The sequence below is a fragment of the Micromonospora aurantiaca ATCC 27029 genome, assembly GCF_000145235.1.
Taxonomy (GTDB): domain Bacteria; phylum Actinomycetota; class Actinomycetes; order Mycobacteriales; family Micromonosporaceae; genus Micromonospora; species Micromonospora aurantiaca.
Genome location: NC_014391.1, coordinates 723835 through 780391 on the forward strand (window position 1 = coordinate 723835; position 56557 = coordinate 780391).

At 72.1% G+C, this 56557-nt stretch carries 53 protein-coding genes, 1 tRNA gene and 1 pseudogene (2 of these 55 running past the window's edge); 44 read left to right on the forward strand and 11 right to left on the reverse strand.

Annotation, left to right across the window (positions count from 1 at the left end; genetic code table 11):
- Positions 1–625: the 3' portion of a 16S rRNA (cytidine(1402)-2'-O)-methyltransferase gene (gene rsmI, locus MICAU_RS03675; protein ID WP_041798789.1), read on the forward strand. The gene continues 215 nt to the left of window position 1, outside the view; 625 of the gene's 840 nt are visible here — the last part of the coding sequence; its start codon lies beyond the left edge, outside the window; the stop codon is at positions 623–625.
- Between the two features lie 60 nt (positions 626–685).
- On the opposite strand, the gene MICAU_RS03680 is transcribed toward rsmI, so the two are convergent.
- A complete protein-coding gene (locus tag MICAU_RS03680) occupies positions 686–1516 on the reverse strand; it encodes a hypothetical protein (protein ID WP_232236769.1) in 831 nt (276 codons plus the stop codon).
- A gap of 127 nt (positions 1517–1643) precedes the next feature.
- On the opposite strand from MICAU_RS03680, the gene metG reads away from it, so the two are divergent.
- Positions 1644–3446, forward strand: a complete 1803-nt coding sequence (gene metG / locus MICAU_RS03685) for a methionine--tRNA ligase (RefSeq protein ID WP_013283943.1) — start codon at positions 1644–1646, stop codon at positions 3444–3446.
- Between the two features lie 58 nt (positions 3447–3504).
- On the opposite strand, the gene MICAU_RS03690 is transcribed toward metG, so the two are convergent.
- Both MICAU_RS03690 and MICAU_RS03695 read right to left on the reverse strand, forming a co-directional pair.
- Positions 3505–4356: an alpha/beta fold hydrolase gene (locus MICAU_RS03690; RefSeq protein ID WP_013283944.1), complete on the reverse strand. Its 852-nt coding sequence runs from the start codon at positions 4354–4356 to the stop codon at positions 3505–3507.
- A 61-nt stretch (positions 4357–4417) separates the two neighbouring features.
- The gene (locus tag MICAU_RS03695) at positions 4418–5662 is read right to left on the reverse strand and encodes a hypothetical protein (RefSeq protein WP_013283945.1); all 1245 of its coding nucleotides are present in this window, start codon (positions 5660–5662) and stop codon (positions 4418–4420) included.
- An 81-nt stretch (positions 5663–5743) separates the two neighbouring features.
- Here MICAU_RS03695 and MICAU_RS03700 point away from each other — a divergent pair, with 81 nt between their 5' ends.
- The 6 genes from MICAU_RS03700 (at position 5744) to MICAU_RS03725 (ending at position 11662) form a co-directional block, all read left to right on the forward strand.
- Positions 5744–6649 (forward strand): TatD family hydrolase, encoded by a 906-nt coding sequence (locus MICAU_RS03700; RefSeq protein ID WP_013283946.1) that lies wholly within the window; start codon positions 5744–5746, stop codon positions 6647–6649.
- A 102-nt stretch (positions 6650–6751) separates the two neighbouring features.
- Positions 6752–7621 (forward strand): 16S rRNA (adenine(1518)-N(6)/adenine(1519)-N(6))-dimethyltransferase RsmA, encoded by an 870-nt coding sequence (gene rsmA / locus MICAU_RS03705; RefSeq protein WP_013283947.1) that lies wholly within the window; start codon positions 6752–6754, stop codon positions 7619–7621.
- Between the two features lie 86 nt (positions 7622–7707).
- Positions 7708–8661, forward strand: coding sequence for a 4-(cytidine 5'-diphospho)-2-C-methyl-D-erythritol kinase (locus MICAU_RS03710; protein WP_013283948.1), 954 nt, complete (start codon positions 7708–7710; stop codon positions 8659–8661).
- 65 nt (positions 8662–8726) lie between these two features.
- The gene (locus MICAU_RS03715) at positions 8727–10526 is read left to right on the forward strand and encodes an ABC-F family ATP-binding cassette domain-containing protein (protein WP_013283949.1); all 1800 of its coding nucleotides are present in this window, start codon (positions 8727–8729) and stop codon (positions 10524–10526) included.
- Positions 10527–10623: 97 nt separating this feature from the next.
- The gene (locus tag MICAU_RS03720) at positions 10624–11079 is read left to right on the forward strand and encodes a DUF4383 domain-containing protein (protein ID WP_013283950.1); all 456 of its coding nucleotides are present in this window, start codon (positions 10624–10626) and stop codon (positions 11077–11079) included.
- A gap of 115 nt (positions 11080–11194) precedes the next feature.
- On the forward strand, positions 11195–11662 hold the full coding sequence (locus MICAU_RS03725) for a DUF4383 domain-containing protein (RefSeq protein WP_013283951.1): 468 nt from the start codon (positions 11195–11197) through the stop codon (positions 11660–11662).
- Positions 11663–11703: 41 nt separating this feature from the next.
- Here MICAU_RS03725 and MICAU_RS03730 read toward each other — a convergent pair whose 3' ends face one another.
- A complete protein-coding gene (locus MICAU_RS03730; RefSeq protein ID WP_013283952.1) occupies positions 11704–12372 on the reverse strand; it encodes a TetR family transcriptional regulator in 669 nt (222 codons plus the stop codon).
- A gap of 72 nt (positions 12373–12444) precedes the next feature.
- Here MICAU_RS03730 and MICAU_RS03735 point away from each other — a divergent pair, with 72 nt between their 5' ends.
- The 10 genes and pseudogenes from MICAU_RS03735 to MICAU_RS03780 all read left to right on the forward strand — a co-directional run bounded on the left by MICAU_RS03735 (position 12445) and on the right by MICAU_RS03780 (position 21650).
- Positions 12445–13293 (forward strand): helix-turn-helix domain-containing protein, encoded by an 849-nt coding sequence (locus MICAU_RS03735; protein ID WP_013283953.1) that lies wholly within the window; start codon positions 12445–12447, stop codon positions 13291–13293.
- Positions 13286–14038, forward strand: a complete 753-nt coding sequence (locus tag MICAU_RS03740; protein ID WP_013283954.1) for a helix-turn-helix domain-containing protein — start codon at positions 13286–13288, stop codon at positions 14036–14038. Before MICAU_RS03735 ends, MICAU_RS03740 begins: the two co-directional genes overlap by 8 nt.
- A 15-nt stretch (positions 14039–14053) precedes the next feature.
- A tRNA-Gln gene (locus MICAU_RS03745) sits at positions 14054–14125 on the forward strand.
- A gap of 102 nt (positions 14126–14227) precedes the next feature.
- Positions 14228–15751 (forward strand): annotated as a pseudogene (gene glmU / locus MICAU_RS03750) (bifunctional UDP-N-acetylglucosamine diphosphorylase/glucosamine-1-phosphate N-acetyltransferase GlmU); the annotation flags it as partial.
- 56 nt (positions 15752–15807) lie between these two features.
- On the forward strand, positions 15808–16788 hold the full coding sequence (locus tag MICAU_RS03755) for a ribose-phosphate diphosphokinase (protein ID WP_013283956.1): 981 nt from the start codon (positions 15808–15810) through the stop codon (positions 16786–16788).
- 284 nt (positions 16789–17072) lie between these two features.
- Positions 17073–17768 (forward strand): 50S ribosomal protein L25/general stress protein Ctc, encoded by a 696-nt coding sequence (locus tag MICAU_RS03760; RefSeq protein WP_013283957.1) that lies wholly within the window; start codon positions 17073–17075, stop codon positions 17766–17768.
- A gap of 100 nt (positions 17769–17868) precedes the next feature.
- Positions 17869–18459 (forward strand): aminoacyl-tRNA hydrolase, encoded by a 591-nt coding sequence (pth, locus tag MICAU_RS03765; protein ID WP_041798792.1) that lies wholly within the window; start codon positions 17869–17871, stop codon positions 18457–18459.
- A gap of 65 nt (positions 18460–18524) precedes the next feature.
- Positions 18525–19358, forward strand: a complete 834-nt coding sequence (locus tag MICAU_RS03770; RefSeq protein WP_013283959.1) for an inositol monophosphatase family protein — start codon at positions 18525–18527, stop codon at positions 19356–19358.
- A gap of 79 nt (positions 19359–19437) precedes the next feature.
- Positions 19438–20349 (forward strand): sulfate adenylyltransferase subunit CysD, encoded by a 912-nt coding sequence (gene cysD, locus MICAU_RS03775; RefSeq protein WP_013283960.1) that lies wholly within the window; start codon positions 19438–19440, stop codon positions 20347–20349.
- Complete coding sequence (locus MICAU_RS03780; protein ID WP_013283961.1) at positions 20349–21650, forward strand: sulfate adenylyltransferase subunit 1; 1302 nt, start codon at positions 20349–20351, stop codon at positions 21648–21650. The genes cysD and MICAU_RS03780 overlap by 1 nt, the downstream gene beginning before the upstream one ends.
- A 90-nt stretch (positions 21651–21740) precedes the next feature.
- Here the strand turns inward: MICAU_RS03780 and galK are convergent, their stop codons facing one another.
- Positions 21741–22892, reverse strand: coding sequence for a galactokinase (gene galK / locus MICAU_RS03785; RefSeq protein WP_013283962.1), 1152 nt, complete (start codon positions 22890–22892; stop codon positions 21741–21743).
- A complete protein-coding gene (galE, locus tag MICAU_RS03790) occupies positions 22889–23875 on the reverse strand; it encodes a UDP-glucose 4-epimerase GalE (protein ID WP_013283963.1) in 987 nt (328 codons plus the stop codon). The genes galK and galE overlap by 4 nt, the downstream gene beginning before the upstream one ends.
- Before the next feature lie 177 nt (positions 23876–24052).
- On the opposite strand from galE, the gene MICAU_RS03795 reads away from it, so the two are divergent.
- The 6 genes from MICAU_RS03795 (at position 24053) to MICAU_RS03820 (ending at position 28624) form a co-directional block, all read left to right on the forward strand.
- Positions 24053–25069 (forward strand): hemolysin family protein, encoded by a 1017-nt coding sequence (locus tag MICAU_RS03795; protein ID WP_174361694.1) that lies wholly within the window; start codon positions 24053–24055, stop codon positions 25067–25069.
- Between the two features lie 33 nt (positions 25070–25102).
- A complete protein-coding gene (trpS, locus tag MICAU_RS03800; protein ID WP_013283965.1) occupies positions 25103–26128 on the forward strand; it encodes a tryptophan--tRNA ligase in 1026 nt (341 codons plus the stop codon).
- 22 nt (positions 26129–26150) lie between these two features.
- Positions 26151–26738 carry a 2'-5' RNA ligase family protein gene (locus MICAU_RS03805; protein WP_013283966.1) on the forward strand — a complete coding sequence of 196 codons (588 nt, stop codon included), beginning with the start codon at positions 26151–26153 and terminating at the stop codon, positions 26736–26738.
- Positions 26739–26794: 56 nt separating this feature from the next.
- Positions 26795–27736, forward strand: coding sequence for a YhjD/YihY/BrkB family envelope integrity protein (locus MICAU_RS03810; protein ID WP_013283967.1), 942 nt, complete (start codon positions 26795–26797; stop codon positions 27734–27736).
- Complete coding sequence (locus MICAU_RS03815) at positions 27733–28107, forward strand: GntR family transcriptional regulator (protein WP_013283968.1); 375 nt, start codon at positions 27733–27735, stop codon at positions 28105–28107. The genes MICAU_RS03810 and MICAU_RS03815 overlap by 4 nt, the downstream gene beginning before the upstream one ends.
- 73 nt (positions 28108–28180) lie before the next feature.
- Complete coding sequence (locus MICAU_RS03820) at positions 28181–28624, forward strand: hypothetical protein (RefSeq protein WP_030274101.1); 444 nt, start codon at positions 28181–28183, stop codon at positions 28622–28624.
- A gap of 153 nt (positions 28625–28777) precedes the next feature.
- On the opposite strand, the gene MICAU_RS03825 is transcribed toward MICAU_RS03820, so the two are convergent.
- The gene (locus tag MICAU_RS03825; protein ID WP_013283970.1) at positions 28778–30412 is read right to left on the reverse strand and encodes a glycoside hydrolase family 13 protein; all 1635 of its coding nucleotides are present in this window, start codon (positions 30410–30412) and stop codon (positions 28778–28780) included.
- A gap of 266 nt (positions 30413–30678) precedes the next feature.
- Positions 30679–31749, reverse strand: coding sequence for a LacI family DNA-binding transcriptional regulator (locus MICAU_RS03830; RefSeq protein ID WP_013283971.1), 1071 nt, complete (start codon positions 31747–31749; stop codon positions 30679–30681).
- A gap of 199 nt (positions 31750–31948) precedes the next feature.
- Here MICAU_RS03830 and MICAU_RS03835 point away from each other — a divergent pair, with 199 nt between their 5' ends.
- The 12 genes from MICAU_RS03835 to MICAU_RS03890 all read left to right on the forward strand — a co-directional run bounded on the left by MICAU_RS03835 (position 31949) and on the right by MICAU_RS03890 (position 46979).
- The gene (locus MICAU_RS03835; RefSeq protein ID WP_013283972.1) at positions 31949–33202 is read left to right on the forward strand and encodes a sugar ABC transporter substrate-binding protein; all 1254 of its coding nucleotides are present in this window, start codon (positions 31949–31951) and stop codon (positions 33200–33202) included.
- Positions 33202–34845, forward strand: a complete 1644-nt coding sequence (locus tag MICAU_RS03840; RefSeq protein ID WP_013283973.1) for an ABC transporter permease subunit — start codon at positions 33202–33204, stop codon at positions 34843–34845. Before MICAU_RS03835 ends, MICAU_RS03840 begins: the two co-directional genes overlap by 1 nt.
- On the forward strand, positions 34842–35741 hold the full coding sequence (locus tag MICAU_RS03845; RefSeq protein ID WP_013283974.1) for a sugar ABC transporter permease: 900 nt from the start codon (positions 34842–34844) through the stop codon (positions 35739–35741). The genes MICAU_RS03840 and MICAU_RS03845 overlap by 4 nt, the downstream gene beginning before the upstream one ends.
- Positions 35742–35883: 142 nt before the next feature.
- Positions 35884–37695 carry a glycoside hydrolase family 13 protein gene (locus MICAU_RS03850; protein WP_013283975.1) on the forward strand — a complete coding sequence of 604 codons (1812 nt, stop codon included), beginning with the start codon at positions 35884–35886 and terminating at the stop codon, positions 37693–37695.
- Positions 37696–37911: 216 nt separating this feature from the next.
- A complete protein-coding gene (locus tag MICAU_RS03855) occupies positions 37912–38253 on the forward strand; it encodes a hypothetical protein (protein WP_013283976.1) in 342 nt (113 codons plus the stop codon).
- Between the two features lie 276 nt (positions 38254–38529).
- Positions 38530–39600: a BMP family lipoprotein gene (locus MICAU_RS03860; protein ID WP_030270517.1), complete on the forward strand. Its 1071-nt coding sequence runs from the start codon at positions 38530–38532 to the stop codon at positions 39598–39600.
- Between the two features lie 121 nt (positions 39601–39721).
- On the forward strand, positions 39722–41377 hold the full coding sequence (locus tag MICAU_RS03865; protein ID WP_013283978.1) for an ABC transporter ATP-binding protein: 1656 nt from the start codon (positions 39722–39724) through the stop codon (positions 41375–41377).
- Between the two features lie 173 nt (positions 41378–41550).
- A complete protein-coding gene (locus MICAU_RS03870; RefSeq protein WP_396786743.1) occupies positions 41551–42738 on the forward strand; it encodes an ABC transporter permease in 1188 nt (395 codons plus the stop codon).
- A gap of 2 nt (positions 42739–42740) precedes the next feature.
- The gene (locus MICAU_RS03875; RefSeq protein ID WP_013283980.1) at positions 42741–44021 is read left to right on the forward strand and encodes an ABC transporter permease; all 1281 of its coding nucleotides are present in this window, start codon (positions 42741–42743) and stop codon (positions 44019–44021) included.
- Between the two features lie 104 nt (positions 44022–44125).
- On the forward strand, positions 44126–44827 hold the full coding sequence (locus MICAU_RS03880; RefSeq protein WP_013283981.1) for a cytidine deaminase: 702 nt from the start codon (positions 44126–44128) through the stop codon (positions 44825–44827).
- Between the two features lie 89 nt (positions 44828–44916).
- On the forward strand, positions 44917–46197 hold the full coding sequence (locus MICAU_RS03885; protein ID WP_013283982.1) for a thymidine phosphorylase: 1281 nt from the start codon (positions 44917–44919) through the stop codon (positions 46195–46197).
- A gap of 101 nt (positions 46198–46298) precedes the next feature.
- Entirely contained in the window at positions 46299–46979 is a 681-nt protein-coding gene (locus MICAU_RS03890) for a DUF4272 domain-containing protein (protein WP_013283983.1), read from the forward strand.
- A gap of 6 nt (positions 46980–46985) precedes the next feature.
- Here the strand turns inward: MICAU_RS03890 and MICAU_RS03895 are convergent, their stop codons facing one another.
- Both MICAU_RS03895 and MICAU_RS03900 read right to left on the reverse strand, forming a co-directional pair.
- A complete protein-coding gene (locus tag MICAU_RS03895) occupies positions 46986–47837 on the reverse strand; it encodes a putative RNA methyltransferase (RefSeq protein WP_013283984.1) in 852 nt (283 codons plus the stop codon).
- Between the two features lie 3 nt (positions 47838–47840).
- Positions 47841–48326, reverse strand: coding sequence for a MarR family winged helix-turn-helix transcriptional regulator (locus MICAU_RS03900; protein WP_013283985.1), 486 nt, complete (start codon positions 48324–48326; stop codon positions 47841–47843).
- Between the two features lie 57 nt (positions 48327–48383).
- Here MICAU_RS03900 and yczE point away from each other — a divergent pair, with 57 nt between their 5' ends.
- The 4 genes from yczE to MICAU_RS03920 are packed head-to-tail and all read left to right on the forward strand — an operon-like array spanning position 48384 to position 51107.
- Positions 48384–49004: a membrane protein YczE gene (yczE, locus tag MICAU_RS03905; protein WP_013283986.1), complete on the forward strand. Its 621-nt coding sequence runs from the start codon at positions 48384–48386 to the stop codon at positions 49002–49004.
- A complete protein-coding gene (locus tag MICAU_RS03910; RefSeq protein ID WP_013283987.1) occupies positions 48992–49561 on the forward strand; it encodes an NADPH-dependent FMN reductase in 570 nt (189 codons plus the stop codon). Before yczE ends, MICAU_RS03910 begins: the two co-directional genes overlap by 13 nt.
- On the forward strand, positions 49558–49980 hold the full coding sequence (locus tag MICAU_RS03915) for a PPOX class F420-dependent oxidoreductase (protein WP_013283988.1): 423 nt from the start codon (positions 49558–49560) through the stop codon (positions 49978–49980). Before MICAU_RS03910 ends, MICAU_RS03915 begins: the two co-directional genes overlap by 4 nt.
- A gap of 50 nt (positions 49981–50030) precedes the next feature.
- Positions 50031–51107: an adenosine deaminase gene (locus MICAU_RS03920; RefSeq protein WP_013283989.1), complete on the forward strand. Its 1077-nt coding sequence runs from the start codon at positions 50031–50033 to the stop codon at positions 51105–51107.
- Here the strand turns inward: MICAU_RS03920 and MICAU_RS33005 are convergent, their stop codons facing one another.
- Positions 51108–51374: a hypothetical protein gene (locus tag MICAU_RS33005; RefSeq protein ID WP_228531240.1), complete on the reverse strand. Its 267-nt coding sequence runs from the start codon at positions 51372–51374 to the stop codon at positions 51108–51110.
- Between the two features lie 532 nt (positions 51375–51906).
- On the opposite strand from MICAU_RS33005, the gene MICAU_RS03930 reads away from it, so the two are divergent.
- The 4 genes from MICAU_RS03930 to MICAU_RS03945 all read left to right on the forward strand — a co-directional run.
- Positions 51907–55551 (forward strand): sensor histidine kinase, encoded by a 3645-nt coding sequence (locus tag MICAU_RS03930; RefSeq protein ID WP_013283991.1) that lies wholly within the window; start codon positions 51907–51909, stop codon positions 55549–55551.
- Positions 55548–55952: a roadblock/LC7 domain-containing protein gene (locus MICAU_RS03935; RefSeq protein WP_013283992.1), complete on the forward strand. Its 405-nt coding sequence runs from the start codon at positions 55548–55550 to the stop codon at positions 55950–55952. The genes MICAU_RS03930 and MICAU_RS03935 overlap by 4 nt, the downstream gene beginning before the upstream one ends.
- 100 nt (positions 55953–56052) lie before the next feature.
- Positions 56053–56433 carry a DUF742 domain-containing protein gene (locus tag MICAU_RS03940; protein ID WP_013283993.1) on the forward strand — a complete coding sequence of 127 codons (381 nt, stop codon included), beginning with the start codon at positions 56053–56055 and terminating at the stop codon, positions 56431–56433.
- 1 nt (position 56434) lies between these two features.
- On the forward strand, positions 56435–56557 hold the 5' portion of the coding sequence (locus MICAU_RS03945) for a GTP-binding protein (RefSeq protein ID WP_013283994.1). It continues 471 nt past the right edge of the window; 123 of the gene's 594 nt are visible here — the first part of the coding sequence; the start codon lies at positions 56435–56437; the stop codon falls past the right edge of the window.

The window sequence follows — 56557 nt, forward strand, 5'->3', positions numbered from 1 at the left end:
GGCCGAGGTGCTCGCCGCCGGCTACACGGTCGCGCTGGTCACCGACGGCGGCATGCCGAGCGTCTCCGACCCCGGCTACCGGCTGGTCCGGGCCGCGCTGGACGCCGGTGTGCCGGTCACCGCCGCGCCCGGGCCGAGCGCGGTCACCACCGCGCTGGCACTGTCCGGGCTGCCCTGCGACAGGTTCTGCTTTGAGGGCTTCCTGCCGCGTACCCCCGGCGCCCGCCGCTCCCGGCTGCGCGCGCTCGCCGCCGAGGACCGCACGCTGGTGTTCTTCGAGGCGCCGCACCGTATCACCGGTGCGCTCGCCGACCTGGCCGAGGCGTTCGGCAGGGACCGGCCCGCCGCGCTCTGCCGCGAGTTGACCAAGACCTACGAGGAGGTCGTCCGCCGGCCGCTCGGCGAACTGGCCGAGTGGGCCGCCGAGGGCGATCCGCGGGGCGAGATCACGCTCGTCGTTGCGGGCGCACCGGCCACGCCCGCGGTCCGGCCGGACGACGAGACGCTGCGCGCGGCGGTGGCCGAGCGCGAGGCGGCCGGGCTGTCCCGCCGGGACGCGATCACCGAGGTCGCCACCGCGTACGGGCTGCGGCGGCGCGAGGTGTACGCCGTCGTGCACAGCTGAAAGGAAGGGCCCCTTCTTAACGCCTGCGGTAGAGGAAGGGCCCCCTCTTAACGCCTCACCTCACCAGGCGGCGGCCAGGAAGCCGACGGTGATCAACGCCGGCCCGGCCAGCGCCAGGCCGACCGCCCAGTGCCGCTGCCGTTCGTCCGCGAGCCGGGTCGCCCCGGTCCACCTGGCGATCCCGGCGGCGCAGCCGGCCACCAGGGCCAGCCCCAGCAGCCAGCGCAGGTGCCGTCCCACCCCGGTGTCCGCGTAGGCGGTGGACCCGTCCGGCCCGGTCATCCGCGCCCGCAGCGAGCTGCCGGTGTCGGTGCGCCCGGCCGGTACGCCGCTGACCCGTACCCCGTGGGCCTGGAACCGGTCGCCGTCGGCGGAGAAGATGCCCCGGCAGCGCTGGGTGAGCCCGCCGCCCGCGCACTCGGTGATCATCACGGTGCCGCCGGTCGAGTGCCCCACCGCCAGCCAGAACGGCCCGGCGCTCACCCAGGCGAAGAACGCGGCGAGCAGGCTCAGCGTCAGCAGCACGGCCAGCCCGGCGGGCGGGCTCGGCGGCGCGGCCGGGCGGGCGCGTTCCCGTCGCGCCGAGGGGCGGCCCGGACGTGGGCGCGGCTCGTCGCGCAGCGGCGTGCCGTCCCAGTGCACCTCCTCGATCGGTGCCCAGCCGCCGGACGGGGCGGCCTCGCGCTGCCAGCGCGGCTGGCGTACCGGCACCCGGCTCGGCACCGCGTCCACCGGCGCTCCGGTGGTCGGCTCCACCTCCACCGGCGGGTCCGCCGGGTCGAGCCGTGGCTGGGGAGCGACAGGCCCGCCGGGCGGCGTGGGCCGCGCCGCCCGCCGCGTGGCGGCCGCCGACGGCTCGGGCGCCGCTGGTCTGCTGGTCACGATGTTCATTTCACACCGGTACGTCTGGCTTGTCGGGCAGCTCACGCCGCGTGTCGGCGACAAATCGGACGTACGGTCGGAGCGCGCACCCCATTGGTTCGCGGCACGCCCACGGCAATCACTAGGCTTGCTGCTCATGAGTCACGTTCTCGCCGCGGTCGCCTGGCCCTACGCCAACGGCCCGCGCCACATCGGCCACGTATCCGGATTCGGCGTTCCCTCCGACGTCTTCTCCCGGTACATGCGGATGGCCGGTCACGACGTGCTCATGGTCTCCGGCACCGACGAACACGGCACCCCGATCCAGGTGCAGGCCGACGCCGAGGGGGTCACCCCGCGCGAGCTGGCCGACCGCTACAACCGGGTGATCGCCGAGGACCTGCGGGCGCTGGGCCTGTCGTACGACCTGTTCACCCGCACCACCACGCGCAACCACTACGCGGTGGTGCAGGAGCTGTTCACCGGGCTGCACCGCAACGGCTACATCGTCCCGAAGGTCACCACCGGGGCGATCTCCCCGTCCACCGGCCGGACGCTGCCCGACCGCTACATCGAGGGCACCTGCCCGATCTGCGGCTACGACAGCGCGCGCGGCGACCAGTGCGACAACTGCGGCAACCAGCTCGACCCGATCGACCTGATCGACCCCAAGTCGAAGATCAACGGGGAGACCCCGGAGTTCGTCGAGACCGAGCACTTCTTCCTCGACCTGCCCGCCCTGGCCGACGCGCTGCGGCAGTGGCTGGACACCCGCGACGGCTGGCGCCCGAACGTACTGCGGTTCTCCCGCAACCTGCTCGACGACCTCCAGCCCCGGGCCATCACCCGCGACCTGGAGTGGGGCGTGCCGATCCCGCTCGACGACTGGCGCGACCGCCCGGACAAGCGGATCTACGTCTGGTTCGACGCGGTCATCGGCTACCTGTCCGCGTCCATCGAGTGGGCCCGGCGCACCGGCGACCCGGAGGCCTGGCGCAAGTGGTGGTCGGCGGACGGAGAGGGGAAGGACGCCCGCTCCTACTACTTCATGGGCAAGGACAACATCGTCTTCCACTCGGTGATCTGGCCGGCGCTGCTCGGCGGCTACTCCGGTGAGGGCGCCCGCGACGGCGAACCGGGCGAGCTGGGCCGGCTCAACCTACCCACCGAGGTCGTCTCCAGCGAGTACCTGACCATGGAGGGACGGAAGTTCTCCTCCTCCCGCAAGGTGGTCATCTACGTCCGGGACTTCCTGGAGCGCTACGACGCCGACGCGCTGCGGTACTTCATCGCGGTGGCCGGCCCGGAGAGCAACGACACCGACTTCACCTGGGCCGAGTTCCTGCGCCGCAACAACGACGAGCTGGTCGCCGGCTGGGGCAACCTGGTCAACCGGTCCGTGTCCATGGCGGCGAAGAACTTCGGCGCGATCCCGCCGGTCGACCCGGCCGGGCTCACCGAGGCCGACCAGGCGCTGCTGGCCACCGCGAAGGCCGGCTTCGGCGTGGTCGGCGACCTGATCGCCCGGCACCGGCAGAAGCAGGCCATCGGCGAGGCCATGAAGGTCGTCGCCGAGGCCAACAAGTACCTCTCCGAGCAGGCGCCCTGGAAGCTCAAGGGCGAGGACGAGAAGCCCCGCATGGGCACCGTCCTGCACGTCGCGCTCCAGGTGGTCAGCGACGCCAACACGCTGCTCACCCCGTTCCTGCCGCACTCCGCCCAGAAGATCCACGAGCTGCTCGGCGGCACCGGCGTGCACGCGCCGATGCCCGTCATCGAGGAGGTCGACGACCTCGACGGCGGGCCGTCGTACCCGGTGCTGACCGGTGACTACACGGTCGGGGCGCGCTGGGAGTCCGTACCCCTGGAAGTGGGCCGGCCGCTCGCGGCGCCGAAGCCGGTGTTCCGCAAGCTCGACCCGTCCATCGTCGAGGAGGAGCTGGCCCGCCTGGCCGGCTGAACACGCGCGCGAACCGCGGCCCGGGGATCTCTCCCCGGGCCGCGGTCGTGTGCGCCGGTCAGGCGTGGGCCATGCTCGGCTTGCCGATGAACTCCATCACCGCCTTGTTGACCTCGCCCGCGTGGGTCCACGGGAGGCCGTGCGGAGCGTCCGGCAGCGTGACCAGCCGGGCGTCGGGCAGCATGCTCACCAGCCGCTGACCCGTGGCCGGGTACGGCAGCACCGCGTCCTTGTCGCCCTGGATGATCAGCACCGGCACGTCGATGTTCGGCAGGTCGGGCCGGAAGTCGCTCAGCCAGGCGTCCACCGAGTCGTGGGTGCCCTTCGCCGACGCCTGCGTGCCGATCTGCCAGTGGGCGTGGTACGCCTCGTTGCTGACCGCCCGGTCCCGCTTCCCGCCGGAGTCGAAGAACGCGTCGCAGAACGCGGTCAGGTAGGCGAACCGGTCCGCCAGGATCGCCTGCTGGAAGCCCTCGAACACGCTCTTCTCCACGCCCTGCGGGTCGTCGGCCGTCTTCAGCAGGTACGGCGCCAACGGCGAGATCAGCACCGCCCGGTCCACCCGGTCCGACCCGTACGCGCCCAGATAGCGGGTCACCTCACCGGTGCCCATGGAGTGCCCGACCAGGATCGCGTTCCGCAGGTCCAGTTCGGTCATCAGCACGTCGAGGTCGGCGGAGAACGTGTCGTAGTCGTAGCCCATGGCCGGCTGCGCGGAGTTGCCGAATCCACGCCTGTCGTACGTGATCACCCGGTATCCGGCGTCCAGCAGCGGACCGCTCACCTTCTCCCAGGTCGCCCCGTTGAACGGGAAACCGTGGATCAGCACGATCGGCTGACCGGAACCGTGATCCTCGTAGTACAGGTCGATGGGTGCGGAGTTCTCCGTACCGACGGTGACGAAAGGCATGTCGGGATTCCCCCTCGCGCGGGTTTCTCGGACACCCCACGCCTTCCCGACCTGCCCTCGTCTATTCGTGCCGGGCCGGATAGGGCAGGTCCACCACCCGGTCGTCGGCCAGCTCGGCGCCGGGCGCCCAGACCTCGTACACGCCGCGTTCCAGACACTGCGCGCCGGTCGCGGCCACCGCGTCCGGATCCGGGCGGCGCAGCCGCAACCGCAGCCAGCCGCCCTCCTCCCGCAGCACCAGGCACGGCACCCCGCGCCAGGCCGCCGTGCGCACCCGCCGGGCCGGCGCGTCCACCGGGTACCGGGCCGCCCGGGTCATCGCCAGCACCCGGAACCCGCCCGGCTGGTCGGCCACCGCCTCGTACTCCGAACCCGCGTACGCGCCGACGAGCCGGGTGGAGCGCGGCGCCTCGCCGGTCGGCACGTACTCCTGGTCGGCGGAGAGACCCGGCACCGCGGCGAGCAGGTGCCGCCACTGCGGGCCGGCCAGGCGCAGCCAGCCCCGCTGCTCCGCCTGGTAGGTGTAGAGGACCACCTCCACCCCGTCGGCCGGGTAGGCGAGCAGGGTGGCGTTCGCCGGCATCGGCAGGTCGGCGAACTCCCGGGTGACGAACTCCGGTACGAGCTGCGCGCTGCTCGGCACGAACCCGGTACCCAGCACCGGCGGTCCGAGCCGGTCCCGGGGCGGCAACGCCATGAGCCCCCGGTGCGCCGGGCCCACGGGCACGTCGTAGTCGGCCGGGTCGGCGGCCCGCCAGCGCACCGCGTACGCCACGTCGCCGCCCTCGGAGTCGCCCCGCAGCACCGCCATCCCGGCCGGTGTCCGCAGGTGCGCAACGTCGTGCTCCCGGTAGCAGAAGCCGTGCGGCAGCACGCCCCGCACGTACCCGGCGAGCTGCCGGGCGGAGAGCACCTTCACCATCCGGGTACCCGGCCGGATCACCGCCGACGCCCGCACCGCGGCGAGCGTCGGATCACCCGCCGCGCCCGGCTGCTGGCTGAGCCGGTGTACGTACTCCCAGCCCCGGTCGCGGTGCACCGGCATCAGCAGCGGCGCGTCCGTCTCGTCGGCCGGACCGTCGGCGCCGTGCACCGCGTCCACCTCGGTCGCGTGCACGAACCGGCGCCACGGATAGCCGCCCCCGGGCCGGGGACACCACTCGAACCCGGGCGCCTCGTCGGCGCTGAACAACTCGTACGCCGCGCCCCGGGCGATCTCCTCCGCCGGATGCACCCGGCCGCCGTACGTCACGCGCAACCCGGCCCGGTCGGAGGCGGGCCCGCCGGCCTGGTCGGTGACGGTCACTCCAGGACGCTAAGCCCGCCAGATGTGAGGCACGTGAACAGCCGGTGGCGGTCCGGGAACGCCGCCCCGGGCGGGTGTGTGATGCTGGCCGCGATGACCGAGCAGACCGAGACCCGCAAGCAGCGCGCCGCCCGCCGGGCCGGGGAGTTCCCGCCCGCCCCCGAGCCGCTGCCCGTACCCGTGCCGGACAGCCACACCCACCTCGACATCACCGTCGGCGAGTTCGGCACGCCTCCCGGCAGCACCACCGGCGACGACCCGGTGGCCGCCGCGATCGACGTCGCCGCCCGGGCCGGCGTGGACCGGCTCGTCCAGGTCGGGGTGGACGTCGACTCGTCCCGGTGGAGCGCCGACGTCGCCGACCGGTACGCCCCGGTGCTCGCCACCGTCGCGCTGCACCCGAACGAGGCGCCCCGGCTGGCCGACCTGGACGAGGCGCTGCGCGAGATCGAGACGCTCGCCGGCCGGGACCGGGTCCGGGGCGTCGGCGAGACCGGGATGGACTTCTTCCGTACCGGCGAGGAGGGGCGGGCCGCGCAGGAGGAGAGCTTCCGGGCGCACATCGCCATCGCCAAGCGGCACGGCAAGGCGCTCGTCATCCACGACCGGGACGCGCACGCCGACGTGCTGCGCATCGTCGACGACGAGGGCGCCCCGGAAACCGTGGTCATGCACTGCTTCTCCGGCGACGCCGACTTCGCCCGCGAGTGCGTCCGGCGCGGCTTCCTGCTCAGCTTCGCCGGCACCGTCACGTTCGGCAGCGCCGCCGCGCTGCGCGAGGCCGCAGCCGTCACCCCGCCGGAGCAGATGCTCGTGGAGACCGACGCGCCCTACCTGACCCCGATGCCGTACCGGGGACGGCCCAACGCGTCGTACCTGATCCCGCTCACGGTCCGTTTCCTCGCCGAGACCACCGGCACCGACGTGGACGCCCTCTGCGCCGCCCTCTCCACGAACGGTGAGCGAGCGTTCGGCCCGTGGCGGTGAGCGCGTTCGGTCCGTGGCGTTAAGAAGGGGCCCCTCCATATCGCGAGGCGTTAAGAAGGGGCCCTTCCTTCCCCGAGGGCGGGGGCGCTTACGCTACGGGGCGTGACCGGACTCCTCGGCCCGGCGGAGATCCGGGAACTCGCCGCGCGCCTCGGCGTCACGCCGACCAAGAAACTCGGCCAGAACTTCGTGCACGACCCCAACACCGTGCGCCGGATCGTCACCACCGCCGGGCTGACCCCCGACGACGTGGCGCTGGAGGTCGGCCCCGGGCTCGGCTCGCTCACGCTCGCCCTGCTCCCGGTCGCCGCGCACGTGCACGCTGTGGAACTCGACCCGGCGCTCGCCGCCGCGCTGCCGGAGACCGCCGCCCGCTTCGCCGGGACGGCCGCCGAGCGGCTCACCGTCCATCCGGCCGACGCGCTGCGGGTCACCGCCGACGACCTGGCCGGCCCGGCGCCCACAGCGCTGGTGGCGAACCTGCCCTACAACGTCGCCGTGCCGGTCGTGCTGCACCTGCTCGCCGAGCTGCCCACACTGCGCCACGGCCTGGTGATGGTGCAGAAGGAGGTCGCCGACCGGCTCGTCGCCGGTCCCGGCTCCAAGGTGTACGGCATCCCGTCGGTCAAACTCGCCTGGTACGCCCGCTCCCGCGCAGCCGGCAAGGTCCCGCCGAACGTGTTCTGGCCGGTGCCGAACGTCGACTCCGGCCTGGTCGCGTTCACCCGGCGCGAGCCGCCCCGGCCGGACGTACCCCGGAAGGCCGTCTTCGCCGTCGTCGACGCCGCGTTCGCCCAGCGCCGCAAGACGCTGCGCGCCGCCCTGGCCGGCTGGGCCGGCGGCGCGGACCGGGCCGCCGCCGCTCTCACCGCCGCCGGCGTGGACCCGTCCGCGCGGGGCGAATCGCTCACCGTCGAGCAGTTCGCCGCCATCGCCGCGTCGGCCCCGGACGCCCCCGGCGGCGAGCAGTAGGCTGGCGCCGTTGCCCGACCCCTCGCCGAGGAGCTGACAGTGCCGAAGCCGTTCGACATCCGCCCACGTCCGGTGGAGTCCACCCGGTGACCGAGGCATGGCGACCGGGGGACGAGGACGGGCAGCGGCGCGGGGCCAGCGGCCCGGTCAAGGTGCGGGTGCCCGCCAAGGTCAACCTGCATCTCGGGGTCGGACCGCTGCGGCGTGACGGCTACCACGAGCTGAACACCGTCTACCACGCGATCTCGATCTACGACGAGCTGACCGCCCGTCGCGGCGACACGCTCACCCTCACCATGGAGGGCGAGGGCGCCGGCGAGCTGGCGCTGGACGACACCAACCTGGCGCTGCGCGCCGCGCACGCGCTGGCCGGTTACGCGGGCGTCGCCCCGCACGCCCGGCTGCACCTGCGCAAGCAGATCCCGCTCGCCGGCGGGCTGGCCGGTGGCAGCGCCGACGCCGCCGCCGCGCTCGTCGCCTGCGACACGCTCTGGGGCACCGGGCTGTCCCGCGACGAGCTCGCCGGCATCGCCGCCGACCTCGGCTCGGACGTCCCGTTCCTCATCCACGGCGGCACCGCGCTCGGCACCGGCCGCGGCGAGGCGGTCAGCCCGGTGCTGGCCCGCCCCACCTCCTGGCACTGGGTGGTGGCGATCGCCGACGCCGGCCTGTCCACCCCGGCCGCGTACCGGGAACTGGACCGGCTGCGTGACGCCGGAGCCGCCGGCACGCCGCTGGGCAGCACCGACGCGCTGCTCGCCGCGCTGCGCCAGCGCGACCCGCGGGTGCTCGCCGCCACGCTCGGCAACGACCTCCAGGACGCCGCGCTGACCATGCGCCCCTCGCTGGCCGAGACGCTCAAGGCCGGCGAGGCCGCGGGGGCGCTCGCCGGCATCGTCTCCGGCTCCGGACCCACCTGCGTCTTCCTCGCCACCGGCGAGGCCGACGCCGTCCGGATCGCCGCCGAGATCACCGCCGCCGGGGTGTGCCGGGAGGCCCGCGTCGCGCACGGTCCGGTCGCCGGCGCCCGCGTGGTCTGACGCCCCGTACCCTTGACTCAGGCGTCCCGGGCCCCCGGGACGCCTGAGTCGTGAAGGGTGGGTCAGTGGCCAACATCGTCAACCTGGACCGGGTGTCCAAGGGGTACGGCGCCGCGGGGCCGCTGCTCACCGACGTCTCGCTCGGCCTCGACGACGCCGACCGGGTCGGTGTGGTCGGCCTCAACGGCGCCGGCAAGTCGACGCTGCTGCGCCTGCTCACCCGCACCGAGGAACCCGACGACGGCCGCGTCACCCACCGCCGCGACCTGCGGGTGGCCTGGCTGCCGCAGCGCCTGGACCTCGCCCCCGAACTGACCGTGCGGGACGTGGTGCTCGGCACCGCCTGGCTCGGCGAGAGCATGGGCGCCGAGCACGAGTGGGCCGGCGACGCGGGTGTCCGCGCCATCCTCGACGGCCTCGGCATGCCCCACCTCGGCCTGGACACGCCGGTCGGCCCGATGTCCGGCGGGGAACGCCGCCGCGTCGCGCTCGCCGCGCTGCTGGTCCGCGACGCCGACCTGCTCGTCCTCGACGAGCCCACCAACCACCTCGACGTCGGCGGCGTCGACTGGCTGGCCCGGCACCTCGTCACCCGCAAGGGCGCGCTCGTCGTGGTCACCCACGACCGCTGGTTCCTCGACGCCGTCTGCACCACCACCTGGGAGGTCGCCGACCAGACCGTCCGGGCGTACGAGGGCGGCTTCGCCGCATGGACGCTGGCCCGCGTCGAGCGGCAACGCGTCGCCGCCGCCACCGAGGCCCGCCGCCAGAATCTGCTCCGCAAGGAGATCGCCTGGCTGCGCCGGGGCGCCCCCGCACGCACCTCGAAGCCCAAGTTCCGCATCGACGCGGCGAACGCACTCATCGCCGACGTGCCGGAACCCCGCGACACCATGTCGCTGCAACGGCTCGCCACCGCCCGGCTCGGCAAGCAGGTGTACGACCTCGAACACGTCCGGCTGCACGCCGGCCCGAAGGAGATCCTGCACGACACCACCTGGCAGGTCGGGCCCGGCGACCGGGTCGCGATCCTCGGCCGCAACGGCGCCGGCAAGACCACCCTGCTGCGGATGCTCGCCGGGGTGACCGGCCCCGACGGCGGGCGCTTCGCCGCCGGGCAGACCGTCCGGCCCGCGTTCCTGTCCCAGGAACTCGCCGAACTCCCCGGCCACCTGCGCGTGCTGGAAGCCGTCGAGGAGGTGGCCCGGCGTGTGCAGTTCGGCGACCGGGAGATCAGCGCCGCCCAGCTCGCCGAGATCTTCGGCTTCGACGACAAGCGGCTCTGGACCCCGGTGAGCGACCTGTCCGGCGGCGAGCGCCGCCGCCTGCAGATGCTGCGGCTGCTCGCCGGGGAGCCGAACGTGCTCCTGCTCGACGAGCCCACGAACGACCTGGACACCGACACGCTCGCCGCGCTGGAGGACCTGCTCGACTCGTGGCCCGGCACGATCGTGGTGGCCAGCCACGACCGCTACCTGATCGAGCGGGTCACCGACGTCGCGTACGGCATGTTCGGCGACGGCCGGCTGGTGCACCTGCCCGGCGGCGTCGACGAGTACCTCGCGCGCGCCGCCGCGGCCGGCGGCCCGGCACCCGCCGACCTCACCCCGGCCACGGCGGCGTCGGCGCGCGAGGGCATGTCAGCGGCCGAGGTACGCGTCGCGAAGAAGGAACTCAACCGGCTGGAACGGCAGATCGCCAAGCTCGAACAGAAGGAGGCGGGCCTGCACGAGCAGCTCGCCGCGAACGCCACCGACTATGCCCGGGTCGCCGAGCTGGACGCCCAGCTCAAGGAGGTACGGGCCGAGCGGGACCGCACCGAGGAGACCTGGCTGTCCCTCGCCGAGGAGCTCCCGGGCGGCTGACCTGCCGCCGGGGTGGGGGGTGTGCGGCGTCACTGACCGGCGTACGGGACAATCACCGGTGGAACCCTCGTCCGAACGGTCTTTTGGAGACGCAGAGATGGCCCACACCCCCGTCAACCACCCCGCGCGGCCGATCTACCGGGCGATCGGCGGGCTCGTTGGTCTGTACTTCGTCGTCTTCGGCGGCCTCGGCATCATCGCCAGCGCCGGCAACGACTTCCTCGCCCAGGACGACACCAAGGTCCTCGGCCAGGGCACCAACATGGCGTTCTCGCTGCTGTCGGTGCTGGTCGGCGTCGTGATCCTGGTCGGCACCGCGATCGGCCGCAACCTCGACGTGGCGATCAACCAGTGGCTGGCCTACACGCTGATGGTGATCGGCCTGGCCGCGCTGGCGTTCCTGCAGACCGACGCCAACATCTTCAACTTCTCGATCATGACCGACGTCGTGGTCCTGACCCTGGCGCTGGTGCTCCTGATGGTCGGCATGTACGGCAAGGTCGGCTCCGACGACGAGCACGAGGCCTGGCAGAAGGCCCGCCTGGTGCTCTGATCCCGTCTCTCACCGAAGGCCCGGCGCGCTGCGCCGGGCCTTCGGTGTTTTCCGGACGCGACCGGACGACGCAGGTGACAATTGCCCCGAATCAGTCACACGGCTGGAGGGCATCATGGCGCACTTCCCGGTGAACCACCCCGCGCGGCCGCTCTACCGGGTGCTGTCCGGGCTCATCGGCCTCTACATCCTGGTCTTCGGCGTCTTCGGCGTCTTCCAGACCTGGGGCGAAGGACTGTTCGGCCGGGACAGCGACTGGGCGCTCGGCCTGCGTACCAACCTGGCCTTCTCGCTGGTCTCCGTGGTCTTCGGCGCGGTCCTGCTGATCGGGGCGTCCCGCCGCGACAACCTCGGCCACTACATGAACCTCACCGCCGGCGTGGTCTTCCTGGTCACCGGCATCCTGATGATGTCGGTGCTCCAGACCCCGGCGAACTTCCTGAACTTCTCGATGTCGACAGTCATCGTGTCGCTGCTGTTCGGGCTGGTCCTGCTCGCCACCGGCCTCTACGACAAGGTCGGCACCGCCGAGCACGCCGAGGAGGAGCGGCAGCGCCGCTACCACCCCATCGGTGAGCGCTGAAGCGGCTGTTGCGCTGACGCGGCTGTTGCGCTGACGCGGCGTCAGCCCCGGGGGATCGGCCCGGGTTTCGACTCCAGGTGCGACAACCCGTTCCAGGCCAGGTTCACCAGGTGCGCCGCCACCGTCTCCTTGCGCGGCTTGCGCACCTCCAGCCACCAGCGGCCGGTCAGCGCCACCATGCCCACCAGCGCCTGGGAGTAGAGCTCCGCCAGCTTCGGGTCGTACCCCCGGATGGAGAACTCGCCCGCCAGGATGTGCTCCACCTGGTGCGCCACGTCGTTCATCACGCTGCTGAAGTTGCCCGTCGCCGACATCAGCGGCGACTCCCGGACCAGCACCCGGAACCCGCTGGTCTCCTCCTCGATGTAGGTCAGCAGCGTCAGCGCGGCCTGCTCCAGCAGCTCCCGCGGGTTGCCCGCGGTCAGCGCCGTGGTGATCCGGTCAAGCAGCGCGCGGACCTCCCGGTCCACCACCACCGCGTAGAGCCCCTCCTTGCCGCCGAAGTGCTCGTAGACCACCGGCTTGGAGACCTTGGCGCGCGCCGCCACCTCCTCGATCGAGGTCGCGTCGAAGCCGCGCTCGGCGAAGATCTGCCGGGCGATCGAGATCAACTGCTCGCGCCGCTGCGTCGCGGACATCCGCACCCGGGAGGGCTTCGCCGCCGGCACGGGCCGCCGACGGGTGCGGTCGCTGCCGGATACGTCGGTCACCCGTCCATCCTGCCAGGCGCGACGCTCTTGGTCAGACCGGCTGCTGTCGTACGGGTGTTCTAGTCTGCGCCGGTGACCGACCCCCTCGCCGCCGAGGTGCGGCGCCTGCGCGTGGACGAGCAGCTCTCCGTCGCCGAGATCCGGGCTCGCCTGGGCATCGGCCGCGACCGGGTGTACGCGCTGCTGCGCGGCGTCCCGCCGCCGGAGTGGACCCGCCGGCCGCGAGCCCGGGACGACACCCGTGCCGAGGCCCTGCGGCTGCGCGCGGCGGGCCGGTCGGTCAACCAGATCGCGGCGCAGCTCGGGGTGGCGAAGTCGACCGCGTACCAGTGGGTGCGCCACCTGCCGCTGGACCCGGACGACGCGACCGCGGAGCGGCGCCGCGAGCACTCGAAGGCGATGACGGAGGCGCGCTGGAGCGCGTACCGGGAGGCGCGGGACGCCGCCCAGGTCGCGGAGCACGCGCGCGCCGCCGGTGTGGTCGGCGGTCTCGGTGAGCGGGATCTGCTGATGCTGGGCGCGGCGATCTACTGGTGCGAGGGAGCCAAGTCCAAGCCCTGGCGGCCCCAGGGCCGGTTGGAGTTCGTCAACAGTGATCCCGGGCTGCTCGCCCTGTTCCTCGCGTTCCTGGCCTGCTGTGGGATCGGACGCGACGTGCCTGCCTATCGGCTCCTGATCCACGAGTCCGCCGATGTCGCGGCGGTGGAACGCTGGTGGGTGGAACGGCTGGCCCTTCCGCCGGAGCGGTTCGGCCGGGCGACCCTCAAACGGCACAACCCGGCGACGATGCGGCGGAACAACGGCGCGGACTACCACGGCTGCCTGGTGATCACCGTTCCTCGCAGCCGGCGGCTCTACTGGCGCATCGAGGGCGTGATGGCCGGAGTCGGGCACGCGGTGGAGCAGGCGCGGGATGAGTGACCAGTCGGACTCCACCGGTGGCCGCGGCCGACGTGCGGCGCTGACGGGCGCGGCGCACCGGCTTCGCGACGAGGGCTGCACCGTCGACGAGATCGCGGACCGGCTCGGCGTCGCCAAGTCGACCGCCTATCGCTGGGTGGGGCACATCCCGCTCGACGTCTCCTCCGAGGCCGCGGCGCAACGCCGTCGTGTGGCCGGCGAGCGGCGTGCGCTCAGTTGGGCGGAGAAGCGAACGCTGCGCGAGGCGGCCGAGTGCGAGGCGCAGAGGCGGGCGGCCGAGTGGGTCGGGATGCTCGCGTCGCGGGAACTGCTACTCGTCGGCGCTGTGCTCTACCTGTGCGAGGGCACGAAGAGTAAACCGGGCAACCTCCGATACGACCTGACGTTCACCAACAGCGACATCCGCCTGGTGGAACTGTTCGTCCGCTTCGTCGAGACGACAGGGCGCAGCCGTCATGCGCTGAGATATCGCGTGGCCATCCACGAGAACGCCGACGCCGAGGCAGCCGGTCGATGGTGGGCGGCTGAGCTGGGCGTGGACTTCGGGTGCTTCCAGCGGCCGACGTTGAAGAGACACCATCCCCGGACCACGCGAACCAATGTCGGGGCGGATTACCGGGGATGTCTCGTCGTGAGAGTGCCGCGGTCGCGCGACCTGTACCTGTGGATGAGCGGCGTGGTCGAGGGCATGGTCGCGGCCTCTGCCCCCGATCCGAGACCTCCCGAGGTGGACGACACCCGCTAAGCTGTCTGCGTCCCTTCGGCCGTGGTGTAACTGGCAACACCCAAGATTTTGGTTCTTGTGTTTCAGGTTCGAATCCTGGCGGCCGAGCAGTTCCAGGTATAGGCGCCCTTCTTGGGGTACGCGGCAACCTGCCAGCTGGTCTGGTTAGCATGACCGCGAGACTGTCGCCGTCCCGACGGGAGCCACGTCGTGTCCCAGCCCCACCTCCGCACCGTTGTCGTGCTCGCCGCCGGTGAGGGCAAGCGGATGAAGTCGTCCCTGCCCAAGGTGCTGCACCCGCTGCTCGGCCGTACCCTGCTCGGTCACGTCCTGGCCGCGGCCGGTCCGCTGGGCGCGGACCGCTCGGTGGTCGTGGTCGGCCACGGCGCCGACCAGGTCCGGGAGCACCTGACCGAGGTCGCCCCGGGTGCCACGCCGGTGCTCCAGGAGCGCCAGCTCGGCACCGGGCACGCGGTCCGCATCGCGCTGGACGCGGTGCCGGACGCGACCGGCACCGTCGTGGTGATCAACGGGGACGTGCCGCTGCTGCGGCCGGAGACGGTCCAGGCGCTCGTCGAGGCGCACGAGGAGGCCGCCGCGGCGGCGACAGTGCTGGCCGCCGAGGTGCCGGACCCGACCGGTCTGGGCCGGATCGTGCGGGACGCGCAGGGGCACCTGGAGCAGATCGTCGAGGAGCGCGACGCCACCCCCCAGCAGCGCGCGCTGCGGGAGATCAACGCGGGCATCTACGCGTTCGACGCGGCTCGCCTGCGGGAGGCGCTGGGCAAGCTCTCCACGGACAACGACCAGGGCGAGGAGTACCTGACCGACGTCTTCGCGCTGCTGCGCGACGCCGGTGAGCCGGTGGCCGTGCACTGCGCCGCCGACCACGTGGAGACGCTCGGCTGCAACGACCGGGTCGAGCTGGCCGCGCTGCGCCGCCTGCTGCGCGACCGGATCAACGAGGGCTGGATGCGTACCGGGGTCAGCATCCTCGACCCGCACACCACCTGGATCGACGTGACCGTGACCGTCGAGCGGGACGCGGTGATCGACCAGAACACGCAGCTCCAGGGCGCGACAGTGGTCGGCGAGGGCGCGCTCGTCGGCCCGGACACCACGCTCGTGGACACGGTTGTGGGCGCGGGCGCGAGCATCGTGCGCAGCCACGCGCTCGGCGCCGAGGTGGGCCCGCAGGCGAGCGTCGGCCCGTACGCGTACCTGCGGCCGGAGTCGCGGCTGGGCCGTAAGGCGAAGGTCGGCACGTTCGTGGAGACCAAGAAGGCGTCGATCGGTGACGGGTCGAAGGTGCCGCACCTGTCGTACGTGGGCGACGCGACGATCGGCGACCACAGCAACATCGGCGCGGCCACCGTCTTCGTCAACTACGACGGGGTACGCAAGCACCACACCACCATCGGCAGTCACGCCCGTACCGGAGCGGACAACATGTTCGTGGCGCCGGTGCGGGTGGGCGACGGCGCGTACACCGCTGCGGGCTCGGTGATCACCGGAGACGTGCCGCCGGGCGCGATGGCGGTGGCGCGTGGTCAGCAGCGCAACGTGGAGGGCTGGGTGCTGCGCAAGCGGGCCGGTACGGACGCCGCGGAGGCGGCGCGGCGGGCCGGTGAGGGTGCGCCGGACACGGGCGGCGCCGCAAGCGAAGGTGACTGAATCCACGGGGATCGGCGGGCCGTGGGTGAATCGCTGAACCGGGGGCATACTGCAACCGAACAGTCCCCGGCCCCACCGCCGCCGGGCACCACCGACATACGGGAGCAGACGGGCCCATGGGCAGCATCGTCGCCGAAAACCGCAAGAGCCTGATGCTCTTCTCCGGGAGGGGTTTTCCGGAGCTGGCCAAGGAGATCGGTGAGGTGCTCGGCGTCGCGCCGACGCCGGCCGACGCGTACGACTTCGCCAACGGCGAGATCTTCGTACGGTACAAGGACTCGGTCCGTGGTTCGGACGCCTTCGTGGTGCAGTCCGTGACGCACGGCGTGAACACCTGGGTCATGGAGACCCTGATCATGGTCGACGCGCTGAAGCGCGGCTCGGCCAAGCGGATCACCGTGGTACTGCCGTTCTACCCGTACTCGCGGCAGGACAAGAAGCACCGCGGCCGGGAGCCGATCTCGGCCCGGCTGATCGCGGATCTGCTGAAGACGGCGGGCGCGAACCGGATCCTGACCGTGGACCTGCACACCGCGCAGATCCAGGGCTTCTTCGACGGCCCGGTGGACCACCTGTTCGCGATGGACGTGCTGGCCGAGTACGTGGAGCACAAGTACGCGGGCCGGCCGATGACCGTGGTCGCGCCGGACTCGGGCCGGGTACGCGTGGCCGAGCGCTGGACCGACCGGCTGGGCGGCTGCCCGCTGGCGTTCATCCACAAGACCCGCGATCCGCTCAAGCCGAACCAGGTGGTGGCGAACCGGGTGGTCGGTGAGGTCGAGGGCCGGGTGTGCCTGATCGTGGACGACATGATCGACACCGGTGGCACGATCACCAAGGCGGCGGACATCCTCAAGGAGCAGGGCGCGGCGGAGATCGTGGTCGCCTCGACCCACGCGCTGCTGTCCGACCCGGCGACGGAGCGGCTGAAGAACAGCCCGATCAGCGAGGTCGTGGTGACGAACACGCTGCCGCTGCCGTCGGAGAAGCAGCTGGACAAGCTGACCGTACTGTCGATCGCCCCGCTGCTGGCGCGGGCGATCCGGGAGGTCTTCGACGACGGCTCGGTGACCACCCTGTTCGGTGGCCTGAGCTGAGCGTGCGGTCCGGTCGCCGGGAGTTCCCGGCGGCCGGGCCGATGCCCTGCGGAACCGGCGGGGCGGTGATATGGGGGACTGCCGGAGAGCCGGGAATTCCCTCGGGTAGACTGGTGCGGTTGCCACGGCGAGGGTGCCCGGCGGGCTGCTGACAAGCACCGCACGGAGGCGCCGTCATCGACGCGGTGCTCCGGGCGGTCGTTCATGACCCTAGCCCCAGCGAGCCCCTCGCCCCAGCACCGCCAGACGACAAGCCGCCGCAGCGAAGCATCAGGAGTTTCCCCGTGTCCGAGGTAAAGATCAGCGCCGAGCCCCGTACCGAGTTCGGCAAGGGTGGTGCCCGTCGTACCCGCCGGGCCGGCAAGGTGCCCGCCGTGCTGTACGGCCACGGCGAGAAGCCCAAGCACATCGCGCTTCCGGCGCGGGAGTTCGCCGCCGCGATCCGTAAGGGCGGCGCGAACCAGCTCTTCGCGATCGAGGTCAGCGACGGCACCCAGGTGCTGGCGCTGCCGAAGGCGATCCAGCGTGACCCGATCAAGGACACCTTCGAGCACGTGGACCTGCTGCTGGTCCGCCGTGGCGAGAAGGTCACCGTCGAGGTCCCGGTCCAGCTGACCGGTGAGGCCGCGAAGGACACCCTGATCGTGCACGACCACGACACGCTGTCGGTGACCGCCGACGCGACCAAGGTGCCGGACCACCTGGAGGCGTCGATCGAGGGCGCCGAGCCGGGCACCACGATCACCGCCGCCGACGTCGAGCTGCCGGCCGGCGTCGAGCTGGCCACCGACGAGGAGACCGCTGTCGCCTCGGTGACCGCCGCTCCGACCGCCGAGCAGCTCGAGGCCACCCTCCCCGAGGTCGAGGAGGCCACCGAGGAGGCCGAGGCCGAGGTCGGCGAGGAGACCGCCGAGGGTGCCGAGGGCGCTCCGGCCGCCGAGGGCGAGGAGGCCCCGGCCGAGGCGAAGACCGAGGCCTGACCGGTCCGCAAGGCTGTGCGACAGGCGTCCCCGGTTCCCGGGGGCGCCTGTCGGCGTATCGGGACGGCTGGTCGGGCGAGCGAGCGGGAAGGGGCGTCGGGTGATGGACGAGGCGGGACCGTGGCTGGTGGTCGGCCTGGGCAACCCCGGCCGGGAGTACGCGGGCAACCGGCACAACGTCGGCTTCATGGTGGCCGACCTGCTGGCGGCCCGGGTGGGCGCGAAGTTCGGGCGGCACAAGCGTGCGATGGCCGAGGCTGCGGAGGGGCGGCTGGGGTTCGGCGGTCCGAAGCTGGTGCTGCTGAAGCCGTTGACGTACATGAACCTCTCCGGCGGTCCGGTGGCCGGGCTGGCGCAGTTCCACAAGATCCCGCCGGCGCACGTGATCGCGGTGCACGACGAGCTGGACATCCCGTACGGGCAGGTGCGGGTGAAGTGCGGCGGCGGCGAGGGCGGGCACAACGGCCTGCGCTCGATGTCGAAGTCGCTCGGCACCAAGGACTACGTGCGGGTGCGGTTCGGCATCGGCCGGCCGCCGGGCCGGCAGGACCCGGCTGACTACGTACTCTCGGATTTCTCTTCGTCGGAGCGCAAGGAGCTGGAGTTCCTGGTGGACCGCGCGGCGGACGTGGTGGAGTCCGTGGTTCTGAAGGGCGTGGAGCCGACGCAGAACCTGTACCACGGGGGTTGAGCGGCGGGGCGGAGCCCGGCCGGTAGCCTCGGGCGACGGGAGCGAAGGCGGGTGACGGGAGCAGCATGGGCAGTCCTCCGATGATCGACGGCGGGTTCGCCCGGTGGCTGGCGTCCCGGGCCGGTCAGGCGCTGACGGCCCTGCGCGCGGAGATGGGCTTCGCCGACGCGGGCGCGCTCCGGTCGGCCGGCGACAAGGTCTCGCACGATCTGATCCGCACCGAGCTGGCGAAGTGGCGGCCGGCGGACGCGGTGCTGTCGGAGGAGGACGAGGGCTCGCGGCTGGCCTGGACGGCGGAGGTGACAGACGCGGCGCTGTCGCGCCTGACCGCGGACCGGGTCTGGATCGTCGACCCGCTGGACGGCACCCGGGAGTACGCGGAGGAGGGGCGCGCGGACTGGGCGGTGCACGTGGCGCTCTGGTCGCGTAACGCGTCGCGGCCGCACGGTCTGGTGGCGGGCGCGGTGGCGCTGCCGGCCCAGCACCGGGTGCTCGGCACGGACCACCCGCCGGCGTACCCGCCGATGACAGTGGAGGCGGCCACCGGGGGCGGCGCGCGGGTCATCCGCTTGGCGGCCAGCCGTAGCCGTCCGCCGGTTTTCCTGACCGACCTGGCAGAGGACGTCGGCGCTCATCTGGTTCCGATGGGCTCGGCGGGCGCGAAGATCGCCGCCGTGGTCACGGGTGAGGTCGACGCGTACATCCACGCGGGCGGTCAGTACGAGTGGGATTCGGCCGCTCCGGTCGCTGTGGCGACGGCCACCGGTCTGCATGCTTCCCGGATCGACGGTTCTGCGCTGAAATACAACGGGGCCGACCCGCGCCTACCGGATCTGCTGGTCTGCCGCAAGGATCTCGCGAGTCGGTTGCTTGCAGCGTTGCAGCGGCATTCCGGGTAACCTGAGCGTTCTTCTTCACGAGTCCGACCTGAAAGGTCTGGAATCCGATGTACGGATCCGTGCGAATCGAGTTCGTGTCATGACGTCCCCCGCCGCGTACCAGGTGTCGCACCTCGACGCGCTCGAGGCGGAGAGCATCTTCGTGATGCGCGAGGTCGTCGCCGAGATGGAACGGCCGGTGCTGCTGTTCTCCGGCGGCAAGGACTCGATCGTGATGCTCCGGTTGGCCCAGAAGGCGTTCGCGCCGGCCAACATCCCCTTCCCGGTGATGCACGTGGACACCGGGCACAACTTCCCCGAGGTGCTCGACTACCGCGATCAGCGGGTGGCCGAGCTGGGCCTGCAGCTCATCGTGGCGAGCGTGCCGGAGGCGCTGAACAAGGGCCTGGTCCGCGAGTCGGCCGACGGCATGCGCAACCGGATCCAGACGCCGGTGCTGCTGGAGGCGGTGGAGAAGCACCGCTTCGACGCGCTGTTCGGCGGCGCCCGGCGCGACGAGGAGAAGGCGCGGGCCAAGGAGCGGGTGTTCAGCTTCCGCGACGAGTTCGGCCAGTGGGATCCGAAGAACCAGCGTCCGGAGCTGTGGGCGCTCTACAACGGCCGGCACCACCCGGGCGAGTCGATCCGGGTGTTCCCGCTGTCGAACTGGACCGAGCTGGACGTCTGGCACTACATCGAGCGGGAGCGGATCCCGCTGCCGTCGATCTACTACGCGCACGAGCGCGAGGTGATCGAGCGCGACGGCATGCTCTACGCGGTGAACGAGTTCTTCCGGGCGCGCGCCGGTGAGCAGCCGTTCAAGGCCCAGGTGCGGTACCGGACCGTGGGTGACGCCTCCTGCACCGCGGCGGTCCGCTCGGACGCCGACACGGTGGAGAAGGTGATCGAGGAGGTGGCCGCCACGCGGATCACCGAGCGCGGCGCGACCCGCGGCGACGACCGGGTCAGCGAGGCCGCCATGGAGGACCGCAAGCGAGAGGGCTACTTCTGATGAGCGTCGAGACCCTGGCCCCGGCCGAGAGCGAGACCGCGCGGCCGATGGACCTGCTGCGGTTCGCCACCGCGGGCAGCGTCGACGACGGCAAGTCGACGCTGATCGGCCGTCTGCTCTACGACACCAAGTCGCTGTTCAGTGACCAGCTCGCCGCCGTCGAGGCGGTCAGTGCGGCCCGGGGCGACGAGTACACGAACCTGGCGCTGCTCACCGACGGCCTGCGCGCCGAGCGGGAGCAGGGCATCACCATCGACGTGGCGTACCGCTACTTCGCCACGCCGCGGCGGAAGTTCATCATCGCCGACACCCCGGGGCACATCCAGTACACCCGGAACATGGTCACCGGCGCCTCCACCGCCGACCTGGCGCTGATCCTGGTGGACGCGCGTAAGGGCCTGGTGGAGCAGTCCCGCCGGCACGCGTTCCTCTGCTCGCTGCTGCGGGTGCCGCACCTGGTCCTGTGCGTGAACAAGATGGACCTGGTGGACTGGTCGCAGGAGGTCTACGAGCGGATCGCGGACGAGTTCACCGCGTTCGCCGCGAAGCTCGACGTGCCGGACCTGACTGTGGTGCCGGTGTCCGCGCTGCAGGGCGACAACATCGTCACCCGCTCGGAGAACATGCCCTGGTACGAGGGCCCGTCGCTGCTGCACCACCTGGAGCGGGTGCACATCGCCTCGGACCGCAACCTGGTCGACGTGCGGTTCCCGGTGCAGTACGTGATCCGGCCGCAGTCCACCACCGTCACCGACTACCGGGGCTACGCCGGTCAGGTGGCCTCCGGCGTGCTCAAGCCGGGCGACGAGGTCATGGTGCTGCCGTCGGGCTTCACCAGCCGGATCGCCGCGGTGGAGACCGCGGACGGCCCGGTGGACGAGGCGTTCCCGCCGATGTCGGTGACGGTCCGGCTGACCGACGAGCTGGACATCTCCCGCGGCGACATGATCTGCCGGCCGAACAACGCCCCGATGGCCGTGCAGGACATCGAGGCGATGATCTGCTGGATGGACGAGACGCGGCCGTTGCAGGTCGGCGGCAAGTACGCGATCAAGCACACGACCCGTTCGGCGCGGGCGATCGTGCGCGGGCTGCACTACCGGCTGGACATCAACTCGCTGCACCGCGACGAGACGGCCGGTGAGCTGAAGCTCAACGAGATCGGCCGGGTCCGGCTGCGCACCACGGTTCCGCTGCTGGCCGACGAGTACCGCCGTAACCGCACCACCGGCGGCTTCGTGATCATCGACGAGTCGACGAACCGTACGGTCGGCGCCGGCATGATCGTCGAGGCCGGCTGACCCTGGGTTGTAAGGAAGGGCCCCTTGTTAACAGTGCGCTGTTAACAAGGGGCCCTTCCTCTACCGCAGGCGTTAATAAGGGGCCCTTCCTTACAGCCGGGTGACGCCACCGGCGGGCAGGACCGTGAGCGTGCCGGGGGCGGTGAAGCCGCGCTCGGCGTACGCCTCGGTCACGGCGGCCGCCACCGCGTCGGCGGCGTCGGCATCGACCAGGGCGAGCACGCAGCCGCCGAAGCCGCCGCCGGTCATCCGCGCGCCGTACGCGCCGGCGGCCAGCGCCGCCTCGACCGCGGTGTCGATCTCCGGCACGGTGATCTCGAAGTCGTCGCGCATGGAGGCGTGCGAGGCGGTCAGCAGCGGACCGGTGTCGCGGACCCGGCCGGCGCGCAGCAGCGCGACGGTGTCGAGCACCCGCTGGTTCTCGGTCACCACGTGCCGGACCCGGCGGCGGGTCTCGTCGTCGTCGAGGCGCGCCAGCGCGGCGTCGAGGCCGGCCACGTCGACGTCGCGCAGCGCTGTCACCCCGAGCGTCGCGGCGGCCTGCTCGCAGCTCTTGCGCCGAGCGGCGTACTCGCCGTCCGCGTGCCGGTGCGGCGCCCGGCTGTCGATCACCAGCACGGCCAGCCCGGCGCCGTCCAGGTCGAACGGGATCTGCTCGACCTCCTCGGTGCGGCAGTCGAGGAACAGCGCGTGCCCGGCCCGGCCGCGGATCACCGCGGACTGGTCCATGATCCCGGTGGGTGCGCCGACGTAATCGTTCTCGGCCCGCTGGGCGAGCCGCGGCCACCGCCCGGCGGGCAGGTCGAGCCCGCCGAGGTCGACCAGCGCGGCCAGCACCGCCGACTCGATCGCCGCCGACGAGGAGAGCCCGGAGCCGACCGGCACGTCGGAGGCGACGGCGAGCCGCGCGCCCGGCACGTCGTGGCCGTCGGCGCGCAGCGCCCACACCACCCCGGCCACGTAGGCGGCCCAGCCGTCGACCCGGCCGGGCTCGTCGGCCTCCGCCGCGCCGAACTCGACCGGTTCGTCGTCCAGCTCCGACCAGACGGTCCAGCGTCCGTCGGGGGCGGGCGCGGCGGCGACCACGGTACGCAGCGGCAGCGCGAAGGGCAGCACGAAGCCGTCGTTGTAGTCGGTGTGCTCGCCGATCAGGTTGACCCGTCCGGGAGCCGCCCAGCGGCCCGCCGGCTCGGTGCCGTACCGCTGCCGGAAGCCGGCCGTGGCGCGGTCGGCGACATTCATGAGGGCTGTCCCGCGACGTGTGCCCGGTAGAACGCCCAGGCATCGCCGACCATGTCGTGCAGGGTCGGCTTGGCCGGCGTCCAGCCCAGCTCGTCGCGGGCCAGCGCGGAGGACGCGACCAGCTCGGCCGGGTCGCCCTCGCGGCGGGGGGCCACCTCGACCGGCACCGGGTGCCCGGTGACCTCGCGGACCACGTCGACCACCTGCCGGTTGGTGAAGCCGTTGCCGTTGCCGAGGTTGTAGATGCGGTGCCGGCCCGGGGTGGCCGCGTCCAGCGCGAGCAGGTGGGCGCGGGCCAGGTCTTCGACGTGGATGTAGTCGCGGACGCAGGTGCCGTCGACTGTGGGGTAGTCGTCGCCGAAGAGCTGGAGCTTCTCCCGCCGTCCGGCGGCCACGTCGAGCGCGATCGGGATGAGGTGCGTCTCCGGGTCGTGCCGCTCGCCGATGGCCAGCCCGTCGCGCAGGTACGCCCCGGCGACGTTGAAGTAGCGCAGCGAGACGGCGGCCAGGTCGTGCGCGATCGCCTCGGAGGTGAGCGCCATGTCGACGGCCAGCTTGGTGGCACCGTAGGTGCTGGTGGGCGCCTTGACGGCGGTCTCCGGGATGGGCAGCTCGGTGGGGTTGCCGTAGACGGCGGCGGTGGAGGAGAAGACCATCCGGGGCACCCGGGCGGCGCGGACCGCGTCGATGAGCGCGATCGAGCCGACCGTGTTGGTGTGCCAGTACAGCTCGGGGCGGATCATCGACTCGCCGGCGGCGATGAGGGCGGCGAAGTGCAGCACGCCGTCGAACCCGGCGTCGGGGGTGAGCACCCGGGCGGCCTCGTGTACCGGCAGCTCGACGTGGGTGGCGTCGGGGGCGAGGGCCTCCCGGTGACCGGTGCGCAGGTCGTCCAGCACGGTCACCTGGTGGCCGTGGTCGAGCAGCATCCGGGTCACCACGCTGCCGATGTAGCCGGCGCCGCCGGTGACGAGCAGTTTCACGTCGGTCCTCCTGCCTGGGCCGCGTCCCGCGGCGGCCGTCCCGTGATCACCCTACGGCCGGGGGCTGTGTCGCGGCTGTCGAGTTGAGTCCGCCTCTATTCCATCATAATCCTTCATGATTGAACAGATCCGCACATTGAGCCGAGCGTAGGGTGGCCGCTGTCTACCATCCTTCTCATGCGGGAGGGTGGTGGTCCCGGGCCCCGGCGGCGACCGTCGGGGCGGCCCCGACGCGAACCCGGCCCGCTGGCCCGCACCGTGGCCCGTCTCGTGGTGCGCGGCGCCGACGGCGCCACCCGCCTGGTCACCGCCCTGCTCGGGGCCAGCCCCACCGCCGGGCGGGAACGGATCAGCGAGGCCGAACTACGGGACCTGGTCGCGGCGAACACGCTGCTCGACCCGGACGAGCGGCGGATCATCGACGAGGTGCTGGTGGCCGGCGCCCGGCTCGTCCGCGAGGTGATGGTGCCCCGCACCGAGGTGGTCTTCCTCAGCGCGGCGCTCCCGCTGGCGCAGGCCCAGCGGCTGGTCCGGGCCGACCCGCACACCCGCTACCCGGTGGTCGACGGCACCCACGACGACGTGGTCGGCCTGGTGCACCTGCGGGACGTGCTGCTGCGCCCGGACGCGGACCGGCTGCTCCTGGTCGGCGACCTGATCCGGGAGGTGAAGCGCCTGCCGGACAGCAAGCGTGTGCTGGCGGCGCTCACCGAGATGCGCCGGGAGGGCCACCACCTGGCCGTCGTCGTCGACGAGTACGGCGGCACGGCCGGCATCGTCACCTGCGAGGACCTGGTCGAGGAACTGGTCGGGGAGATCCGCGACGACGAGCACGGCCCGCTCGAACCGGAACCCGCCGGCCTGCCCGCGGTCGTCGACGGCCGGCTCAACCTGACCGACTTCGCCGAGCGCACCGGGGTGCCGCTGCCCGCCGGGCCGTACGAGACGGTGGGCGGGTACGTGATGGCCGCCCTGGGCCGGCTGCCCGTGGCGGGCGACGAGGTGCCGGTGGCTGTCGACCCGGCCGCCGGATCGGTCCCCGCCGATCCGGCGGGCTGGCTGCTGCGGGTGCTCACGCTCGACGGCCGGCGGGTGTCCCGCCTGGCGGTCTCCGCCGCGCGGCTGCCCGAGCCCCGGCGTGAGGTGAACGGTCCGCTTCCGCCCGTACCCGCCCGATCCACCGGCCCGTCATGACGGACGCCGGGGCTTGCTGACAGAATTGCCGCCATGTCCGACGTACCCGCCCGCCCGCGCGTCTTCTCCGGCATCCAGCCGACGGCCGACTCGTTCCACCTCGGCAACTACCTGGGCGCGCTGCGGCACTGGGTGGCGTTGCAGGACAGCCACGACGCCTACTACTGCGTCGTCGACCTGCACGCGATCACCGCGGGGCACGACCCGTTGGTGCTCAAGCGCCGCAGCCGGCTCGCCGCCGCGCAGCTGTTCGCGCTCGGCCTGGACCCGGAGCGCAGCACGCTGTTCGTGCAGTCGCAGGTGCCCGAGCACTCGCAGCTGGCCTGGGTGCTCGGCTGCATCACCGGCTTCGGCGAGGCCGGCCGGATGACCCAGTTCAAGGACAAGTCGCAGAAGCAGGGCAGCGAGCGGGCCAGCGTCGGCCTGTTCACGTACCCGATCCTCCAGGCCGCGGACATCCTGCTCTACCAGGCGAACGCGGTGCCGGTCGGCGAGGACCAGCGGCAGCACCTGGAGCTCTCCCGCGACCTGGCGCAGCGGTTCAACTCGCTGTTCGGCCGCACCTTCACAGTGCCCTCCCCGCACATCGTGAAGGACACCGCGAAGATCACCGACCTGCAGGATCCGACGGCCAAGATGTCGAAGTCGTCGTCCTCGCCGGCCGGCATCATCGACCTGCTGGAGGACCCGGCCCGGTCGGCCAAGAAGATCCGCTCGGCGGTCACCGACACCGGCCGCGAGATCGTCTTCGACGCCGAGGGCAAGCCGGGCATCACCAACCTGCTGACGATCTACTCCGCGCTGTCCGGCCGGTCCGTCGACGACCTGGTCGCCGCGTACGACGGCAAGGGCTACGGCGACCTGAAGAAGGACCTCGCCGAGGTGGTGCGGGAGTTCGTCACGCCGATCCAGGAACGCACGAACGCCTACCTGAACGACCCGGCCCAGCTCGACAAGCTGCTGGCGCGGGGCGCGGAGAAGGCCCGGTCGGTGGCCGCCGGGACGCTGCGGGACGCGTACGAGCGGGTCGGCTTCTTCCCGCCGGTGCGGTTCGAGTAACGGCCCGGACGGGCGGGAACGGGTGACGCAGCCGGTGGCCGGAGGGGTGGCGCGCGACGTGGCGGGTAGTGACACGGCGCCGGGCGGCGCGGACACGATCCAGATCGGGATCGCGGTCGACGTCCCCGAGCCCTGGGGCGGGCTGCTCACCCGCCGCCGGGTCGAGGCCGGTGACCCGCTCGCCGTCCCCGCGCACGTCACCCTCCTCGGGCCCACCGAGATCCCGGTACGCGCGCTGCCCGCCGTCGAGGAGCACCTGGACCGGGTCGCCGCCGCGCACCTGCCGTTCACGCTGCACCTGCGCGGCACCGGCACGTTCCGCCCGGTCACCCAGGTGGTGTTCGTGGCGGTGGCGGCCGGGATCAGCGAGTGCGAACTGCTGGCCGCCGCGATCAACTCGGCCCCCGAGCTGCGGCGCGAGCTGCGCTTCCCGTACCACCCGCACGTCACTGTGGCGCAGGACGTGCCGCCCGAGGTGCTCGACAGGGCGTACGAGGACCTGGCCGACTTCTCCGCGTTGTTCCAGGTGGACGCGTTCACGCTGTTCTCGCACAGCGGGGCGACCCGGTGGCAGCCCCGCCGCGACTTCCGGCTCGGCGGCCGGAGCTGAACATCCGACCGGCCGGGGCCCCTCCGCCACGGGCGGAGATCGGCGAGGATGACGGGGTGAACGTCTTCGGCCGGATCGAGGCGGCGGTGGGGCGCCGCATCGACGCGGCCCGGGGCCGCTCGTCGGTCTTCGACCACGTCTGGCGGGCCGGGACGCTCTACGCCGACCTGCTCGCCGGGCGGCTCGCCGCCGCCATCGCGTACTACGGCTTCTTCGCCGTGTTCGCGCTCGCGCTCGTCGCGTACTGGATCTTCGGCGCGGTGCTGCGCGACAACGAGGAGGTCAGCCGCGGCGCGGCCCACTTCCTGGAGGAGAACCTGCCCTTCCTCGACCCGGTGCAGATCGCCGAGAGCAGCAGCACCGTCGGCGTGGTCGGCCTGGTCATCCTGGTCTTCACCGGCATCGGCTGGGTGGAGGCGATCCGCTCCTCGCAGCGGCTGATGTACGGCTTCAACCAGCAGCCCGGCAACCTCGTGGTGCGGCGGCTTGTCGACCTGGGCGTGCTGGTCGCGGTCTTCGTGCTGCTGTTCGTCTCGGTCGCCGCCGTGGACGCGCTGGAGTCGCTGCTGCGCTTCCTGCTCCGCAGCACCGGCTCGGTGGGCCTGACCACGATCAGCGCGCTGCTGAGCGTGCTCGTCAACGCCGTGCTCGCCGCCGCGCTGCTGCTCGCAGTGCCGCGGCTGCGGATGAGCCGGCGCCGGCTGCGCCCGGCGATCCTGACCATCGCCGTCGGGATCACCCTGCTGAACACCGTGGGGCGTTACTACGTGGTACGCACCGAGCGGAACCCCGCGTACACAGTGGTCGCCACCGCCGTGGGCCTGCTGCTCTACCTCTACCTGCTCAACCAGCTGGTGCTCTTCGGCGCCGCGCTCGCCGCCACCAGCCGGTACGGCCGGGTGGTGGACCTGGCCGAGGGCGGTGCCCGGGAGGTGGACGTGGAGGCGGACGTGCTTGACGAGGAGACGGAACCGGGCACACCGGGGGGAGCGGGATGAGCGCGCGGATCCGGATCGACGCCGAGTCGGCGGTGCCGCCGTACGAGCAGGTGCGGGCGCAGTTCGCCGCGCGCATCGGCGACGGGCGGCTGCCGGTGGGCACCCGGCTCCCGGCCGTGCGGCAGCTCGCCGCCGACCTGGGGCTGGCGGTGAACACCGTGGCGCGGGCGTACCGGGAACTGGAGGGCGCCGGCCTGGTGGAGACGCGCGGCCGGCACGGCACGGTGGTGGCCCCCGGCCGGGACGACGCCACCGACCGGCTGCACCGGGCCGCCGCCGAGTACGCCGCCGAGGCGCGGCGCCTGGGTGTCGCGCCGGAGCGGGCTGTCGCGCTGGTCCGTGCGGCGCTGGACGCCGGTACGCGTGGCTGAGCGTGGTCCCCGAAGCGGGGAGAGTCCGATGAATGCGTTCCCCGGGCCGATGTGCGGCGACCATGATGGGCCGGTGGGCGCACTCGTGACACTGGACCTGCCGGACGACTCCCCGATCCGGAGTCTGCCGTGGATCATCACGTTCGGCCCGCTCGGTGCCGAGGACGACTGGGAGCCGGTGGTCTGCGGCCCGTACGAGCGACCGCACGCGCTGGCGCTGGCCGAGGCGGTGGTGGCCGACGAGCAGTTGATGGCGGTGGTGGAGCCGCTGCTGCCGGCGCTCACACCGGAGGAGATCCGCGGCGAGATCGCGGCCGCGCAGATCGCCGCCGAGGACGAGGCGGCCGAGATCGACCAGGCGGACCTCTACGGCGACTTCGAGGACGTCATCGACGAGGAACTGGAACGGGCCGCCGAACGCGAGCCGGAGCCCGAGCCGGTGGAGGCGCCCGACCGGGAGGAGATCCGGGCCGGGTTCGCCCGGATCGCCGCGCTGCTCACCGCCAAGGGCGGCTGAGGACGCGCGCGCTCCCCGATGGACGCCGGCCCCCCGGGAGCGGACTCCCGAGGGGCCGGGGCCACCTCACCCCCCACCACAAGGGGTCGGCAGCCCAGCCGCCCGTCGGCGCGGGGCACAACGGACGGCCAGGTCGTTGGCGGGTTACCCGGCTCAGCGCCGTTCGAACCACGCAGCCGCGTCCACCGGCAGGACGTGTCCGTCGCCCCGCTCGGTGAGTTCGGCGCTGGCGACGAGCGGGCGGCCGTAGCCGCTCACAGTCACCTCGGCGCCGCTGATGTTCACCACGCAGGTCACCTCGGCGTCCCCGGCGGTGCGGCGGAACGCCAGGACGCCGGGCTCGGTCTCCAGCCAGGTGATGGCGTCCAGGCCGGCCAGCGCCGGGTGCTCGTGCCGGGTGCGCAGCGCGGTCCGGTACAGCTCCAGTGTCGAGCCGGGCACCCCGGTCTGGGCGGCCACCGACAGCGACCGCCAGGTCGCCGGCGCCGGCAGCCAGCTCAGCTCGCTGCCGTCCGGCCCGAAGCCGTACGGGGGCAGCTCGCCGCCCCACGGGATCGGCACGCGGCAGCCGTCCCGGCTCTCCCCGGTGCGCCGGAACGCCGGGTCCTGACGCAGCTCGTCGGGAAGGTCGAGCACCTCCGGCAGGCCCAGTTCCTCGCCCTGGTAGACGTACGCGCAGCCGGGCAGCGCGAACATCAGCAGCGCGGCGGCACGGGCACGGCGCAGGCCGACCTCGCCGTCGCCGTACCGGGTGACGTGCCGCTGCCGGTCGTGGTTGGAGAGCACCCAGGTGGTCGGCGCGCCCACGATCGTGGACTCGGCCAGCGCCGTGTCGATCACCTTGCGGAACGAGTCGGCCGACCAGGTGGCGTCGAGGAAGTCGAAGCTGAACGCCTGGTGCAGCTCGTCCGGGCCGATGTAGCGGGCCAGCCGCTGCGGCGTCTCGGCCCACGCCTCGGCGACCGCCATCCGGCCACCCGGGTAGCTGTCCAGGATCGGCCGCCAGGCGCGGTAGATGTCGTGCACCTCGTCCTGGTCGAAGTACGGCAGCCGGCCCTTGCCCAGCAGCTCGGACTGGCGCTGGCCGGTGGTCATCGAGTTGAAGCCCACGTCCGGCAGGCCCTCGGCCTTGATCATTCCGTGCGCCACGTCGATCCGGAAGCCGTCCACGCCACGGTCCAGCCAGAAGCGCAGCACGTCCTCGAACTCGGCCCGCACCTCCGGGTGGCGCCAGTTCAGGTCGGGCTGGGCCGGGTCGAACAGGTGCAGGTACCACTGGCCGTCGACCACGCGCGTCCACGCCGGACCGCCGAAGATGCTCTCCCAGTCGTTCGGCGGCAGCTCGCCCTGCTCGCCCTTGCCGTCGGCGAACAGGTAGCGCTCACGCTCCGGCGAACCCGGTCCGGCGGCCAGCGCGGCGGCGAACCACGGGTGCGCGCTGGAGGTGTGGTTCGGCACCATGTCCACGATGATCCGCAGGCCGAGCGCGTGCGCGTCGGTGATCATCTCGTCGAAGTCGGTCAGGTTGCCGAACAGCGGGTCGACGTCGCGGTAGTCGGCCACGTCGTAGCCGGCGTCGACCTGCGGCGACGTGTAGAACGGCGTCAGCCAGAGCGCGTCCACGCCGAGGTCGCGCAGGTACGGCAGGCGCTGCCGGATGCCCTGGAGGTCACCCACACCGTCGGCGTTCGCATCAGCGAAGCTGCGGACGTACACCTGGTAGACGACCGCGGACCGCCACCAGTCGTCGTCGGCGGTGCGTGGGGTGGTGCTGGGGACGGAGGTCATCGGTGTCGATCCCGTTCTGTGGCGGCTTCTGGTGCGGCGCAGGGTGTCTGAGCAGAATGCCGCCATCGCACTGCAAGAGTCAAGCATTCCTTGCGCAAGAAATGACGGCCATCACCCGCCGCTGCTCCGGCACCCTCTCCCGAATCCCGGGACACCAACCCACCCTCACCACCCGCCGACTCCCGTCGATCATGAGGTTGACGGCCTTCGTCGCCCGATTTGTCCCCGCCAACCTCATGATCGCCCCCGCTCAAGGGCGGGTGGGGTCAGGCGGGGATGGGGAGGGACGGGGTGGCGGAGCGCTGGCGCTTCGGGGGGTCGGCGGGGCGGGCCACCGCTGTGGAGCCGCGTACCACCAGCTCGGGCCGGAACAGGTACTCGGAGTTCGGGGAGGGGTGGCCGTTGATCTCGTCGACCAGGGCCCGCACCGCGGCCACGGCCATGGCGGCGACCGGCTGGCGCACGGTGGTCAGCGGCGGGTCGGTGAACGCCATCAGCGGGGAGTCGTCGTACCCGACCACGGAGATGTCGCCCGGCACCGACAGCCCGCGCTGGCGGGCGGCCCGGATCGCGCCGAGCGCCATCAGGTCCGAGCCGCAGACCAGCCCGGTCGCGCCGCGCTCGATGAGCCGGCCCGCGGCCGCCTCGCCGCCCTCCACGCCGAACAGGGACAGCTCCGTCAGCTCGGCCAGCTCGTCCTCGCTGATGTCGGTCAGGCGCCCCATCGCGGCCTTGTAGCCGGCGACCTTGCGCTGCACCGGCACGAACCGGTCCGGGCCGGTGATCAGGCCGATCCGGCGGTGCCCGAGCGCGACCAGGTGGGCGACGGCGAGTTCCGCCGACTCGCGGTCGTCGCAGGAGACGAACGGCGCGGGGATGCCGGGGGCGTACCCGTTGATCATGACGATCGGCAGCGGCCGGGCCAGCAGCGTGCGGTAGCGGTCGTGGTCCGCGGCGGTGTCGGCGTGCAGGCCGGAGACGAAGACGATGCCGGAGACCTGCCGGTCGAGCAGCATCTCCACGTACTCGTCCTCGCGGACGCCACCAGGCGTCTGCGTGCAGAGCACCGGCGTGTAGCCGGTGGGGGCGAGCGCGGACTCGATGATCTGGGCGAACGCCGGGAAGATCGGGTTGTCCAGCTCCGGCACGACCAGGCCGACCAGCCCGGCGCTGCGCTTGCGCAGCCGGGCCGGTCGTTCGTAGCCGAGCACATCGAGGGCGGTGAGGACGGCCTGCCGGGTCTCGGGGGCCACACCGGGGCGGTCGTTGAGCACCCGCGACACCGTGGCCTCGCTGACTTCAGCCTGTTGGGCGATGTCGGACAGTCGAGCGCGCATGTGCGGCACTTTAGCCCAACGGCAAAGTCTTGCGTACACTTCTGCAAGCCCTTCCATTCTCTGCAACCTCTTGCTAACGTCCCCGCAACATGCGAGAGCAGCGGCGCAGCATCTCGGCGCCGGTCAGCAAGAACTTTCAGAGGTTTCCACTGGCGGGCCGCCCTTCCCCCGGCGGGCCGCCATGACGACAGGAGTACCGATGCGCATCCGTACCGCGGGTGTGGTCGCCGTCCTCGGCCTGGCGCTCGCCGCCTCCGGCTGTGGTGACAGCGGCAGCGACGACAAGCCGGCCGCCGGCGAGTCCGCCAAGGCGACCGGCGGCAAGCTGGTCATCTGGGCCGACGACAAGCGCACGGCCGCCCTCAAGCCGTTCGCCGAGGAGTTCGGCAAGGAGAACGGCGTGACCGTCGAGGTCCAGGCCGTCTCCAAGGACCTGCAGACCAACTTCGTCACCGCCTCGCAGCAGGGCAGTGGCCCGGACGTCGTGGTCGGCGCGCACGACTGGATCGGCAACCTGGTCCAGAACGGCGCCATCGACCCGGTGCAGCTCCCGGCCGAGCAGAAGTCCGGCTTCAACGAGACCGCCATCAAGGCCGTCACGTTCAACGGCCAGCTCTACGGCGTGCCCTACGCCACCGAGAACGTCGCGCTGATCCGCAACACCGAGCTGGCCCCCGAGGCGCCGAAGACGATCGAGGACCTGGTCGCCGCCGGCAAGAAGCTCAAGGCGGAGAAGAAGGCCAGCGAGATCCTGTGCCTGCAGTCCGGCCAGAACGGCGACGCCTACCACATCTACCCGCTCTACACCTCGGGCGGCGGCTACCTGTTCGGCACCGCGGCGAACGGCGACTACGACCCGAAGGACCTGGGCGTGGGCAAGCCGGAGTCGATCGCTGCCTTCCAGAAGATCGCCAAGCTGGGTGAGAAGGGCGAGGGTGCGCTGAAGCGCTCCATCACCGGCGAGAACTCCATCGCCACCTTCACCGGCAAGAAGTGCGCGTTCCTGGTCTCCGGCCCGTGGGCCGTGGCCGACGCCAAGAAGGCCAACATCTCCTACGACATCTCCCCGGTCCCCGGCTTCGCCGGTGGCAAGGAGGCCCAGCCGTTCGTGGGCGTCCAGGCGTTCTACGTGGCCGCCAAGGGCAAGAACAAGGCCCTGGCCCAGGAGTTCGTCACCAACTACGTGACCAAGCCCGAGCTGGCCGTCGCGCTGTACAAGGCCGAGCCGCGCCCGCCGGCGCTGACCGCCGCCTTCGACCAGGTCAAGGGCGAGGACCCGGACCTGGCCAAGTTCTCCGAGGCCGGAAAGAACGGCCAGGTGCTCCCGGCGATCCCGGCCATGGCCGCGATCTGGGATCCGTTCGGCAAGGCGGAGGCCGCCATCATCGGTGGCGCCGACCCGGCCAAGACGATCACGGCCGCCGGCAAGACCATCCAGGGTCAGATCAAGTAATGAGCGCGCCGCTGTCCGGCCCGGGGTCTGCACCGCAGGCCCCGGGCCGGGAGCCCGTACGCCGTGGGCTCCCGCGCACGTCCCGTACCGCGCGGCAACACGCGCCGATCACCGCGACCGGCCTCGTCGTCAAGGTGGTCCTGCTCGGCCTGGTGGCCGGGATCGCGATCTGGGCGGCCTTCCCGCTCATCGAGGCCGAACACTGGCTCGCGCTGGGCGTCCTGGCGGTCACCACCGCCGGCCTGTTCTACCTCTATCTGAGCCGCCGGCACATCCCGGCCAAGTACCTGGTCCCCGGCACGCTCTTCCTGATCGCGTTCCAGGTCTTCCCGGTGCTCTACACCGCGAGCACCGCGTTCACGAACTTCGGCGACGGCCACCGCGGCAGCAAGGACGACGCGATCGTCGCCGTGCAGACCGCCTCGGTGAAGCAGGTGCCCGGCTCGACCGAGTACAACCTCACCATCGCCACCAAGGGCGACCCGGCGACCGGCGCCCTGACCTTCCTGCTCAGCGACCCGAAGACCAAGGACGTCTTCGCCGGCGACGCGGACGGGCTGCGCAAGCTCGACGCCGCCGACGTCGAGGTGAGCAGCCTCAGCGGCAAGATCACCGCGGCGGACGGCTACACCCTGCTGAACATCGGGCAGGCCAGCAACCGCAGCGACGCCGTCACCGCGCTCATCGTGCCCACCGACGAGGGTGCCATCCGCTCCAACGGCCTGACCCGGGCGTACGAGGGCAAGGCCATCCGGGCGTACGACGCCGGATGCGACTGCGTCAAGGACAGCGAGACCGGCAGGACGTGGACCGCCGACGAGAAGTCCGGCTCCTTCGTCGCCGCCGACGGCGAGCGCCTCGCCCAGGGCTGGAAGGTCGACGTCGGGCTGAAGAACTTCAGCACCGTGCTCACCAACCCGAACATCTCCGGCCCGTTCTTCGGCACGCTCGCCTGGAACTTCGCGTTCGCGATCGGCTCCACCGGGCTGACGTTCCTGCTCGGCATGGCCATCGCGCTCGCGCTGCACTCACCCCGGATGCGCGGCACCAACCTGTACCGGATGGTGCTGATCCTGCCGTACGCCATGCCGTCGTTCGCCATGCTGCTGATCTGGCGGGACATGTTCAACACCGACTTCGGCCTGCTCAACAACCTGTTCGGGCTGGACGTCGACTGGTTCGGCGGCAACTGGTCGGCCCGGATCGCGGTGCTCCTGGTGCAGCTCTGGCTCGGCTACCCGTACATGTTCCTGGTCGCCACCGGCGCCTTGCAGGCCATTCCGCGGGAGCTGACCGAGGCGACCTCGGTCGACGGCGCGTCGCCCTGGCAGTCGTTCCGGGCGGTCACCCTGCCGCTGCTGCTGGTGGCGCTGTCGCCGCTGCTGATCGCGTCGTTCGCGTACAACTTCAACAACGTCAACGCGATCCTGTTCACCACCGAGGGCGGCCCGTTCGCGCCGGACAACCCGACCAACGGCGCCACCGACCTGCTGATCACCTACACGTACCGGCTCGCGTTCGGCGCACAGGGCGCCGAGTTCGGCCTGGCCGCCACCGTCTCGATCTTCATCTTCGCGATCGTGGCGACGGTGTCGGCGATCAGCTTCCGGCGGACCCGCAAGCAGGAGGAGGTGTACTCGTGACCACCATCGCGGAGACGCCCACGACCACCCGCCGGCCGGCCCGCCGCTCGCGCGGCCGCTGGTTCGCACAGGTGGGCTGGCGGCACCTGGTCGGAGTGCTGGCGGTGGCGTTCAGCCTCTTCCCGATCCTGTTCGTGATCTCGGCGGCGTTCAACCCGCTCGGCACGCTCTCCTCCACCGAGCTGCTGCCGACCGGGGCGTCGCTGGAGAACTTCACGAACCTGTTCGACAAGACCGCGTTCGGCCACTGGTTCCTCAACTCGCTGCTGCTCGCGGGCGTGGCCAGCTTCGCGTCGATCTTCCTGTCGTCGCTCGCGGCGTACGCGTTCTCCCGGATGCGCTTCGCCGGGCGCCGGGTCGGCCTGCTCGCGCTGCTGCTGATCCAGATGTTCCCGCAGTTCCTGGCGATCGTGGCGATCTTCCTGATCTTCACCACGCTCACCGACCTCTACCCGGTGATCGGGTTCAACACCCCGTGGGGCCTGTTCCTGCTCTACATGGGTGGGGCGCTCGGCGCGAACACCTGGCTGATGAAGGGCTTCTTCGACACGCTGCCGAAGGAGCTGGACGAGTCGGCGACCATGGACGGCGCGTCGCACGTGCAGGTCTTCTTCCGGATCATGCTGCCGCTGGTGGCGCCGATCCTGGCGGTGACCGGCCTGCTCGCGTTCATCGGGTCGATCAACGAGTTCATCATCGCCAACGTGTTCCTCACCGAACCCGAGTCGAAGACCCTCGCGGTCGGCATGTTCGGCCTGGTCGCGGGCGAGCGCAACAACAACTTCGGGATGTTCGCGGCGGGCACGCTGCTCACCGCGATCCCGACGGTGCTGGTGTTCCAACTGCTCCAGCGCTACATCGTCTCCGGACTCACCTCCGGAGCGGTCAAGGGCTGAGCCTCCTCGGCTCACGCTGCGGCAAGGGCGTCGTGTCGGCGTACACCGGAGCGGTTCTCGGGCGGACCGCCGCGGTCGGGTGAACCGACCGCGGCGGGTGCCCGCCCCCTCTCCCTGTCGGTACGACGCGAAAGGCAGCACCATGTCCCTTCAGCCGCACCACGACGGCTCCGCAACCTACGTCCCGGAGCAGGAGCCCGCGCTCGGGCAGACCGTGCCGGTCTTCGTCCGGGTACCGGCCGGAACCGGCGTCTCCCAGGTACACGTGCGCACCACCGGCGACGGCGAGCCGCGCTTCGCCGAGGCGCGGATCGACCGCACCGAGAACGGCGACGTGTGGTGGCGGGCCGACGTCGAGGTCCGCAACCCGGTCAGCAACTACCGCTTCCTGCTCGACGGCGAACGCGGCACCCGCTGGCTCAACGCGGCCGGGCTGGCCGGCCACGACGTGCCGGACAACGGCGACTTCAAGCTGGTCAGCTACGCCCCGCCGCCGGCCTGGGCCCGGGACGCGGTGATCTACCAGATCTTCCCGGACCGGTTCGCCCGCTCGGCCGCCGCCGACGGCCGGACCGCGCCGGACTGGGCGATTCCGTGCGACTGGGACACCCCGGTCGTCGGCCGCGGCCCGGAGACGCCCCACCAGTTCTACGGCGGCGACCTCGACGGCGTCACCGAGCACCTGGACCACCTGGACCGGCTCGGCGTCAACACCGTCTACCTCACGCCGGTCTTTCCGGCGCGGTCCAACCACAGGTACGACGCGTCGAGCTTCGACACCGTCGACCCGCTGCTCGGCGGCGACGCGGCGCTGGCCCGGCTCGCCGACGCGGTGCATGCCCGGGGCTGGCGGCTGCTCGGCGACATCACCAGCAACCACACCGGCGACGCCCACCACTGGTTCACCGCCGCCGTCTCCGACGTCAACGCGCCCGAACGGGAGCTGTACTACTTCGACCTGCCCGGCTCGGACTACGAGTCGTGGAACGGGGTGAAGTCGCTGCCGAAGCTGAACTGGGGCAGCGCCGAACTGCGCCGCCGGTTCGCCACCGCCGAGGACTCGCTGCTGCGCCGCTGGCTGCGCCCGCCGTACGGGCTGGACGGCTGGCGGGTGGACGTGGCGAACATGACCGGGCGGCGCGGTGCGGACGCGTACACCCACGAGGTGGCGCGGCTGCTGCGCGAGGTGGTCGCCGACACCCGGCCGGACGGGCTGCTGCTCGCCGAGCACGGCCACGACCACACCGGTGACCTGGACCGCGACGGCTGGCACGGGACGATGAACTACGTCGGCTTCACCGACCCGGTCTGGTCCTGGCTGCGCCACGGCGACGAGCCGGTGCCGAACTTCCTCGGCACCCCGGGCGGGGTACGGCGGCGCGACGCGGGCGCGGTGCTCGCCACCATGAACACCTACCGGTCGCTGGTGTCCTGGCGGTCGTACACGCACTCGTGGCAGCTGCTCGGCTCGCACGACTCGGCCCGGATCCGCACCGTGGTCGGCGACGCGGCCCGGCAGGAGGTGGCGGCCGGACTGCTCGCCACCATGCCCGGCACGCCTGTGGTCTTCGCCGGGGACGAGCTGGGCCTGACCGGCACGAACGGCGAGGGCTCGCGTACCCCGATGCCGTGGCACCGGCGCCAGAGCTGGGACCGGCGCACGTTCGACGCGTACCGGTCGTTGCTGACGCTGCGCCGCGACGAGCCGGCGCTGCGGCACGGCGGCCTGCGGTGGGTGCACGCGGACGCGGACACGCTGGTCTTCCTGCGCGAGGCGCCCTCGTCGACGGTGCTGGTGCTGGCCCGCCGCGCCCCCGGCACCCCGGTCCGCCTGACCGGCGTGGGAGCCGGAGACAACGTCTACGGCGACGCCCCCGCCCTCCACCCCGACGCCGACGGCACGGTGACCCTCCCCGCGGACGGCCCCACGTTCCAGGTCTGGCGCCTGCGCTAGCCCTCGCCCCACCCACCCACCCACCCACCCACTCTCCCGCCCCCGCGATCTTGCGGTTCCGGCCCGTGGCGCGCGGCATTCGTCCCGGAGCCGGGGCGGTAACTGCAAGATCGCGGGGGAGGGGGGCGGGAGGGGGCGGGAGGGCGGGTCACGGTATGACGGCAGGTCGGCGGGGTGACTACTACGAAGCGTCGTTGATGAGGGAGGATGGGCCGCGTGGAAGCTCTTCGACTGATTCTTCTCTACGTCCATCTGATCGGCTTCGCGCTGCTGCTCGGTGGTGCGATCGCCCAGTACGTCACCGGCCGGCTGCGGATCAACGCCGCCATGCTCTGGGGCGCGATCATCCAGATCCTCACCGGCATCGGGCTGTCCGCTCCGCTGCGGGACGGGGACGAGCCGGCCCCGGCGAAACTTGTTACCAAGTTGGTGCTCGCGCTGCTCATCTTCGTCATGGTCTTCTTCTCCCGTAAGCGGGAGACCGTCAACCGTGGCCACTTCCTCGCGATCGTCGGGTTGACGCTGGTCAACGCTGCCGTCGCGGTGTTCTGGCGTTAGTTCGCCAGGAGTCGGGGAAGCTCGGGAAAACGGACGTTCGCGACACCACCGTGCGCGCCTGCCGGCATGAGAAGTGACGTGCCCCACCCAAGGGTTACACCGGGGTAACAGACGCTCAACAGTCGTGCACGATTGTCGGCCGGTGGGTGGGCGCGGGCGTACGCTCCCGTCCGTAACGTGGGACGCCGGCGGCACACCGCAGGCCGGCGAAGGGCTGTGCACCGCGCACGACGCGGTGTGCAAGGGGAAGGAGACGTCTTGCGCTCTGTGCGTGGGATGCGGATCGCCTCCGCCATCGTGGCGGGTGGACTCGTGCTGGGCGCTGCCGCGTGTGGTGAGGCTCCGGACGACGACAAGAACGCCGGCGGCGACGGTGGCAAGAAGTTCAGCGCCTGCATGGTGACCGACGTCGGCGGCATCGACGACAAGTCCTTCAACGCCTCGGCCTGGAAGGGCCTCCAGGAGGCGCAGAAGGAGAACGACAAGATCGAGATCAAGAACGTCCAGTCGAAGGCCGAGGCGGACTACGAGGTCAACCTGACCGGGTTCGTCAACCAGAAGTGCGACTTCATCCTGGCCGTCGGTGGCCTGATGTCGGACGCCACCAAGGCGGCGGCTGAGAAGAACCCGAACCAGCAGTTCGGCATCGTCGACGCCAACCCGGGTGTGTCGAACGTCTACCCGATGCAGTTCGACACCGCGCAGGCCGCGTTCCAGGCCGGTTACCTGGCCGCCGGGATGAGCAAGTCCGGCAAGGTCGGCACCTACGGTGGCCTGCCGATCCCGCCGGTCACCATCTTCATGGACGGCTTCGCCGACGGCGTGGCGTACTACAACAAGGCCAAGAGCAAGAACGTCCAGGTTCTGGGCTGGGACAAGGCCGCCCAGAAGGGCTCCTTCGCGAACTCGTTCGAGAAGCAGGACGAGGGCAAGAAGGTCTCCGACGCGCTGGTCGCTCAGGGCGCCGACGTCGTGATGCCGGTCGCCGGTGGCGCCGGTCTCGGCACCACCTCCGCGGCCAAGGCCGCGGGCGGCAAGTACTCGGTCGTCTGGGTGGACATCGACGGCTGCGAGAGCACCCCGGACTGCGGGGTGATCCTGACCACCGTCGTCAAGAACATCCCCGAGGCCGTCAAGGAGGCCGTGGTGAAGGCCGCCGGTGGCGAGAAGCTCCAGTCCACCCCGGGCTTCGTCGGCACGCTGGCCAACACCGGCGTCTCGATCGCCCCGTACCACGACTTCGAGAGCAAGGTCCCCGCGGACCTGAAGGCCGAGGTCGACAAGATCAAGGCGGACATCGCCGCCGGCACCATCACCGTCACCTCGAAGGCCCAGCCGACCAAGTGACGGTCCCGCCGGCCGCCGCGGTGCGATCATCGGCAGCGGGGGCCGGCGGGCACCAGGTTTGACGATCCGGCCGTCCCGGCGCAACGGGGAAGGTACCCCGGCGCCGGGGCGGCCGATCACCTTGAATCCCCCGAACATCCCCACCCGGCGTGGTGGCGGCGCGGCAGGTCGCTACGCTGCACCATCGCTCGCACTCCAGGAGGTTGCGCTGAGACTCGAACTGCGCGGCATCACCAAACGGTTCGGTGATCTGGTCGCCAACGACCACATCGACCTGACGGTGGAGCCTGGAGAGATCCACGCCCTGCTCGGCGAGAACGGCGCCGGCAAGTCGACCCTGATGAACGTGCTCTACGGCCTCTACCAGCCGGACGAGGGCGAGATCCTGGTCGACGGCAAGCCGCTGAAGCTCAAGGGCCCGTCGGACGCGATCGCCGCCGGGATCGGGATGGTGCACCAGCACTTCATGCTGGTACCGGTCTTCACCGTGGCCGAGAACGTGATGCTCGGCGCCGAGCAGGTCAGGGGGCCCTTCGCCGGCATCCTCGACCGCCGGCGTGCCCGGCGCGAGGTCGCCGAGGTCTCCGAGCGGTACAACCTGCGCGTCGACCCGGACGCGGTGATCGAGGACCTGCCGGTCGGCATCCAGCAGCGGGTGGAGATCGTCAAGGCCCTCACCCGCGACGTCGACCTGCTGATCCTCGACGAGCCCACGGCCGTGCTCACGCCGCAGGAGACCGAGGAACTGCTCACCGTCATGCGGTCGCTCAAGGCCGCCGGCAAGTCGATCGTGTTCATCACCCACAAGCTGGGCGAGGTGAAGGCGATCGCCGACCGGATCACGGTGATCCGGCGCGGGAAGACCGTCGGCACCGCCGAGCCGAGCGCCAGCCGGGACGAGCTGGCCGCGCTGATGGTGGGACGCAGCGTCCGGCTGACGGTGGACAAGAAGCCTGGCACCCCCGGCAAGCCGATCCTGGAGGTCGCCGGCCTGGTCGTGGACGACGACCGGCAGGTACGCGCGGTCGACGGCGTCGACCTCACGGTGCACGCCGGCGAGGTGCTCGGCGTGGCGGGCGTGCAGGGCAACGGCCAGACCGAGCTGATCGAGGCGATCATGGGCCTGCGCCCGGTGCTCGCCGGCACGATCAGCCTCGACGGCGAGCCGACGCACGGCTGGTCGACCAAGAAGGTGCTCCGCGCCGGCGTCGGCTACGTGCCGGAGGACCGCAGCGTGGACGGCCTGGTCAAGGAGTTCTCCGTGGCGGAGAACCTGGTGCTCGACATCTACGACCGGCCGCCGTTCGGCAAGGGCCTGTCGCTCAAGCCCGAGGCCATCGCGAAGTCGGCGCGGGAGCGGATCGAGCAGTTCGACGTCCGTACCTCCTCGGCCGACGCGGCGGTCGGCACGCTCTCCGGCGGCAACCAGCAGAAGGTGATCGTGGCCCGGGAGCTGTCCCGGCCGCTGAAGCTCTTCATCGCCGCCCAGCCCACCCGGGGCGTGGACGTCGGCTCGATCGAGTTCATCCACAGCCGGGTCATCCGCGAACGGGACATCGGCACCGCGGTCATGGTGGTCTCCAGCGAACTGGACGAGGTGATCGGCCTGGCCGACCGGATCGCGGTCATGTACCGCGGGCGGATCATCGGCATCGTCGGCCCGGACACCCCGCGTGAGGAGATCGGCCTGCTGATGGCTGGCATCACCCCGGACGCCGCCACCCCGGACGCCGCCACCGCGACCGAGGACGGCCCTGGCAACGAGGACGAGGCATGACCAACCCGAACCCCGTCTCGGGCTCGCCGGACAAGGAACCGGCGACCGAGGCGCAGGAGTCGCTGAGCGAGGCCCGGGCGACGCCGACGCAGCCGGCCGGTGACACCGAGCAGACGGTCCCCGCCACCGCGACCGCGAAGAAGCCGGACCCGGCCGGGGAGTCCCGCCCCAGCATGGGCCGGCTCTTTCTGGACAACCTCTGGGCGGCCAACACGCTCACCGTGACGGTGCTCGCGGTGCTGCTGGCGATGGTGGTCGGCGCGGTGCTGATCATCGTGTCCGACCCCGAGGTGCTCGCCACCTACAGCTACATCACCGCCCGTCCCACCGACGCGCTGAACGCCAGCTGGACTGTGGTCAGCGAGGCGTACGCGAACCTGTTCAAGGGCGCGATCTTCGACCCGGACGCGGTCGGCTTCACCGCCGCCATGAGCCCGATCTCGGAGACGCTCACCTACGCCGCGCCGCTCGTCTTCACCGGCCTGTCGGTGGCGCTCGCCTTCCGCGGCGGCCTGTTCAACATCGGCGCCCAGGGCCAGGCGACGATCGCCGTCATCCTGGCCGCCGTGGCCGGCTTCGCGCTGCCGCTGCCGCCCGTCGTGCACCTGCTGGTGGCGCTGATCGCCGGCGCGCTCGGCGGCGCGCTCTGGGGCTTCATCCCCGGCATCCTCAAGGCACGGGCCGGCGCGCACGAGGTGATCAACACGATCATGCTCAACTACGTGGCGGTCTACTTCCTGTCCTGGATCATCGTCCAGAACGGGGTGCAGAACCCGAACCGGGCGGACGCGATCAGCAAGCCGGTCGACTCCACCGCGCAGCTGCCCCGGCTGCTCGGCGAAGACCTGCGGGTGCACGCCGGCATCCTGCTCGCGGTGGCGGCCACCTGGTTCATCGCCTGGCTGCTCAACCGCTCCACGCTCGGCTTCGAGCTGCGGGCCGTGGGCGCGAACCCGGACGCGGCCCGGACCGCCGGCATCAGCGTCACGAAGACGTACGTGCTGGTGATGGTGTTCGCGGGCATGCTGGCCGGTCTCGGCGGCTCGACCATGGTGCTCGGCACCACCGCCACCGCGCTGACCCCGCTGGTGATCGCGCAGATCGGCTTCGACGGCATCCTGGTCGCGCTGCTCGGCCGCGTGAAGCCGTGGGGCGTGCTGCTGGCCGCGCTGCTGTTCGGCGCGCTCCAGGCCGGCGGCAACCGGATGCAGTCGTACTCCGGCATCTCGCTGGAACTGGTCACCGTGCTCCAGGCGCTCATCGTCATCTTCATCGCCGCGCCTGCCCTGGTGAAGACGATCTTCCAGCTCCGGGCGGCCCGCGCCGCCCGGTTGCAGACGAGCCTCGCGAAGGGCTGGTGAGCATGTCCACCACCGCTGTCCCCGAGGTCGCCGTTACCGCGGTCGACGAGGGTTTCTGGACCCGCAACCGGAAGATCGGCGCGGTCCTGCTGGCGCTCGGTGTGCTCGCGGCGGTGCTGTTCGGCGCGCTCGCGACCGACCAGCACGCGCGGTTCACGCTCAGCGAGACCGAGGGCGGGGCCGCCCTGGAGATCAACGGTACGGTCGGCGCGATCCTGTTCGGGCTGATCACCGCCGCGGCCGGAGGCGCGCTGCTGGCCGGTGTGCCGAAGCGCTGGTTCACGTTGCTGCTCGGCGCCGGGCTGGTCGCCTTCGTGCTGAGCTTCCTGTGCTGGCAGGTCTCGGCCGCGCCCGAGGGCCGCAACTTCATGCCGCTGGTGAACGTCGTCCGCGGCACGTTCATCCTGGCCCTGCCGCTGATCTTCGGCGCGCTCGCCGGTGTGCTCTGCGAGCGTTCCGGCGTGGTGAACGTGGCGATCGAGGGCCAGCTCCTGATGGGCGCCTTCTCCGGTGCGCTGTTCGGCAGCATGTCCGGCAGCGTCTGGGTGGGCCTGGTGGCCGCCGCCATCGGTGGCGCGTTCATCTCGTTCCTGCTGGCCGTGTTCTCCATCCGCTACCTGGTCGACCAGGTGGTCATGGGCATCGTGCTCAACCTGCTCGCGGTCGGCATCACCGGCTTCCTGTACGAGCGGCTGATGCAGACCGACGCGGCGAAGTACAACAGCGCGCCCCGGTTCGGCAACTGGGAGATCCCGCTGCTGTCCGACATCCCGCTGCTCGGTCCGGCGCTGTTCCGGGGCAACATCTTCCTCTACGTCGGCCTGCTGCTGGTGCTCGTCATCCACCTGGCGCTGTTCCGTACCCGGTGGGGCCTGCGGACCCGCTCGGTCGGCGAGCACCCGACCGCCGCGGACACGCTGGGCGTGAAGGTGCTGCGGCTGCGCTACCGCAACGTGATCCTGGCCGGTCTGGTGGCAGGCGTCGGCGGCGCCTCGTACACGCTGGCGCTCTACTCGTTCACCAAGAACATGATCGGCGGTAAGGGCTTCATCGCCCTGGCCGCGCTGATCTTCGGCCGGTGGAGCCCGACCGGCGCGCTGCTGGCGGCGCTGTTCTTCGGCTTCGCCGACCAGCTCGCCACCTACCTGGGCGCGATCGGCAGCAGCATCCCGAGCCAGTTCCTGGCGATGCTGCCGTACCTGGCGACGATCCTGGCCGTGGCCGGGCTGGTCGGCAAGGTCCGGGCGCCGGCCGCCGACGGCAAGCCGTACATCAAGGGCTGACCGCCCGCCGCGACACCGTGCCCGGCGGGGCGACCCGCCGGGCATCGTCGTCTCCGGCCGCACCCGCGACCGATCGGCGTTGATTGGGCAGAATGGGGGTTGTGATGGAGATCGACTGGGAGCGGCTGCGTACCGCCGCCACCGAGGTCATGCGGCACGCCTACGTGCCGTACTCGAAGTTCCCGGTGGGTGCCGCCGCGCTCGTCGACGACGGCCGGGTCGTGGTCGGCTGCAACGTGGAGAACGCCGGCTACGGCGTCACGCTCTGCGCCGAGTGCGGCGTGGTCTCGCAACTGCACGCGACCGGCGGAGGCCGGATCGTGGCGCTGTCCTGCGTCGACGCCACCGGTGAGCCGCTGATGCCGTGCGGCAGGTGCCGGCAGCTGCTCTGGGAGCAGGGCGGGCCGGAGTGCCTGGTCGAGGCGAAGGGCGGACCGCTGCGGATGGCGGAGCTGCTGCCGCACGCCTTCGACGTGGCCGACATCGAGGCGGTGACCGGCGAGCACCCGGTGCCCGTGGTGCCGGACCGGCTGGCCGCCTGGCGGGGCCGGGGCACCGTGTTCGTGCACCCCGACCTGTCGGCCGGGCAGCAGGTCTGGACGACGTACTGGGAGCGGTCGTCCGGTGAGACCGAGGACGCCGAGACCGGCGTGCTGGAGGAGGGGTCGACCTGGGACGACCCGGCCGAGGCGATCGCGTGGGGACTGGCGCGGACGCCGCGCGTGGTCGTGGTGGACGCCTCGGGGACGATCTTCTGGGCTGGTGAGGGTGAGCCTCCCACGGAGATTCCGGTCCGCTGGGGTTGAGTCGGGGTTGCGGTTGGGGCCGGGGCCGACCTGGTCACCGTTCGCGGGTCGGTGCGGCCACGCGCGATCAACTGATTGGATCTTGAGAAGTGAGTGCTTTTACGGCGGTTGACGTCATCCGGGCGAAGCGGGACGGGGGTGTGCTGAGCGACGGGCAGATCGACTGGGTGGTCGACGCGTACACCAAGGGTCTGGTCGCCGACGAGCAGATGTCGGCGCTGGCCATGGCGATCCTGCTGCGCGGCATGACCGCCCCGGAGATCGCCCGGTGGACCGCCGCCATGATCGCCAGCGGCGAGCGGCTCGACCTGTCGCCGGTGTCCCGGCCGACGGTGGACAAGCACTCCACCGGCGGCGTCGGTGACAAGATCACCCTGCCGCTGACCCCGCTGGTGGCCGCGTGCGGCGCGGCGGTGCCGCAGCTGTCCGGCCGGGGCCTGGGCCACACCGGCGGCACGCTGGACAAGCTGGAGTCGATCCCGGGCTGGCGGGCGGCGCTCACCAACGACGAGTTCATCGCCCAGCTCCGCGACGTGGGGGCGGTTATCTGCGCGGCCGGCGACGGGCTCGCCCCGGCCGACCGCAAGCTGTACGCGTTGCGCGACGTCACCGGCACCGTCGAGGCGATCCCGCTGATCGCCAGCTCGATCATGAGCAAGAAGATCGCCGAGGGGACCGGCGCGCTGGTGCTCGACGTGAAGGTCGGCTCCGGCGCGTTCATGAAGAACGTCGACGACGCCCGCGAGCTGGCCCGCACCATGGTCGAGCTGGGCGGCGCGCACGGCGTACGGACGGTCGCCCTGCTCACCGACATGTCCACCCCGCTCGGCCTCGCAGTGGGCAACGCGGTCGAGGTGACCGAGTCGGTGGAGGTGCTCGCCGGTGGCGGTCCGGCCGACGTGGTGGAGCTGACGCTGGCACTGGCCCGGGAGATGCTCGACGCGGCCGGGCTGCCGGACGCCGACCCGGAGGCGGCACTGCGGGACGGCCGGGCGATGGACTCCTGGCGCACGATGATCCGGGCGCAGGGCGGTGACCCGGACGCACCGATGCCCACCGCGAACGAGGTCGAGCTGGTCACCGCCACCGAGGACGGCTGGGTCGCCGACGTCGACGCGTACGCGATCGGGGTGGCCGCGTGGCGTCTCGGCGCGGGCCGGGCCCGCAAGGAGGACCCGGTGAGCATCCCGGCCGGCGTGGTGCTGCACAAGCGCCGCGGTGACCGGGTGCGCGTCGGCGACCCGCTGTTCGAGCTGCGGGCCGAGCACGCCGAGCGGATGCCCGCCGCGCTGGACGAGGCGCGCCGCGCGGTGCGGGTGGCACCGGACGCGCCGGACGCGACGCCTCTGGTCGTCGAGCGGATCGGCTGACCGGGACCGGCCATGGTGCCGGCCCGGCCGGAGCCGCTATCCTCCCAGGCCAGGGGGGATCGGCCGGCGACGAGCCGAGGTGAGCAGACAGGGGCTTGACCGTGCGCGTACCCGCTCCCGATCCCCGGGCCGTCCGGGAGGCGAGCCTGGACGAGTTGTCCCGGCTGGGTCTTCCGCTGCCGCCGCCGCAGTTCCCGCTGGTGTGGGAGCCGGGCGACGAGATCGAGCTGCGTCCGACCCCGGAGATCGAGGCCCGGATCGCGGTGCTGCACGTGATCCTGGCCCGTTGCTTCGGGATGCCCGCCCGGGCGGCGATGGGCTGGCTGCTGGAGTCGCACCTGGTCGACTCGGTGACGCCGCCGGAGTGGCAGTTCGTGATGGGCGGCCGGGGCGACCACAGGTCGTTCGTGCTGCACCACGACGCCCTGTTCTCGCTGGCCTGGGTGCTCGGGCTGGCCAAGGAGCTGGACCCGACGGTGCCGGTGGACGAGCGGCTGGTCGAGCGGATGCCGAACCTGGTCGCGGGGGAGACGTTCGGCCAGTGGCGGGCCCGGATCCTGGCCGCGCCGCAGCATCCCGGTGACGCCGCGGCACTGTTGGACCTGCACTACTGCCTCGACTGGGCGTACCTGGAGACCGAGAAGGCGGGTGGCGCGCTGCCGGGGCTGGTGGACGCCAACGCGATCGGGCAGCGCCGGTGGGCGCTGGAGTGGGCGGTGGTGCTGCGCGGGCCGTACCACGACGAGCCGCCGGGCTGGGAAGAGGTCGACCTCTCCACCTGAGCGGGGTCAGCGCGGGCGGTGCACGCCGAGCCGGACCGAGAGCGTGACCGGCACCGGCTCGGGCAGCGCGGCGATGCGCGCGGCGAGCCGTCGCGGGTCGGCGTGCCAGGCGCTCGGTCCCATCCCGACGAGCGTGGTGACCTCGGCGCGGGTCAGCGCGAGCCGGGCCCGGTGCCCGGTCGCGGACTCCTCGGCGAAGTGGGCGCCGAGGCTGCCGGCGACCCGGTCGGCCTTGTCCGGGTCGACCCGCAGCAGGTCCAGCGCGTCGACGAGTTCGGTCAGGTGGTCGGCGGCCGGGGTGACCACCAGCAGCGCGCCGCCCGGGTCGAGCACCCGGTGGAACTCCGGGCCGTTGCGCGGCGCGAACACGTTCAGCAGCACTGAGGTGGACCGGTCGGCCAGGGGCAGCCGCTGCCAGGTGTCGGCGAGCGCGGCGGCGGCCCGCGAATGCGCCCGGGCCGCGCGGCGCAGCGCCGGCTTGGAGACGTCCAGGGCCAGGCCGGCGGCCTCAGGCAGCGCCGCCAGCACCGCCGCGAGGTAATGCCCGGTCCCGGCGCCGGCATCCACGACCAGGGGGTACGCGTCGGAGCCCGCGACGCGTACCGCTGTGGTCGCCAGCGCGGCGGCGACGGCGTCGTAGTGGCCGGCGGCGAGGAAGCCGGCGCGGGCGGCGACCATCTCGGCGCTGTCCCCGGTGTGCGGGGCGCGGCCGGCGAGCAGGTTCACGTATCCCTGCCGGGCGATGTCGAAGCTGTGCCCGCGCGGGCAGCGCAGCGCGCGTGCGGTGCCGGCGGTGGTCTCGGTGAGCGGCTCGGCGCAGACCGGGCAGCGCAGCCGGGCGAGGATGCGATCGTCCACGGCTCAGTGCTCCGTCTCGGGTCGGCCGGTGAGGCGGCCGGTGAGGTGGTCGATCACCCGCTGGCTGAGCGTGCCGAGCGCGGCCACCTCGGCCGGGGTGAGCCGGTCGATCAGGTGCCGGCGGACGGCCGCCACGTGCCCGGGTGCGGCGGCCTCGACGGCTCGGCGTCCGGCCGGGGTGAGCACGACGACCGAGCCGCGGCCGTCGGTGGCGCACTCCTCCCGGGTGACCAGGCCGCGTTGCTGCATGCGGGAGATGTGGTGGGACAGGCGGCTGCGGGACCAGAGCATCCGGTCGGCGAGTTCGCTGAGCCGCAGCCGCTGCTCCGGGGTCTCGGACAGGTCGCTCAGGACGTCGTAGTCGGGCTCGGAGAGGCCGGCGTCCTGCATCAGATCCCGGGCCAGTTCCAGGTCGAGCAGGCGGCGCATGCGGCGGTAGCCGCGCCAGGCGCGGTCCTCCTGCTCGTCCAGCCAGCGCGGTTCGTCCATGCGCCGATCGTACCGGTGTTGTTGACATGTCACCAAGTTGCGGCCTAGGTTGATGACATGTCAACCAAACTGCCGTCCCGGCTGGTACGGCTGTTCGCCGGCCTGGCCCTGTTCGGCGTCAGCGTCGCGCTGATGGTCCGCGCCGACCTCGGGCTCGCGTCCTGGGACGTGCTGCACCAGGGCCTCGCCGACCGCACCGGCCTGCCGATGGGCCTGCTGGTCAACGGCGTGGCGCTGCTGGTGCTGCTGCTGTGGATCCCGCTGCGGCAGCGGCCGGGCGTCGGCACCGTGGCGAACGTCGCGCTCGTCGGCCTGGCCCTCGACGCCACGCTGGCGCTCCTGCCGCCGGTCGCTCCGCTCGCCGGCCGGATCGGCCTGCTGGTCGCGGGCGTCCTGCTCAACGGCCTCGCCACCGCGCTCTACCTCGGCGCCCGTCTCGGCCCCGGCCCGCGGGACGGGCTGATGACCGGCCTGGCCGCCCGCGGCCTGCCGCTCGGCCCGGCCCGCACCGCGATCGAGGTGACGGTGCTGGCCGTCGGCTGGCTGCTCGGCGGCGCCGTCGGCCCCGGCACCCTGCTCTACGCGATCGGCATCGGGCCGATCGTCGCCTGGTTCGTTCCCCGGCTCACCGCCCCGGCCCCCGTCCCGACAGGAGTGACCTCGCCATGCCCCGCCTGACCGTCGTCGTCGCCAGCACCCGCCCCGGCCGGGTCGGCCGCCGCATCGGTGACTGGTTCACCGCCGCCGCCGTCCGCCACGCCGGCTTCGACGAGGTACGCCTCCTCGACCTGGCCGAGGTCGACCTGCCCTTCCACGACGAGCCGCACCACCCGTCCGAGCGGGTCTACCTGCACGAGCACACCCGGGCCTGGAGCGCCGAGATCGACGCCGCGGACGCCTTCGTCCTGGTCATGCCGGAGTACAACTACGGCTTCAGCGCGCCGCTGAAGAACGCGATCGACTACCTCTATTACGAGTGGCAGCACAAGCCGGTGGGCTTCGTCAGCTACGGCATGACCTCCGGGGGCCTGCGCGCGGTGCAGATGATCAAGCAGGTGGTGACCACGCTGAACATGACCCCGGTCAACGACCAGGTGGTCGTCTTCCTGCGGCAGGCGCTGGACGAGGCGGGCGAGCTGCGACCCGACCCCGGCCGGGAGGAGGCCGCCGCGCTCATGCTGGATCAGCTCGCCCGGCTGGCCGCCGCGCTCGCGCCGCTGCGGGTGACCGCATGAGCGCCGTGAGCGCCCGGCTCTGGGAGCTGTTCGGCGAGCGCGGGCGCGGAGTGCTCGTCACGCTGCGCCGGGACGGCCGCCCCCAGCTGTCCAACCTCGACTACCTGGCCGAGCCGGGCCTGATCCGCTGCTCCACCACCGGCGACCGGGCCAAGGTGCGCAACCTGCGCCGCGACCCCCGGGCCAGCTTCCACGTGACCACCGCCGACGGCGGGGCGTACGCGGTCGCCGAGGGCACCGTGACGCTCACCCCGCCCGCTGCGGCCACCGACGACGCGACCGTCAACGAGCTGGTCGAGGTGTACCGGCGGATCCGCGGCGAGCACCCGGACTGGGCCGACTACCGGGCCGCCATGGTGGCCGACGGGCGGGTGGTCCTGCGGCTCGCGGTGGAGCGGGTGTACGGCTGGCGGCCCTGACCGGACCGGTCCACCGCCGCGCCCGTATCGGGGGTGACTAGGGTCTGAGCATGGTCGCAATCTCGTACGAGGACATCGTCAAGGTCCCGAAGGCGCTGCTGCACGATCACCTCGACGGCGGCCTGCGGCCCGCGACGATCGTCGAGCTGGCCGCCGAGGTCGGCCACGAACTGCCCACCACCGACCCGGCGGCGCTCGGCGTCTGGTTCACCGAGGCGGCGAACTCCGGCTCGCTGGAGCGCTACCTGGAGACGTTCGCGCACACGGTGGCGGTCATGCAGACCCCTGCCGCGCTGCGCCGGGTGGCCCGCGAGTGCGCGCTGGACCTGGCCGCCGACGGCGTGGTCTACGCCGAGGTGCGGTTCGCGCCGGAGCAGCACCTGGAGCAGAACCTGACCCTGGACGAGGTGGTCGACGCGGTGGTCACCGGGTTCCGGGAGGGCAGCGCGCTGGCCGCCGAGGCGGGCACCCCGATCCGGATCGGCACGCTGCTCACCGCGATGCGGCACGCGGCCCGTTCGCAGGAGATCGCCGAGTTGGCCGTGCGGCACCGCGACACCGGGGTGGTCGGGTTCGACATCGCCGGCGCCGAGGCGGGCTTCCCGCCCACCCGGCACCTGGACGCGTTCGAGTACCTCCAGCGGGAGAACTTCCACTTCACCATCCATGCCGGTGAGGCGTTCGGCCTGCCGTCCATCTGGCAGGCGATCCAGTGGTGCGGCGCCGACCGGCTCGGCCACGGCGTCCGCATCGTCGACGACATCACCCCGGGCAACCCGCCAGTGCTGGGCCGGCTGGCCGCGTACGTGCGGGACAAGCGCATCCCGCTGGAGCTGTGCCCGTCGTCGAACGTGCAGACCGGCGCCGCGGCCTCGATCGCCGACCACCCGATCGGGCTGCTGCGTGACCTGCGGTTCCGGGTGACTGTGAACACCGACAACCGGCTGATGAGCGGCACCTCGATGTCGCGGGAGATGTCGTTGCTGGTGGAGGCCTTCGGCTACGGCTGGAAGGAACTCCAGTGGTTCACCATCAACGCGATGAAGAGCGCGTTCATCCCGTTCGACGAGCGGCTGCGGATCATCGACGAGGTGATCAAGCCGGCGTACGCCGAGCTGATCGGCTGATCACGACTGGCGGGGGTGGCCGGAGAGCAGTGCGGCCACCCCGCGCAGCACCTGCCCGGCCCGGGCCGCCTCGGCGCCCAGCCCGGTCTGCCGGCGCAGCACGGCCGGCTCGGCGCGCAGCAGCGCGACCCCGCGCCGGAGCAGCACCCGGGGCGCCTTGCGCTGCTCGGCGAGATCCCGGGCGAGGCGGCGCAGGAACGTCGCGCCGCGCGGGCGGCGCAGCGCGTACGCACCGGCGAGCAGGCCCAGTCGCCGGCACTCGGCCACGATCTCGGCCGCGAAGATCCCCTCGGCGACGAAGATTGGCGATCCGTCGACATCGAATGGCCGGGTGGCTACTCGACGGTCTGCGCCGATCGCATAAACCGGCACTTCGGCCTTGCCCTCACGAGCCAGTCGGGCGATTGTTTGCACCGCCGTGTCCGAATCCCAGGACAAGGGGGACTCCCAGTCCACCTGTCCGTTTCGACGCGGACACGTAGGGTCATCGCCGTCCTTGTAGAAGTCGTCCAGGCAGAGCACCGGAAGTCCGGTTCGCTGGGCTATGTATGACTTTCCGGACCCGGAGGGGCCGGCGAGCAGGACGACGCGGTGCGGGTGTTCCATTACCTTCAGTGACTCCGGCCAGACGGATTGCTATCAAATTGCATCAACATCTCATCACACCTCCGGTGAGGGACAACCTGGGCTTTCTCTTTGCGGAGCGGCGTGATGGAATCTCGGAGGTCCGACCCGCCGGGTCGGTCGCTCGGCGTTGCCCTCAGGGTGGCGCGGGGTGCGGTAATGCGAGGGCGGTGACGTGAGCAAACGGCCAACGACGGCGGGCTCCTTCCTGTCGCGGCTGCGCCGGCCGATGAGTCGGCTGCGCGACATGCCGATCTGGTCCAAGCTCGGTCTGATCATGATCGTGCCGACCATCGCCACGGTCGTGGTGGGCACCAGTGGTCTGGTCGACCACCTGGAGACGCTCAACAATGCCAACCGGGCGGGGGATCTGGCCAACCTGATCGGCTACTCGGGTGACCTGGTCGACACCGTGCAGGACGAGCGGGTCGGCGCCGTGCTCTTCCTCGGCGCGAAGGAGTTCCAGACCCGGGCGCAGTACCAGGAGGGTTACAACCGCGCCAACCAGCGGGTGGACCAGGCGAAGTCGCCGTACCTGCGGCAGCGTGGCGAGATCGACGACCTGCCCCGCAACTTCGTCGGGCTGCTCGACACGATCGACACCCAGCTGAAGGACCTTCCGGCGACCCGCAGCCAGGTGCTGAACGGCAAGCTGAAGATCAACGACGCCGACCAGGCGTACCGGCAGCTGATCGAGGACCTGCTCGCGATCCGCGACTCGGCCACCCAGCTCGCCGGCAACAACGACCTGAGCGACCGGATGCGCGCGGCGGCCGCCGTCGCCCGGCAGAAGGAATACCTGACCCAGCGCCGGGTCGTCGTCCACCAGGCGCTGACCCAGAACCAGTACACCGCCGCGCTGCGCGAGCAGTTCATCGCCAGCGGCACCGGCCAGTCGCAGTCGCTGGCGACCTTCCAGTCGGTCGCCACCGAGCCCGACAAGCTGTTCTACGAGCAGACCGTCTCCGGGCCCGACCTGCGCAAGGCCGACCGCTTCACGAGTTTCGTCTCGGGCAACAACAACGGCTCGATGGAGAACGCCCCGTTCGGGGCGGACCAGTGGGACCAGACCATGGTCGCCAACGCCAAGCTGATCCGGACCGTGGAGGCCCGGCTCGACGGCAACGTGGTCCGGCAGGCCGACGCGCTGCGCTCGGACACCCAGCGCCAGGTGTTCCTGGAGACCGGCCTGCTGCTCACCATGCTGCTGCTGGCCATCCTGTTCGCGTACCTGGTGGCCCGCTCGATGGCCCGGTCGCTGCGCGACCTGCGCCAGGGCGCCCTGGCGGTGGCCCAGTACGGGCTGCCACAGGCGGTCGCCCGTCTGCGCGACCCGCAGGTCACCGGCCAGCTCTCCCCTGTGCAACTGGCAAACCAGATCGCCGAGCCGCTGCCGGTGCGCAGCAAGGACGAGTTCGGCCAGGTGACCGAGGCGTTCAACGCCGTCCACCTGGAGGCCGTCCGGACCGCCGCCGAGCAGGCCGCCCTGCGGGCCTCGGTTGCGACCATGTTCGTCAACCTGGCCCGGCGCTCGCAGATCCTGGTCGACCGGCTGATCGGCCACCTCGACCGCCTGGAGCGCGGCGAGGAGGACCCGGACCGGCTGGCCGAGCTGTTCCAGCTCGACCACCTGGCCACCCGGATGCGCCGCAACGACGAGAACCTGCTGGTCCTCGCCGGTGCGGACTCCACCCGTGTGCAGCGCGAGCCCGCCGCACTGATCGACGTGCTGCGCGCCGCCCAGTCCGAGGTCGAGCACTACACCCGGATCGAGTTCGGCGTGATCGACCGGGACATCGAGGTCGCCGCCCACGCGGTCAACGACCTGGTGCACCTGGTCGCCGAGCTGTTCGACAACGCCACCGCCTTCTCCCCGCCGGACTCGCAGGTCATGGTGGAGGCCCGGCGGGTCGGCGACCGCGCCTCCCTCTACGTGGAGGACCGCGGCATCGGCATCAGCCCGGACCAGCTCCGCGACCTCAACGAGCGGCTGGCCACGCCGCCGCAGGTGGACGTCGCGGTCTCCCGGATGATGGGCCTGGTCGTGGTCGCGCGGCTGGCCGCCCGGCACGGCGTCCGGGTCGAGCTGCGGCCGGGTGCCGACCGGGGCACCGTCGCCGACGTGACGCTGCCGACCTCGGTCCTGGTGCCGCGCGCCCTGGCCGGCCGTGGCCTGCCCGGACCGGCCCTGCCGGCCGCGGGCCCGCAGCAGAACGGCCCGGCACCGGCCTTCGGCGCCCTGGCCGCCTTCGGCAACAACAACCCGCCGAGCCTGCCGCCGGCGCCCCACCCGGGCTCCTCGGGCAACCAGGTCACGCTCGGCGGACGCGCCTTCGACCCGGCGCCGCGCAACGGCTCGGGCACCCCGGCGAACGCCGGTGGCGGCCGTGCCATGCCGGCCTGGTCCGACCTGACCGGCGCCAGCCCGTCCGGCGGCGACGGCGGATTCGGCGGCCGGCCCAACGGCCAGTCGACGGACCCGCTGCCGCAGCGGCGCAACCCGGCCGACGGCGACCCGGGCAGCACCGGCCAGCAGCCGGCGATCCCGCGCCAGCTGCCGAGCAGCCCGGAGGCGCGGCCCTACAGCCCGCCGCCGGTCTCCGCGCCGCCGGTCCCGCCGGTGTCGGCCCCGCCGCTGCCCCCGGTCTCCGGCGCGCCGGTCTCCGGCAACCCGCTGCCGTACCGCCCGGTCTCGGCCGCGCCGGTCTCCGGCGACCCGTTCTCGGGCCGCCCGGTCTCCGCGGCGCCGGTCTCCGGCGACCCGCTGCCGTACCGTCCGGTCTCGGCCGCGCCGGTCTCCGGGCACCCCGCGCCGGTGTCCGGGCAGCCCGCCGCCGGGTACCCGGCCTCCGCGCCGCCGGCGAACCAGCCGCAGGCACGTCCGATGCCCGCACCGGGTGTCAGCGCCCCGCCGGTCTGGCCGCCGGTCGCGCCGACCCCGGCTCCGGCGGCGCCGGAACGGCCCACCAGTGGCATGGACATGACCACCGAGCTGCCCCGGGTGCCGCGCACGGAGATTCCGGCCACCCCGCAGCAGGCGGCCGGCCAGCCGTCCGCCGCTCCGGCCGCGAGCCGGCCGGCCGAGGCCCCGGCGGCGAACCGCCCGGCGGCACCGGTGGCACGCCCGGCCGCGCCGCAGCAGCAGGGCAACCGTCAGCGGTACGCGGACGAGACGATGGAGCTGCCGATCTTCCGGGAGCTGGAGTCGGCGTGGTTCCGCACCCGCCGGCCCGGACCCAACGAGGAGTCGGCGGCACCGGCCGCGACGACGAACGGCGGCGCCGCCACCCAGCAGTTCGCCAAGGTGGACACGGCCGGCCGGCCCGTGCCGCAGAAGACACCCGCAACGACAGGTAACACGCCGATGGCACACACTCCGACGGCCGGCGGAGCACCGCGTGACAACGGCGCGGCGAACGGGAACGCCCGTCCCGCGCACACCGGCGGGTTGCCCACCCGGCAGCCGACCGCGTCGCCGCAGTCCTCCTCCCCGTGGCAGACGGCGGCCGACGACGGCTGGCGTGCCGCCTCGGCGGCCACCGAGGTCCCGGTTGCGGAGACCACCCAGAAGGGCCTGCCGAAGCGGACGCCGATGGCGCAGCTCGTGCCCGGCAGCATCGAGAAGCCTTCCGCGTCGGTGCAGCGGCGTACTCCGGAGGGTGTTCGGGGCCTGCTCTCGGCCTACCATCGGGGCGTACAGCGCGGGCGTAACACCGACAGCAACACGACCGGCCCGGAGGGCACTCCGGGCGGGCAGCAGTCCTCGCAGTCTGGCTCAGGCCCGGTGGCCGGGAGCGGGCAGAAGGAGCAACAAGGATGACTACTACGCAGGATCTCGGATGGCTGCTCGCCAACTTCGCCGACCGGGTGCCCGGTGTGGCGCACGCGGTCGCGGTCTCGGCCGACGGCCTGCTTCTCGCCTCGTCCCGTGACCTTCCGCGGGACCGCGCCGACCAGCTCGCCGCGATCGCGTCCGGTCTGGTCAGCCTGACCCAGGGCGCGGCCCGCTGCTTCGAGGGCGGAGCGGTGTTGCAGACAGTCGTCGAGATGGACAACGGTTTCCTGTTCCTGATGTCCATCTCCGACGGCTCGTCGTTCGCGGTGCTGGCGGCGCGGAGCTGCGACGTGGGTCAGGTCGGGTACGAGATGGCCCTGCTCGTGGACCGGGTGGGCGATGCCCTGACGCCGCAGCCGCGTACGGCTGTGGGGATGATGGGCTGAATGACGCGCTGGCCGGTGGGTCAGGTGCGGGAACAACTACGACAGCGACGGATGCCACCGGGGCGAGCCGGTGCCGGGTACGAGGGAGGTGAGCGGCGAAATGGCGGATCGTGACGAGCCGACCGGAGCGTTGGTCCGGCCGTACGCCGTTACCCGCGGCCGTACCCGTCCCCGGCTCGACATCGCCCTGGAGGCACTCGTCGAGACGACGGTGCGCGGCCGAGCGGTTGCCACTGGCAATGGTGGCGGCCACGGTCGTGAACACCAGTACATCGCCGCGTTGTGTGACGGACGTGTGCAGTCGCTCGCCGAGATCGCGGCGCGGATGCAGCTTCCGCTCGGCGTGGCCCGGGTGCTCATCGCCGACATGGCGACGGACGGCCTGGTCGCGGTCCACGAGCCGACCATCTTGGACGACTCCGAAGACGCGGTGGGCACTGAACTGCTGGAGAGGGTGCTGAGTGGACTTCGCAGGCTCTGACATGTCGCACCGGCCGCCGGCCCCGAGCGGCCGAGTGACGTCGGCGAAGATCGTTATCGCCGGTGGGTTCGGCGTCGGCAAGACGACGCTGGTCGGCTCGGTCTCCGAGATCACGCCGCTGACC

Excerpts from the sequence above, each read along its gene's own strand:
- MICAU_RS03915 (WP_013283988.1), top strand. The coding sequence starts at position 49,558 with ATGAGCGCCGTGAGCGCCCGGCTCTGGGAGCTGTTCGGCGAGCGCGGG.
- MICAU_RS03700 (WP_013283946.1), top strand. The coding sequence starts at position 5,744 with ATGCTGGCCGCGATGACCGAGCAGACCGAGACCCGCAAGCAGCGCGCC.
- MICAU_RS03720 (WP_013283950.1), top strand. The coding sequence starts at position 10,624 with ATGGCCCACACCCCCGTCAACCACCCCGCGCGGCCGATCTACCGGGCG.
- MICAU_RS03860 (WP_030270517.1), top strand. The coding sequence starts at position 38,530 with ATGCGGATCGCCTCCGCCATCGTGGCGGGTGGACTCGTGCTGGGCGCT.
- MICAU_RS03920 (WP_013283989.1), top strand. The coding sequence starts at position 50,031 with ATGGTCGCAATCTCGTACGAGGACATCGTCAAGGTCCCGAAGGCGCTG.
- MICAU_RS03910 (WP_013283987.1), top strand. The coding sequence starts at position 48,992 with ATGCCCCGCCTGACCGTCGTCGTCGCCAGCACCCGCCCCGGCCGGGTC.
- galK (WP_013283962.1), bottom strand. The coding sequence starts at position 22,892 with ATGAATGTCGCCGACCGCGCCACGGCCGGCTTCCGGCAGCGGTACGGC.
- MICAU_RS03780 (WP_013283961.1), top strand. The coding sequence starts at position 20,349 with ATGAGCGTCGAGACCCTGGCCCCGGCCGAGAGCGAGACCGCGCGGCCG.
- MICAU_RS03740 (WP_013283954.1), top strand. The coding sequence starts at position 13,286 with ATGAGTGACCAGTCGGACTCCACCGGTGGCCGCGGCCGACGTGCGGCG.
- MICAU_RS03835 (WP_013283972.1), top strand. The coding sequence starts at position 31,949 with ATGCGCATCCGTACCGCGGGTGTGGTCGCCGTCCTCGGCCTGGCGCTC.
- MICAU_RS03870 (WP_396786743.1), top strand. The coding sequence starts at position 41,551 with ATGGGCCGGCTCTTTCTGGACAACCTCTGGGCGGCCAACACGCTCACC.
- MICAU_RS03850 (WP_013283975.1), top strand. The coding sequence starts at position 35,884 with ATGTCCCTTCAGCCGCACCACGACGGCTCCGCAACCTACGTCCCGGAG.
- MICAU_RS03875 (WP_013283980.1), top strand. The coding sequence starts at position 42,741 with ATGTCCACCACCGCTGTCCCCGAGGTCGCCGTTACCGCGGTCGACGAG.
- MICAU_RS03680 (WP_232236769.1), bottom strand. The coding sequence starts at position 1,516 with ATGAACATCGTGACCAGCAGACCAGCGGCGCCCGAGCCGTCGGCGGCC.
- MICAU_RS03690 (WP_013283944.1), bottom strand. The coding sequence starts at position 4,356 with ATGCCTTTCGTCACCGTCGGTACGGAGAACTCCGCACCCATCGACCTG.
- trpS (WP_013283965.1), top strand. The coding sequence starts at position 25,103 with ATGTCCGACGTACCCGCCCGCCCGCGCGTCTTCTCCGGCATCCAGCCG.
- yczE (WP_013283986.1), top strand. The coding sequence starts at position 48,384 with ATGTCAACCAAACTGCCGTCCCGGCTGGTACGGCTGTTCGCCGGCCTG.
- MICAU_RS03815 (WP_013283968.1), top strand. The coding sequence starts at position 27,733 with ATGAGCGCGCGGATCCGGATCGACGCCGAGTCGGCGGTGCCGCCGTAC.
- MICAU_RS03900 (WP_013283985.1), bottom strand. The coding sequence starts at position 48,326 with ATGGACGAACCGCGCTGGCTGGACGAGCAGGAGGACCGCGCCTGGCGC.
- MICAU_RS03880 (WP_013283981.1), top strand. The coding sequence starts at position 44,126 with ATGGAGATCGACTGGGAGCGGCTGCGTACCGCCGCCACCGAGGTCATG.
- MICAU_RS03940 (WP_013283993.1), top strand. The coding sequence starts at position 56,053 with ATGGCGGATCGTGACGAGCCGACCGGAGCGTTGGTCCGGCCGTACGCC.
- cysD (WP_013283960.1), top strand. The coding sequence starts at position 19,438 with ATGACGTCCCCCGCCGCGTACCAGGTGTCGCACCTCGACGCGCTCGAG.
- MICAU_RS03755 (WP_013283956.1), top strand. The coding sequence starts at position 15,808 with ATGGGCAGCATCGTCGCCGAAAACCGCAAGAGCCTGATGCTCTTCTCC.
- MICAU_RS03825 (WP_013283970.1), bottom strand. The coding sequence starts at position 30,412 with ATGACCTCCGTCCCCAGCACCACCCCACGCACCGCCGACGACGACTGG.
- MICAU_RS03935 (WP_013283992.1), top strand. The coding sequence starts at position 55,548 with ATGACTACTACGCAGGATCTCGGATGGCTGCTCGCCAACTTCGCCGAC.
- MICAU_RS03725 (WP_013283951.1), top strand. The coding sequence starts at position 11,195 with ATGGCGCACTTCCCGGTGAACCACCCCGCGCGGCCGCTCTACCGGGTG.
- MICAU_RS03770 (WP_013283959.1), top strand. The coding sequence starts at position 18,525 with ATGGGCAGTCCTCCGATGATCGACGGCGGGTTCGCCCGGTGGCTGGCG.
- MICAU_RS03830 (WP_013283971.1), bottom strand. The coding sequence starts at position 31,749 with ATGCGCGCTCGACTGTCCGACATCGCCCAACAGGCTGAAGTCAGCGAG.
- metG (WP_013283943.1), top strand. The coding sequence starts at position 1,644 with ATGAGTCACGTTCTCGCCGCGGTCGCCTGGCCCTACGCCAACGGCCCG.
- MICAU_RS03795 (WP_174361694.1), top strand. The coding sequence starts at position 24,053 with ATGCGGGAGGGTGGTGGTCCCGGGCCCCGGCGGCGACCGTCGGGGCGG.
- MICAU_RS03840 (WP_013283973.1), top strand. The coding sequence starts at position 33,202 with ATGAGCGCGCCGCTGTCCGGCCCGGGGTCTGCACCGCAGGCCCCGGGC.